Here is a 56,651-nt window from a genome sequence, read left to right as displayed (position 1 = left end):
GGGAACCAACGCACCTGGGGTGAATCCGCGCCAGCGGTAGGGGCCACTTCCGTCCCGAACCCGGCAGCTAACCCGGCCGGCGGTCGACGGAAGGGAACACTGTGACGGCACCCCTGCGCCGCTGCTTGACACCTGTGGTGGCCGTGCTTGCCGCGCTCGCCATCGTCGCCGGGCCGACCCCGGCCATGGCCGCGCCCACCAACCCCACCCCTTCTGGGCACGAGGAGGACGATGAGCCTCCGCTCATCACGGACGTCCTGGACGCCGCGAACCGCGGCTACCTCAAGGCCAAGGCGAAGCTGGCGAAGTCGAAGCGGCGCCAGCTCCAACTGGCCCTCGAGATAAACGCGGCACGGGCCGAGCTCGATGCGCTGCGCCCACAGGTCGGTCAAATCGCCGCGCAGTCGTACCGCACCGGCCGGGTCGGCGTGCTGGCCATGCTGCTGGAGAGCAACACGCCCGACACGTTCGTCCAGCGGGCCGCCGGCCTGGACGAGCTGAACCTGGTCAACGCGCAGAAGCTCGCGGCGGCCAACGCGGCGAAGACCCGGGCCGAGCAGGCCAAGCTCGCCCTCGACGCCGAGGTACGCGAGCAGCAGAAGCAGGCCAACGCGATGGCGCGCGAGAAGGCCGAGGCGGAGAAGGCGCTGAAGCTGGTCGGCGGACGCGGCTTCACCGGCGGCCTGGTCTCGGCCACCTCGCCGGTCGCCCGGATCGGGCCCGGTCGCACGGCCGACGGGGGCTGGACGGCCGAATCACGCACCGCGAAGGACCCGACCACCTCGGGCTACATCACCCCGCGCACCCTGCACGCCTACAAGGAGGTCCGGCGAGCCGGCTTCGACCGCTTCGCCGGCTGCTACCGCCCCGGCGGGCCGTGGGAGCACCCGAAGGGCCGGGCCTGCGACTGGTCGCTGCAGAAGAGCGGTTTCGCACCCTGGCACAACAACGACATGCGGATGTACGGCAACAACGTCGCCGCCTTCCTCATCCGCAACGCCGACCGGCTGGGCATCTACTACGTGATCTGGAACCGGCAGATCTGGTTCCCGGCAACAGGCTGGAGGTCATACAGCGGCCCCTCCAACCACACCGACCACGTCCACATGTCGATGCTCTAGGTCTAGGGCGTGCCGGCCGACACCTCGGCCACCGTCCGCACCTCGCCCGCGCTGAGCCGGTACGACATGCCGACCACCCCGCACCGGCCGGCGGACACCCGCTCGGCGAGTACGGCCGACCTGGCCAGCAGCGCCTCGACGGTCTGCGCGATGTGGATGTCGACGATGGCGTTCACGTCCTCGACGCCCTGTCGGGCCGCTTGGCGCAGGCTGGGCACGACGGCCTCCACCACCGCACCGAGGTGCCCGGCCGGAGAGGCGCCGGCGGCGACCGCCTCGCGCGCGGCCTGCACCGCCCCGCAGGAGTCGTGGCCGAGCACCACGACCAGCGGGGTGCCGAGCACGGTGACCGCATACTCGACGCTGCCGAGCACCTCGGGGCCGACGGTGTGGCCGGCGGTCCGCACCACGAAGAGGTCCCCGAGGCCGCGGTCGAAGATGATCTCGGCGGCGAGCCGGGAGTCGGAGCAGCCGACGATCACCGCGAACGGGTGCTGACCGTCGGCGACGGCGGCCCGGTGATCGGCGTCCTGGTTCGGGTGGCGGGGTACGCCGGTGACGAAGCGACGGTTGCCGGCGTACAGCTCGGCGAGCGCCTGCTCAGGAGTGGTCGGTATCACAGCAGTCACCTCGTCCTCGCACGAAACGACCTGGTCAGACCGGTCGGCGGCGGAGAGGGCCGCGCCAACCACGTTCACACCCAGGCCCAAGATACGTCAAGTTTTACGTGATACACATTTCATGTGTTGGCCGCCGCTTGACCACTCACGGGCACCCGATCTGGTGGGGCGGGGCCGCCGGCCGCCGGACTGGGGCAGGAGCGGGGAAGCCCGGGCCGGGGCCATACCATGGCCAGCATGGCGACGACAGCGGGCGAGAACGGGAGCGGTCGGAACTGGACCTTCCTCACCAACCACGGGCACGTTCTGCTGGCCATCGCGCGCAACCCGACCGCGCGGCTGCGTGACGTGGCCGACGAGGTGGGGGTGACCGAGCGGGCCGCCCAGGCGATCGTCGCCGACCTGGAAGCCGGTGGTTACCTGCGCCGCACCCGGGTGGGGCGGCGCAACGAGTACACGATCAACCCGAGTGGCCACTTCCGTCACCCGGCGGAGGCCGACCAGCAGGTCGGCGCCCTGCTCGCCCTCTTCACCGCCGAGCCGGCCACCGGCGCCGCCGCCGAAGCCTGACGCCTACACCCTGTCCACCATGATCCCGTCACCTGCGGCGGGCGCGGCGACGGTAATCTCAGCGCGTGCGTGACAGCTTGCGGCCGGACGGGACGTCGGTGAACGTTCGTACCGGGCACCGGATCCGATCCGTCCTCTGTGGAGCGGCGGTCGTGGCGCTGCTCGGCGGCGCCCTGGCCATGCCCGCACCAGCAGCGGCCGCACCGAAGTGCGGCCCGGCCGGCAACCCCGCGCCGACCGAGAGGCCATGGGCGTTGGACCGGCTCGACCCGTCCGCCGCCTGGCGGATCACCCGGGGTGCGGGGATCACCGTGGCGGTCATCGACTCCGGTGTCTCGCCCAGCCACCCGCTGCTACGCGGCCGGGTGCTCGACGGCGCGGACTTCAACGGCCTGGCGCAGTTCAAGGGACAGTGCGACATGGTCGGTCACGGCACCCTGGTGGCGGGCATCATCGCCGGCCGGGCGGACACGGACGCGCCGTACAGCGGGATCGCACCGGAGGCGAAGATCCTCCCCGTACGCGTGCTGGCTGACACCCAACGCACCTTCGACGAGTCGATCCCGGCCAAGATCGGCCAGGCCATCCGCTGGGCGGCCGACCAGGGGGCCGACGTGATCAACCTGTCCCTGGTCACGCTCGACGACCCCGAGCTGAAGAGGTGGGTCGACTATGCCCTCGACAAGGGGGTGATCGTGGTGGCCGCCGCCGGCAACCGACAGGAGAACCAGCAGGACCAGCCGGCGTACCCGGCCGCGTACCCGGGGGTCATCGCCGTTGCCGGGCTCGACGACAAGGGCGAACACGTCGGCAGTTCGGTCACCGGCGCCTACGTGGACCTCGCCGCGCCGGGGCTGAATATCGTCGGCCCGGCGCCGCAGGGCTCGGGATACCACTACGAGCCGGACGGCGGCACCAGCTTCGCCACGGCGTACGTCTCCGGGGTGGCCGCCCTGGTTCGCGCCGCCCACCCGGACATGACTCCGAAGGACCTCGCCTACCGGCTGACCCGGACCGCCGACAACCCGCCGGACGGGCACAACGCGGAGGTCGGCTACGGGATGGTCAACCCGTACCGGGCGGTGACCAGCCTGCTGAACAGGCGCAACAACCCGCCGCTCGGGGCGATGCCGAAGCCGGCTCCGCCGGCCGACCCGCTGGCCTGGCAGCGGGTCGTGGCGGTCTGGGTGGCCGTGGTCGGCGCGGCGGTGGCCGGCGTTCTGCTGACGCTCCGGCCGATCCTGATTCTCGGCCGGCGGCGCGGCTGGCGCCCCGGGCGGCGGCCGGCGCGGCTGGACGCCTGAAAGCAGGTCGGCCGACCCGACCGCCGGGCGCGGCCCTGGCGCCCGTCATCGGCGGCCGGCAGAGCACTGCACGGCGGCGGGCGGTCGGACGCGCATCGGCGGGCGGTGGGGGCGCGCATCGGGGGTCCGGAAAGCACTACGGCTCCGACCCGACGAAGCCGGGGCGGAGCCGTAGCAGGTCGTCAGGTTACTGCCAGACCTTCGAGTTGCTCATCTCGGTGGTCATGTAGTTCTCACGAGCAATGCCGACCGCCGTGCCGATGTCGTTCAGGACCCGGTTGATGTCCCGCACCGCGGCGTCCCACTGGGCCTGGTGCTGCTGGTACGCGACGCGGTCCTGGCCCTCCCACTCGAGCTTGGTCAGCATCGAGCGCAGCGTGTCCAGCTTCTCGTCGATGGTCCGCGAGATCGCCTGCATCTGCTGGTTGCTGCTCTCGAGGACCGCGTAGTCGACCTTGATGCTCATCAGTTCCTCCTCTGCCTGCTACGCGATCACGGGTTGAGAGCAGAGTGGAACTTGTCCAGCATCTGCTGCTGCTCTTCGTCGTTGACCTGGTGCGTCGTGCCCGACTTGTCAAGCAGGTCGGCGATGTTGTCCATCGCCGTCAGCAGCTTGACCGTGTCCTCGTTCCAGCGCGTCATCAGGTTCTGGAAACCCGAGGACGCCTGGCCCTTCCAGGCCATCGCGAGGTCGTCCACCACGTTCCACAGCTTCTTCAGCTCACCGTCTACATCGCTGCGCGTGGACCGCACGTCACTCGCGGCAGTGTGCAGAGTCGCTGCACTGACCTCGAACGCCATGCTTCACACCCTTCCGTCATTTCGTGGCGGCGGATCCGCCGCGCCCCTCCCCCGCGGCAAGGCATACGCACCCCACCGACGGCACTTCAACGGAACGGTAGCGGACGACATCCAACCCGCGCAGCCCTGGATCCGGTTCGTCGTCTCCCGCAGGCCAGGATCCACAACACGTCCCGGTGCCGACTGTACGACATGGACGGACGCCTCCCGGCCGCAGCCGGCCTCAGGACGGCTGGCGGTACGACTTGACGTGCATCACCACACCGAACACCAGCAGGGCCGCCAGCAGCACCGCCACGGGCCACAGCATCGGCCTCTCGAAGGCGCGCTGGAGCATCCCCGGAAGCAGCGCGGCGCCGCCGGTGAGCATCACCACCTCAGCGGCTCGCCGGGTCCCCGCCGAGCCCGTGAGCCGGGCCAACAGGGCGAGGCCGAGGAAGACCGGGATGGTCAGCAGGAAGTACATGAACAGCCAGAAAGGCAGCGTGACCACCCGGGCCCCTCTCGTCACTGGTAGAACTTGGCGTCCTTGACCCAGTCGATCTTGATGTCCTTGATGTCCGGGTCCGAGCCGGTGGGGGCCCAGCCGGGACGGGAATCCGACACGAACGAGAACCGGCCGCTGGTGTTGAAAGCAGCCGCCAAGGCGTGCAGGAGCGCGCCGATGTTCCCGAAGACCAGCACCAGGATGGCGGAGGCAGCCGTCAGGCCGGCGATGCCGATCGCCTGGGCCAGCGGAGTGGTGGCGGGGAAGAACTGGAACGCGATCGAGGCGACCACCGCGACCAGGATCGGCATGAGGGCCTGGGCCATCCCCGAGACCGCGTCGTTGTAGGCATCCCGGGCGGAGGTGAGGGTGTCCTTATTGGCGTTGAACGCCTCGGCCAACGAGTTGATCTCCGCCCCCAGCTTGCGCATGAAGAGGTCGAACGCGTCCCGGTCGTCGAAGTCCCACTCGTTGTCGGACGGCGGGACCGCCGCGATCGCCGCGCCGAACTGATCCGAGCCGAGCAGGCGCGCGGCGTCACCCCACTTCTTGATGGCCTGGTTGACCTCTTCGTTGTCGAACGTCTCCAGGTAGAGGATCGAGCCGATCAGGATCCCCGAGAAGACGATCCACATCCAGTTGCCCCGCGCGATGGCCGCCGCCGAACGCACCGGCGCCGTCGTCGCGGCAACCGTGTGCGTGCCGGTCACCGCACCGGAGGCGTTCGCGAGGAAGATTTCCGGTGGCATCAGTTGTTCTCCCCGTGGCCGGACTGGGTGGTCACCTGACCACCCAGGACTGATCCGATTTCTCCCAGTTCTTCGCGCTCTGCTCCAGTTGCTCGGCCGCCTTGTGCAGATGCTCGATACCGGTCTTGACGTTGTCGAGGTGCCCGTCGACCGAGGCGTTGTGCCGGGCCACCGTCGGATGGCCGAAGAGGCTCAGCGCGCCGCCCGGCAGCTTCACCCTCTCCAGCAACGTCTGCACGTTGCGCAGGTACTGAATCGGACCGTCCGGGGCGTCGAGCATCCTGCCCGCCTTGCGGATCGCGTCGACGTCGACCTTGTTGACCATCGCTCCTCCGCTCAGCTCAGCGGCGCAGGCCGCGGGTCGGGTCGGACAGGTCCACCCCGAACTGGCGGAACCAGTCCTCCGGGGTCAGCGTGCCCTCCTGCGCCCGCCGGACCAGCTCGGAGCCGCCGAGCATCTCGGTCAGCAACTCCTGCTGATGCTCGTTGAAGGCCTGGTACGCCGCATCGATCGCGGCCTGGAGCGACTCGGCGAGGGTGTGGCTGTCCAGCCGCATCGCCCTGGCGTTGAGTTCGATGTCGCCGACCTTCATCTCGCCGTCGACCGTCACCCGGACCAGGCCGTCCGGGCTCTCCCCGGTCACCCGCAGGTCGGCACGCCGCTGCTGGAACTCGGCAAGCCGGCGCTGCTGCTCCTGCGCCTGGCGCAACATATTCTCCACGGCGCCACCGGCGCCGCCGTAACCCCACGAGGTGCTCACCAGGGTCCCTCTCTGCCCGTGCGCCGGTCCGGCCGGCGCTGTCGAAACGTTGCCTGGCACCCGCCCCTAGGCCGGCTCCGTCCAGGCGGTCTGGATCAGTTGCTGGCCGTCCCGGCGGCGGACCAGGGTGCCCCGGCCCGCCGGCTGCGGGCTCGGCCGCAGGTTGCCGAAGACCGCGCCCTCCTCCCGGCTGCCGGACATCAGCAGGCCCGGCGAGTCCAGCTCGCGCAGGCGTTGCAGCACCGGCTCGTAGAGGGCGCGCGCCACGCCACCCACCCGCCGGGTGACGATCAGGTGCAGGCCGATGTCCCTGGCCTGCGGCAGCAGCTCGTGCAGCGCGCTGAGCGGGTTGTTGCCGCCCGAGGCGACCAGGTCGTAGTCGTCGACCAGGATGTAGAGGTCCGGGCCCTTCCACCAGCTCCGGTCGCGCAGCTGGGCGGTGGTCACGTCCGGGCCGGGCAGCCGGTTCTGCAGGGCGGCGCGGATCGAGCCCAGCCCCTGGCTGAACACCTGATTGGAGGGCGCGTAGTCGAGCAGATGGTCACCCTCCACGGCGCCCAGCAGGCCACGCCGGTAGTCGGCGATGACCAGCCGGGCCTGGGCCGGGGTGTACCGCTCGGCGACGCTCCGGGCGATCAGCCGCAGCAGGTTGGTCTTGCCGCACTCGGCGTCGCCGAACACGGTCAGGTGCGGCTCGCTCGCCAGGTCAAGGTAGACCGGGGCGAGCGCCGACTCGTTGACGCCGATCGGGATGCCCGGGACCGACCGGTCGATGACCTTCGCCAGCTCGGTGAGGGGCAGCTTGCGCGGCAGCAGCCGTACCTTGGGCGCCGGACGGCCCGGCCAGTTGGCCGCCACGTGCCCGGCCAGGGCGACCGACGCCTCGGCCAGATCCTCGATGTCGCGCTTGCCGTCGATCCGCGAGATCGCGGTGAGGAAGTGCAGCTTGTCGTGGGTCAGACCCCGGCCGGGCGTGCCCGCCGGCACGTTCTGCGCGGCCCGGCGGTCGATCTCCGACTCGGCCGGGTCGCCGAGCCGCAGCTCCAGCTTCGTGCCGAGCAGGTCCCGCATGTTGATCCGGATCTCCGCCCACCGCACGGCCGTGACGACCACGTGTACGCCGAAACCCAGGCCCCGGTTGGCCAGGTTGGTGATGGTCTGCTCCAGCTCCTCGTACTCCTGGCGCAGGGTGTTCCAGCCGTCGACCACGAGGAAGATGTCGCCGAACGGGTCGTCGGCGAACTCACCGGCCGCCCGGCGCCGGCGGTAGCTGGCCACCGAGTCGATGCCGTGCTGGGTGAACCGGAGCTCCCGATCGTCGATGATCGCGACCACCTCGGCGATGGTCCGCCGGACCGCCTCGGTGTCCCGTCGGCCGGCCACCCCGGACGTGTGCGGCAGCCCCTCCAGGCTGCGCAGCGCGCCACCGCCGAAGTCGAGGCAGAAGAACTGCACCTCGCGCGGGGTGTGGGTGAGCGCCAGCGAGGCGAGCATCGACCGCAGCATGGTGCTCTTGCCGCTCAACGACGCGCCGACGATCACCACGTTGCCGCCCGCGCCGGACAGATCCACCATCATCGGGTCACGGGTCTGCTCGTACGGGCGGTCGACGATGCCGACCGGCACGGTGAGCCGGCCGCGGCCCGGCCAGTCGGCGGTGCACAGGCCGAACATCGGGTGCACGCTCAGCGGCGGCAGCAGCTCGCCCAGACTCGGCGGCTCGGCCAGCGGCGGCAGCCAGACCTGGTGCGCCGGCCGCCCCCGCCCCTTGAGCCGGTCGATCAGCACGTCCAGCATGGCCACGGCCTTGCCGTCGGCCGCCTGCTCCGGCTCCGGCGTGGTCTCCACCGGGCTCGGCAGAGCCGGCACCGGCACGTAGTCGATGCTGTACGGGACGATCCGGCGCTGCACCTGCGCCCGGGTGGACCGCTGCACCTGCCCCGGCGCCCGGTACGGCCCGGAGACGTACGCGGCCCGGAACCGGAGCATGGTGCTGGTGTCGGTCTTGAGGTAACCGTGACCGGGCGCGCTCGGCAGTTCGTACGCGTCCGGCACGCCGAGCACGATCCGGCTCTCCACCGCCGAGAAGGTACGCAGACCGATCCGGTACGACAGGTGGGTATCGAGTCCCCGGAGTTTCCCCTCTTCCAACCGCTGGCTCGCCAGCAGGAGGTGCACGCCGAGCGACCGGCCGAGCCGGCCGATCATGACGAACAGGTCGATGAAGTCCGGCTTGGCGGCGAGCAACTCGCTGAACTCGTCGCAGATGATGAGCAGGCTGGGCATCGGCTCCAGCGGCTCGCCAGCCGCCCGGGCCTTCTCATAGTCGTAGCGGGAGACGTAGTTGCCGGCCGCCCGGAGCACCTCCTGGCGGCGGTTCATCTCGCCGGCCAGCGCGTCGCGCATGCGGTCGACCAGCGGCAGCTCGTCGGAGAGGTTGGTGATCACCGCGCTGGTGTGCGGCAACGCGTCCAGCGAGGCGAAAGTGGCACCACCCTTGAAGTCGACCAGGACGAAGTTGAGCTCCTCGGACGAGTGCGTCACGGCCAGCGCCCCGACGACCGTACGCAGCAGCTCGCTCTTGCCGGAGCCGGTCGCGCCGATGACCAGGCCGTGCGGACCCATGCCCTCGTGCGCCGACTCCTTGAAGTCCAGCTCGACCACGTTGCCGTCCGGCCCGACGCCGAGCGGGATGCGCAGCCGGTCCCGATGGCTGCGCGGCTGCCAGGTCTGCTGCACGTCCACCGCGGCCGCGTCGCCGACGCCGAGCAGGTCCGGCAGCTCCATGCTGCGGGCCAGCGGCTCCTCGGCGCTGGCGCCCTGCTGCTGGGAGAGCCGGTAGGGGGCGACCTGCCGAGCCAGGCCCTCGGCGGCCGCCATGCTGAGCCGGTCCGGCCGGCCGAGCCGGGATGTCGCGGTGCCTCGGACCAGTTCCAGCCCACTGCCGTCGCCGACGTCGAGGCAGAGCAGCCAGCGGCCCGCGTCCCGGGGCACCGTGCCGGAGAGGTCGATCACCGTGGCACCGAGCAGGCCGGGGCCCATCAGCGCGCAGGTCGCCGAGACCTCGCCGCCGTCGAGGACCACCACCAGGTGCGGGGCGGTGGTGAGCGGCTTCGCCTCCGGAGCGAACCGGGGGCGGCCGTTCAGCTCGTTGCCGAGCGCCGCCTCCGCCTCGGCGAGGCTGGCGAAGACCATCCGGCGCGCGCCCGCCGCGTCCGTACGCCCCGGGTGCTGGGCGTGCGGCAGCCACTTCACCCAGTCCCACACCGGCTGCCGGTCCGGCGCGGCCACCACCGCCACGATGAGGTCGTCCGGGGCGTGGAAGGTGACCAGCTGCCCCAGGGCGGCCCGGGTCAGGTCGAGCACCGGCTCCCGGTCGCCGCGCAGCGCGATCCGGCTGAACGCGCGCAGCGAGAGCGCGGTGGGCAGGTCCGGCACGCTGGAGTGGGCCCGGACGAACCGGCGCAGCGCGATCGCGCTCATCGGCTCCAGGTCCTCCACCGGCTTGGTCTCCGGCGGCACGATCTCCACCGCCAGCCGCTGCGGGCCGAGCGCGATCCGGGCCTCGCCGAAGTCGTCCTCGGTGATCCGACGCTCCCACAGACGGCGCGAGGAGGCGATCGACCAGAGCGCGTCCGGCTCCGGGTGCCGCCAGGTCATCGCGGCCCGCTGCTGCTCGGCGGCCCGGCGGGTGCGCTTGCGCATCTGGGCCAGGTAGCGCATGTAGTCGCGCCGCTGGCCATTCAGCTCGGCCTTGTCGTTGCCGCCGTTGCTCAAACTGCCGATAGCCATACCCAACATGGACACGCCGAAGAGACCACCGGCGACGTACGTCATCGTGCCGCCGCCGCGACCGGCGTAGAGGAAGGCCATCGCACCGACGCCCGCGAGCATCGGCAAAATCATCAGCACCTGGCCCATGCCCCGCGACTGCTGCTCGGGCAGCTCCGGCGGAGTCTCCAGCAGCACTTCGCCGCGCGGCAGCGCAGGCCCCGGTTGACGCGGAAGCCGGCGGAACACCACCGTGCTCACGGCATCTCCTCCCCAGAAGCGGCCCTGATCGTGGTCTGCCACTCACCCGAGACGTCGGGTGGGCAACCTGTGCGATGGCCATCGTAGGTAATCTCCCGGAGGCGTCGTGGACCCGTGTGGGGCTGACGCCGCCGGCCGAGTGGATCGTAGGCGAGTGCGAGGAGGCCACAGTGGCGACGAAGACCGCGACCGGCGGGCTGAGCCGGATCACCATCGTGGCACCGCGGACCAGAATGGACCTGGCACTGCCAGCGGACGTCCCGCTGGCCGACCTGCTACCCACGCTGCTGCGGTACGCCGGCGAGGACCTCGCCGACGAGGGCGTGCGGCACGGCGGGTGGGGCCTGTCCCGGCTCGGCGGGCAACCGCTGGACGGTGGCCGTACCGCGGCGCAGCTCGGCGTACGCGACGGCGAGGTGCTCTACTTCAACCCCCGGGCCGCCGCGGCCCCCGAGATCGTCTTCGACGACGTGGTGGACGCCGTCGCCACCGCCACCAACCAGCGCCCCGGCACCTGGCAGGTCGGCACCACCCGAGGCTTCGCGGTGCTCTTCGCCGGGGCTGCCCTGGCCGCCGGCGCGGTGGCGGCGCTCTTCGCCGGTCCGCCGCAGCTGCCCGGTGCGCTGGCCGCGCTCGTGGTCGCGGTCGCTCTGGTGGTGAGCGCCGCGGTGCTGTCCCGGGCGGTCGGCGACAGCCGGACCGGCGTCGTGCTGGCCATGGGCGGGCTCGGCTACGCGGCGATCGGCGGCCTGCTGGTCCTCGCCGGGGACCGGAAACTGTCCGAGCTGGCCAGCCCGCACGTGCTGCTGGCCGCGACCGCGGTGGTGCTCTTCGGCGCGGTGGCCGCGCTCGCCGTCGGTGACCGGCTGGCGCTGTTCCTCGGGGCCGTGGCCGTGGCCGCGGCGGTCGGCCTCGGCGCCGTGCTCTGCCTGGTCTTCGGCGTCAGCGCCACGGCCGCCGCGGCGGTGGTCGCCACGGTCGCGTTCGCCGCCCTGCCGGCGCTGCCGATGCTCGCCTACCGGCTCGCCCGGCTGCCGGTGCCGTCGATCCCGACCGGACCGGACGACCTGAAGTCCGACACGGAGTCGGTCGACGGCCCGCGGGTGCTGCGCAACAGCGAACGCGCCGACGCGTTCCTCACCGGCCTGCTGTGGACGGTGGCGGTGCTGGTGCTCGGCGGCCAGGTGATATTCGCCACAAACGGCCGGCTGCCGGCGGTGCTGCTCTGCCTGGTCCTGGCCCTGCTGTCGCTGCTGCGGGCCCGGCCGTTCATCGGCCGTGCCCAGCGCACCCCGGTGCTCCTCGCCGGCACCGTCGGTCTGGGGCTGGCCGGCGCCGCCACCTTCGGCGCCGGGGAGCTGCCGTTCCGCCTCGGGCTGGTCCTCGGCGGCCTGCTGCTGGCGGCGGTGATCAGCCTGATCTACGGCCTGACGGTGGCGGGCAAGCGGATCTCGCCGGTCTGGGGCCGTCTCCTCGACATCGTCGAGATCCTGCTGATCGTCGCCCTGGTGCCGCTGGCCGTCTGGGTATGCGGCCTCTACGGCTGGATCGTCAATCTTCGGCCGTGACCGTGCCCATCGCGGTGGCCACCGGCGCCGTGGCGTAGACGCCGGGCCCGTGCTGGCCATCCAGCGGGCGGGCCGGCACGCCGCAGCGCTTCGCCACGTCCCGGACCACCTTGACCAGCGCCTCGGCGTGACTGTCCATCGCCGCCACCCGCAGCAGCGGGGGCATCCGGCGCCCGCCGGCGAGCACCAGCGCCGCGACGGTGTGCGACGGCGCGGAGGTGGTCGTCACCGCGTCCACCAGGCCGCCCAGCGACCCCTTCGGGCGTACCCGCAACGCCAGGCAGCGCTGGGTCCAACCGCCGCCGCGCAGGCTCGTCCAGCTCTCCACCGGTGACTCGGGCGCCAGATCGAGCCCGGCCCCGGAGACCACCGCCGCGTGCAGCTCGTCGCGGCCCAGGACGCGGTGGCCGAGGCCGGCCGCGTTCAACGCCTTGCCGAGCCGGCCGATCCCGGCCGCGACGGTACGGTGCACCCCGCGCAGGCCGCCGCCCCGGCTCACCGTCTCGGCGCGGGCGTCGGAGACCGAGAGCCGCAGCGCCACCCAGACCGTACGGTGGGCGGCCGGCGCCGCGCCCGGCGCCGGGTACCAGACCAGGGTGTGCGAGACGACCTGGGTCTGGGTGACCGGCCCGGAGAAGTCGGCGAGCACCGCGAGGGCCCGGTCCACCATCGCCGCCTCGACGGATCCGGCGGGTGCGCCGGGCCGGCCGGTCAGCGCGACCGCGGCGAACCAGCCCCGGTCGTCCTGGCCGATGCCGAGCCGGGTGCCGCGTTCGGTCAGCTCGACGACCGTCAGGTCGGGGGCGAGCGCGGCCAGCCGCGGGTCGCCGGAGGGCACCGCGCCCCGAGCGCGATCCCGCCGCCGGCGAAGCCGACGGCGGAGCAGCCGGTCCTCGTACCACCAGCGGCCACCCCGGCGGGCGAAGGCGGCCACGACCGCCGCCACGGCCAGCGCGGCGACGCCGGCGAGCACCCAGGCCGGACCGGCGGTGGCGAACCAGACGGCCAGCGCGGCGCACTCCAGCACCACGAGCTGGCCGACGACGACCGGGCCGAGCCGACCGCGCCGGCGCCGGTCGGCCGGGGTGACCGTTCGGTCCTCCCCGACCGCGGAGGTGAGGGCCGTACGACCGGTTAGCGCCTGGACCTGGGTCATCGCTGAGCGTCCCTTCTGGACATCCTGGGCATCCGCCGGATCGGTTCGTCGCCGGAGGGCGGGCGGGGTCCCGATGAACCGTTGACGGCCCCTTATCGTAGGGAAGCCCGCGACGGAGTACCGGACCTGATCGTCGCGGACCCACCCCTGCCGGAGGTTTAGTCATGCGGACCCGCCGCGATCAGGTGCAGGCGTACCGCTTCGTCACCCGCCGCATCGTCTCCGGGTTGCTCTCCGGCGACCCGGAGACCAACGACCTGCCGATGCGGCGGCTCGGCATGGCCGTGTTCGGCAGCGTGATCGCCGCGGCTGTCGTGCTCGGCGGCGCCGGCGCGTACGGGCAGTTCGCCGGCAACTCCGCGCCGCTGGAGCCGAACACGTTGGTGATCGAGCGGGAGACCGGTGCCACGTACGTCTTCAGCGATGGGGTGCTGCACCCGACGCTCAACTACGCCTCGGCCCGGCTGATCCTCGACGAGGCCGACCCGACCGTCCGCACCGTGTCCCAGGCGTCCATCAAGGACCGACCGCGTGGCCGGGCGGTGGGCATCGTCGGCGCCCCGGACGACGTGCCGGCCCGCAAGTCGCTGGTCGGGCTGCCCTGGTCGGTCTGTGACGTGCCCGACCCGGCCGATCCGCGGCGTTCCACCACCCGCCTGGTGATCAACCGGTCGCTGCCGGGCGGCACCCCGCTCACCGACCAGGCGGTCCTGGTGCGAACGAACGACGCGCGGTACCTGCTCACGGGCGGCGCCCGGCTGCGGGTGGTCGGCGACGAGCAGGCGCTGGTGGCGTTGAAGATGGCTGGCGCGACCACCCTCACCGTGGGGGAGCAGCTGCTCAACGCGGTGCCGGTCGGACCGGCGCTGCGCAAGCCGACCATCGACGGCGACGGCAGCTCCATGGCGGTGGGCGACCGCCCCGCGAAGGTCGGCCAGGTCTACCGCGCCGCCGGCAACTACTACGTGCTGACCCGGCAGGGGCTGGTGCCGGTCAAGGAGATGACCGCGCTACTACTGCTCGGCGGCGGCGGCGAGGTGACCGACATCACGCCGGACCAGGCCGGCCGGCTCTACGTCGACCAGCGGCTGGATCCCGAGGGCCTGCCGGACAAGCTGCCCACCCTGCACGAGGTGCGGCCGGGCCAGACCGTGCTCTGCGCCACGTACCGGTCGGGCGAGCCGGGGCAGCCGCTGGTCACCACGCTGGAGGTCTTCGACCAGCCGCCGGCCGAGCTGACCGCGTCGGCCGGGGTGGCCGCCCGGCAGAGCCGTCGGGACGCCGTGCGTACCGCCGAGAGCGTGCTGCTGCCGGGCGGCAAGGGCGTGCTGGTGCAGGCGACGGCGGGTGAGAGCGGCAAGCCGGCGGCGGGCGCCACGGTCTACCTGATCACCGCCCAGGGGGTCCGCTACCCGCTCGGCACCGCCTCCGGGAACGCGCGGGCCGCGCTCGGGTACGGCGAAGTGCAGCCACTGGCGGTGCCCGCCTCGTTGCTGTCGCTGGTGCCGACCGGGCCGAAGCTGGAGCAGCGCGACGCGATGACCGAGTTCGATCCGGGTGCCGTGCCGTCCGGGTCGGCGGACAGGCCGGACGGCCCGGAGGCCGGGTCGAACCAGGGCGGTTGATCCGTCCGCGATCCGATGTGGAGGCTGCCCGGTGACGGGTCGCCCGGGCCGACGCTGGTCGACTAACCTGAGCGTGGCCAGTGGTTCTCGACAGTCAACTTCTCGGTCCTTCAGGGTGGTTGACCAGCCCCAGAAACCTCTGAAGGGAGGGATCTACGTTGTACACAGGTCAGAAGACCCACTCCGGGGTGCTTCCTCAGCCCCGGACCCTGGAATCCGCGTCAGCAGACACGGCCCCGAGATGCCACGAAACGGGACACGGACGCCGCAAGGCAGCCGGTGTGCGACATGGGCGAGGGGAGACCGGCGTGAGCCGGCGTCACCCGGAACCCGCCTCGGCGGGAACCGGAGCGGGCCGTGAGGCCCACACCCATCCGGTGGTGTTCGTTGTTGACCGGCACCACCGGCCGCTACAACCGTGCACCCCGGCCCGTGCCCGGAAGCTGCTCGCCTCCGGCCGTGCGGTGGTGCACCGGCACACCCCGTTCGTGATCCGACTCAAGGACCGTGAGGTCGCCGACTCGCAGGTGGACGGGGTTGAGCTCGGCATCGACCCGGGTTCGAAGTTCACCGGTATCGCCGTCTTCCGCGCCGACAACACGGTGCGGACCGGCCTGTTTGCGGTCGAGGTCCGCCATCGGGGCGGGCAGATCCGTGACAAGCTGACCGCCCGCGCCGTATTCCGGCGTGGCCGCCGGTCACGGAACCTGCGCTACCGGGCACCCCGCTTCCTGAACCGCCGCAAGCCGGACGGGTGGTTGGCGCCGTCGCTGCGGCACCGAGTCGACAACGTCATGTCCTGGGTCCAGCGGCTGTGTCGGTGGGCCCCCGTGACCGGCCTGCACGTGGAGCGGGTCGCGTTCGACACGCAACTGTTGCAGAACCCGGACATCGCCGGGGTCGAGTACCAGCACGGCACCCTGCACGGCTACGAGGTACGTGAGTATCTGCTGGCCAGGTGGGGACGCAAATGCGCCTACTGCGGCGCCACGGGGGTGCCGCTGAACATCGACCATATCGTGGCGCGCTCGCGGGGCGGCTCGGACCGGGTGTCGAACCTGACCCTGGCCTGCGTCCCGTGCAACTTGGCTAAGGGTGCCACCCCGGTCGATGTCTTCCTCGCGCACCGGCCCACTGTGTTGGCCCGGATCCGACGCCAAGCGAAACTGCCGCTGCGAGACGCCGCGGCCGTGTCGACAACCCGGCGGGCGCTGTGGCAAGCGCTGGCCGCCACCGGCCTGCCGGTTGAGGTCGGCACCGGCGGGCGCACCAGATGGAACCGGCACCAGACCAGCGCGCCGAAAACCCACACCCTCGACGCCCTACACGTCGGGATCCTCGCTGGCGTGCGGTCCTGCCCAGGGCAGGTGCTGGTCGCCGCCGCGACCGGACGCGGCTCGTACGCCCGCACCCGCTGCGACCGGCACGGATTCCCCAGGCTGCGGCTGCCAAGAAGCAAAACGGTACGCGCCTTCCAAACCGGCGACCTCGTGCGTGCTGTCGTGCCGGCCGGCAAGAACAAGGGCCGGCACGTTGGTCGGGTCGCTGTGCGAACCACCGGAAGCTTCAACATCCGCACCAGCCAGGCCCTTTTGCAGGGCATCCATCACCGGCACGTCCGGCTGCTGCAACGCGCTGACGGATGGGCCTACACGCGAGAGGAGGAGCGGCGTTTCCTCCCGGCCCTGAACGGCCGGGATTCCACGCCGCAACGCCGATGACCGGGCGCACGACGGTAGACGTACTGTCCTTGGAGGACTTCCACAAGCGGCTCGAGAGCCGGCTGAGCGAGGCCGAGTCGGTGTTGAAGAAGCTCAACACCGAGATGCAGTGCCGGCCGCCGGCGTTGGGCACCTTCACCGACGCGACCGACAACGCCCGTCGCTACTCCAAGACGTACACGAGCTACGTCGACCACGCCGAGCGGCTACGCCGAGCGATCGTGGCCGCCAAGGAGGCGACCCACAAGATCATGACCAACTACCGGACCGCCGAAGCGCGCAACGCGGCCGCCGCGGCCGACATCATCGCCGCGCTCTCCGGGCTGACCGAGGCGATGAAGCCGGCGAAGGGAGAGGATCCGCGTGTCTGAGTACACCCAGCGCTACGAGCACGTCAGCCACAAGGAGCTCTACCAGGGCGTCACCGCCGGCGACCCGAAGCAGGTCGACGGGCTCAGCGCGCAGTGGAGCTCGCTGAAGGACACCCTCGAGGGCCTCGGCCGGGACCTGAACGCCGATCTGGACGCGCTCGCCAAGACCTGGACGGGCGACGCCGCCCGGGAGTTCCACCAGCGGGTGGACCTGGTCGTGAAATACTCCGGCAACCTCGCCCACGGCATGACCGGGATCCGGCAGGCGCTCGACATGATGGCCACCGAACTGCGCACCGCCCAGACGAACGCGGAGAGCCCGGAGGAGACCGACGACAACGACAAGCTGCTCTCCGGCGCCGGCAAGGGCCTCCTGATGGGCGGGCTCCCGGGTGCGGTGATCGGCGGCATCGTCGGCCACCAGCAGGACAAGGCCGAGCAGGAGAAGGCGCACCAACGGATGGTGCAGGTCGTCGCCAACCTGGCCGAGGGATACGACTTCTCCGCCTACGGGCGAGTCGTCGCACCCGAACCGCCCGACCCCTGCCTGCCGGGCTACGGCGACCCGTCCAGCCCGACGCTGGGCAACGGCCCGTCGTCGGGTACGCCCTCGTCCGGGCCGACCTCCGGCACCTTCGCGCACACCCAGGGGCCCACCGCGACCACGTCCGGGGTCCAGCACACCGCTCCGAGCAGCGGCACGGTGGGCGGCGGCACGCCTGGGGGCCCGGGCACGGGCAACCCCGGCACCATCGGTTCCGTCGGCGTGGTCGACCCCGCGGGCACCTCGCTCGCCAGTGCCGGACCGCCGACGACCACCGGCCCGGCGCCCATCGGCATCGGCGGTGCCACCTCGACCGCGCCGCCCGGTGGTGGGGGCCTCTACGGGCCGGCGGCCGTGGTGGGCACCGGGTCGCTGGCCGGAGCGGGCACGCCGGCCTCCGGCCGGGCCGGCGGGATGATGGACAACCGTTCGGCGGCCGGCACCGGGCGGCTCGCCTCCGGCCGCGGCGTGGTGGAGTCGGAAAGCCGGTCCAACGGCGGTCGCGGCTCGAACGGGCGTTCCGCGATGGCGGGGCGCAACGGCGTGCTGGGCGGGCGCCGCCAGCCCGACGAGGACGAGTCGGATGAGCGGCTCACCTGGCTGACCGAGGACGAGATGGTCTGGGGCGACGGCCGGTCGGCGCCGCCGCCGGTGCTCGGCACCGACTGATCGCACGCTGACGGAGCGGCGCGGTGACCCTCACCGGAGGGCGTCGCGCCGTTCGCGTTCGCGTACCGGGGTATACCTAATGCGTATACCTACTGTGTATAGTCTCGCCTATGTCGATCGGGCACACCTTCCTCGGGCTGCTGGAATCCAGTCCCCGGCACGGATACGACCTCAAGCGGGCGTACGACGAACGCTTCGGGCACAGCCGGCCCCTGCATTTCGGCCAGGTCTACTCCACCCTGTCCCGGCTGCTCCGTAACGGCCTGGTCGAGGTGGACTCGGTCGAGCCCGGCGAGGGCCCCGAGCGCAAGCGGTACGCGATCACCGAGGCGGGGGTGACCGACGTCCAGCGCTGGCTGTCCCAGCCCGAGAAGCCCGAGCCCTATCTGCAGAGCATCCTCTACACCAAGGTAGTGCTCGCGCTGCTCACCGGCCGCCCCGCCGCCGACCTGCTGGACACCCAGCGGGCCGAGCACCTGCGGCTGATGCGCGACCTGACCCGGCGCAAGACCCGCGGCGACCTCGCCGACCAGCTCATCTGCGACCACGCCCTCTTCCACCTGGAGGCGGACCTGCGCTGGCTGGAGCTGACCGCGGCGCGCCTCGACGAGCTGGCGAAGGAGGTGCGCGGATGACCGGCGACGCCCTGCTGATCGGAGCGGACCTGCACAAGTCCTTCGGCCCGACCTCGGCGCTCGCCGGCGCCTCGGTGTCCGTACGCGCCGGCGAGGTGGTGGCGCTGATGGGCCCGTCCGGGTCGGGCAAGTCCACGTTGCTGCACTGTCTGGCCGGCATCCTGCGCCCGGACCAGGGCCGGGTGCACTACCGGGGCGTCGAGCTGACCGCGCTCTCCGATACGGCCCGCAGCGGGCTGCGCCGCCGGGAGTTCGGCTTCGTGTTCCAGTTCGGGCAGCTCGTACCCGAGCTGACCTGCCTGGAGAACGTCGCGCTGCCGCTGCGGCTGGAGCGCGTCCCGCGCCGGGAGGCGGAACGGCGGGCCACCGAGTGGCTGGACCGACTGGAGGTGACCGACGTCGCCGGCAAGCGCCCGGGGGAGATCTCCGGCGGTCAGGGCCAACGGGTCGCGGTGTCCCGCGCGCTGGTCACCGGCCCGAAGGTGGTGTTCGCCGACGAGCCCACCGGCGCCCTGGACTCGCTCAACGGCGAGCGGGTGATGCGCCTGCTCGCCGAGTCGGCCCGGGAGGCCGGGGCGGCCGTCCTGCTGGTGACCCACGAGCCGCGGGTGGCGGCGTACTCCGATCGGGAGGTGGTGGTCCGCGACGGCCGGGCCCGGAGCGTGGAGCAGGTGGCGTGACCATCGTGGAGATCCGACGGCCCGGCGGCCGGCTGCGGGCCGGGCTGGGCGACCTGGTGATGGGCGCACGGATGGCCTTCACCGGCGGGCGCGAGGGCTGGACGCGGACCCTGCTGACCGCCCTCGGCGTGGGCGTCGGCGTCGCGATGCTGATACTCGCGGCGGCGGTGCCCGGCGCCATCGACGCCCGCCACGACCGGACCGCGGCCCGGTTCGACAACGGCGGTGACGGGCCGCCGTTGTCGGCGGCGGCGAACACCCTGCAGCTCGTCCAGGTCGACACCGTCTTCCGGGGGCGCTTCGTGCGGGGGCGGATCGTCCACCCGGAGGGCCCGGACGCACCGGTGCCACCCGGACTGGCCGCCTTCCCCGGCGACGGCGAGGCGGCGGTCTCACCGGCGCTGCGCGCGCTGCTCGACTCGCCGGACGGACCGCTGCTCGAACCCCGCCTGGGCGGGGCCCGGGTCACCGGCACGATCAGTCCCGAAGGCCTGTCCGGCCCCCACGAGCTGGCCTTCTACGTCGGCCGCGACGCCATGCCGCCCCACGGTGTATTCCGTTTGGACCGCTTCGGCGAGGGCGGCGTGGGCGAAGAGTTCAACGCCGTGCTGTGGCTGCTCGTCGTGGTGGTCTTCGTGGTGCTGCTGCTGCCGGTCATGGTGTTCCTCGGGGCGGCCGTCCGCTTCGGCGGTGAGCAGCGAGACCGTCGACTCGCCGCGCTCCGGTTGCTCGGGGCCGACGCCGGCATGGTCCACCGGATCGCCGCCGGCGAGGCGGGCACCGGTGCCCTGCTCGGGCTCGCCGTCGGTGGGATGCTCTTCTTCGCCGGTCGCCAACTGGCGCCGCTGGTCTCGATGTATGACGTCAGCGTGTTTCCGGGCGACCTGCGCCCGGTGCCGTGGCTGGTGGCGCTGGTGGCGCTGGCCGTGCCGCTGCTCGCCGCCGGGGTGGCGCTGCTGGCCCTGCGCCGGGTGCTCGTCACGCCGCTGGGCGTCAGCCGACGGGCCAGCCCGGTCCGGCGCCGGCTCTGGTGGCGGTTGCTGCTGCCCCTCGCCGGGCTCGCCCTGCTCCAGCCGCTCACCGACGTCCGGACCGCCCGCTCCAACCTCACCCAGGCCCAGGTCGCGGCCGGCGCGGTGCTGCTGCTCGTCGGCGCGGTCACCCTGCTGCCCTGGCTGGTCGACGTGCTGGTAAGCCGGTTGCGCGGCGGCCCGCCGCCCTGGCAGCTCGCGGTACGGCGGCTCCAGCTGGACAGCGCCGCGTCGGCCCGGCTGGTCAGCGGGGTGGCGGTCGCCGTGGCCGGCACCATCGGGCTGCAGATGCTGGTGGCCGGCGTGCAGGACGAGTTCCGGCGGGCCACCGGCCAGGACCCGACCCGGGCCCAGGTTGCCGTCTGGCTGAACAACTTGCCGGAGCCCGGGAATGCCCTGGCGCAGGTCGCGGCCATCCCCGGCGTGACGCGCAGTATCGGCACCCTGTACCTGACGGCGACTCCCCTCACCAACCCCGCCACCGCCGGCGAGGACGGGTCGGAGGCCCCCGTGGCTCAGGTACTGGTCGGTGACTGCGCGGCGCTGGCCGAGCACGCCGATCTCGGTTCCTGCACCGATGGGGAGGTTTTCCTGACCTGGCGGGACGGTCCCCTCTCCGGTATCGGTCCCGGTGCGCCGCTGAGCCTCGGCGACGGATCCGTGACCTGGCGGGTGCCCACGAACACCCGGACCGTGCCGGTACGCAACAGCCCGATGGGAGGACAGCACGACGGGCTGTTGATTACCCCCGGGGCGATGCCGTCACTGCCCCGGTCCCAGGTCTCGGCCAACGCGTTGCTCAGCCTGGATCCCCAGGACCCGGATGCGCTGGAACGGGTCCGCGCCGAGGTCGCCCGGCTGGACCTGTTCGCCCCGGTGAACGCGCTGACTGGGGTGCGCGAGAGCTCGCAGTTCGCCAACGTCCGGCGCGGGTTGCTCGCCGGCGCGGTGGTCACCCTGGTGCTGATCGGGGTGAGCATGCTGGTCGGCATCCTGGAACAGCTCCGGGAGCGCCGCCGGCTGCTCGCGGCGCTGGTCGCCGTCGGGACGCCTCGGAGCACACTCGGTTGGTCGGTGCTCGGGCAGACCGGGGTGCCGGTGCTGGCCGGGCTGGTGCTCGCCGCCGGCATCGGGGTGGCGATGGGCGCGGCCCTGCTCGGGATGGTGGGCGCACCGGTGGTGGTGAGCTGGCCGGTGGTCGGCCTCGGCGTCGGGCTCGGCGCCGCGGTGGTGCTACTGGTGACCGTGGCAAGCCTGCCGGTGCTCTGGCGGCTGACCCGTCCGGACGGATTGCGGTTCGAATGACCCCCGGCGGCCCACCCGGTGGCTCGGGGCACCGGGTGGGCCGTCGATTCCTCGTCGGACTGACGGTCTGTCCACAGCACAGCGTGGGGCGGCTCACGTCTTCCGACACGCCCGTCGAGCTGCGGAAGGCGGATCTGCCGGATAGGTTGAATTGGTGCTTCCCGTAGCGTTCGCCCCGCCCCTTTGGGCGGCGACGCTGCGCACCCTTCGGGAGCGGGCCCGGGTGGCGGTGACCGCCCTGGTGCTCGTCGCGGGGCTCAACGGGCTGGCCGCCGCGCCCGCCACCGCCGATCTCGACACCGGGACGACCGTCCTCAGTGTCAGCGCGGCGGCCGCCGAGGTCACGCTGGCCGCGTCGGATGCGGAGACCACCGCTGGGCCGGTGCGCCCGGCACTCACCTCGCCGGCTCCCGGCGTACCGCCGCGCCAGGTCGACCACGACGTCGCGCCACCGCCCGCGGTCGCCGTCGTGCTTCCTGCCGCCGATCCCGGCCGGGAGCCGATCGCCCGTCGCGGCCCACCGCGCAGCTGAGCACGCCGGCCGCAGACGCGGCCTCCGGTGCATCCCTCGCCGACCCCATCGGGGTACGGCTCCGCGACGCCGTCGCGCCCCCCGTCGCGCTCACGGCGATCCGCCACCCGCCCAAGCGGGCCCAGATCTTAGTTCCGACCGTTCCACCACGAGGTGCTGGTGATGCTGACCGTCTTCTCCATCGTCCTGCCCGACGTTCCCCAGGCCGCCGGGATCTGGCTGGCCCTACTCACCGTGGCGGTGATCGTCGTCGCCGCCCTGATCGTCCGACCGGACCGGTTCCGGTCGGTGGTTAGCGACCGGATCAGCGAGGCAGCCATGCCGAGCAGCCTGGAGCTGGCCGAGGAGGCCCGCGAGGTGGCCCGCGAGCGGGCCCGGTACGCGCAGGAGGTCGAGGTGGCGGCAACCCGCGCGGCAGCCACCGCGGAGCGGCGGCGGGCCGAGTGGCTGGCCGCCCAGGAGGAGGTCGAGGAGGTGTGGCGGGCGTACGAGGCGGCCGAGGAGGACGTCCGCCGGCTGGCCGCCGCCGCCACGCTGCCCCTGCCGCGTACGGCCCGGACGCCCGCCGAGTACGCGGACCGCGAGCGCTGGCTGCACCGGGCCGCGCTGGACGCGCAGTGGCGCAAGGAGATCACGGTGGAGCAGCTCAGCGACATCCTCGGGCACCTGGGCTGGGACCCGCGCCGGCACCCGGTGGAGCAGGAACTGCTGCTTCGTCGGCTGATCCGGGACAACCTGCGCGCCCGGCAGCGCGCCGCCCGGGAGCGGGAGCAGGCCGCCTGGCAGGCCGCCGAGCTGGCCGCCGCCGCCGCACGGAGCCTGCGCGACGAGGCGTACGTGGCGACCTGCCCGGCACCCGAGCCGCAGTCGCCGTTGTCCATCGTGGACTTCGCTGCGGCGGAGGCCACAGGGGACCTGTCGGCCACCGGCCGGCACGCCGAGATCCCGTCGGTCGCCCGGGGCCGGGCGGCGGTCCCGGCGTACTGACGCCCGGCGGAGCCCGGTATTGGGCCGCCGGGGCGGTTTTCCCTGCGCCGTGCGAGTCGAGCGGCATGTCCGGTTCGACGGTGAGCAGGACCACCCGGACGGAATCGGGGCCCAGCACCGCTGGTTGCACTTCCGGTACGACCCGAGCGCCACTCCCGGTGCTGTGTCTCCCCGGAGGCGTCAACCCCCGAATGGAGCTTCGAGATGAACCAGATCTTCCGTAGGAGCATGCTCTCCGTCGCCGGTCTCGTCATGTCCGGTGGCGTCATCGCCGGCCCCGCCGTGGCCGCGCACGCCGCCCCGGCGGACGCCCAGCCGGCCACCTCGGCGCCCGGCGACAGCAGCGACCACCGCGCCAGCTACGAGTACCAGGCCCAGCCGAACTACTTCTACTGCGGCCCGGCCTCGACCCGGATCGCGCTGTCGGCCGGGGGCAAGCAGGTCAGCCAGGACGAGCTGGCCGGCAAGCTGGGCACCACGGTGAACGGCACCGACTCCGCCATCGACATCACCCGGGTGCTCAACGATTACACCGGTGGCAGGTACAAGACCACCGAGATCCGGGACAACGCGGCCAACCAGGGCCAGATCGAGCAGCTGCGGACCGACGTCAAGGCCGCGGTCGACCAGGGCCGGCCGGTCGTCGCCAACATCCGGGGCACCGCGCTGGACGTCGACGGCGTCGCGCACAGCTACTCGGGTCACTACCTGACAGTGGTGGAGTACAAGGACGACGGCAACACCGTACTGATCGCCGACCCGGCCAGCCCGGGCGCGCCGACGTACTGGATGAACGTGACCGCCCTGGCCAACTGGATCGCCAGCCGCGGTTACAGCTCCTGATCGAGCGACAACGAGGGCCGGTCTCCCCGAGCGGGGAGGCCGGCTCTTTCGCCGTACCGGCAGGCCGCGACTTGCCCGGCCGCCGGCGATAGCATGTGGGCCGTGCCGCGACCGGTGATCTTCGACCTCTTCCACACCCTCGTCGACGGGGCGAACTCCGAACGGGACCGGGTGGTCGGCGAGATGGCCATCATGGTGGGGGTGGTGCCGGAGGCGCTGGTCGCCGCGTACCACGCCACCTGGCGGGACCGGATGACCGAATGGGACGTCGCGGACACGGTCCGGATCCTGGCCGGGCGGCTCGGCGGGGCGCCGACCGAGGAGCAGGTGGCCCGGGCGGCCGCCCACCGCCGCGAGCTGGCCGCCCGGCTGCTGGACAGCGTCGCGCCGGAGACCCTCGCCGTGCTGGACGCGCTGCGCGCCGACGGCCACCCGCTCGGCCTGATCAGCAACGCCACCGCCGAGACCGCTGAGGCGTGGCCATCCAGCGGGCTGGCCCGTCGTTTCGACGTCGCGGTGTTCTCGTGCGAGGTCGGCCTGGCCAAGCCCGACCCGGCGATCTACCGGGCGGCAGCCGAGCGACTGGGGGTTGCTCCGAGCGACTGCGTCTTCGTCGGCGACGGCGCGGACGGCGAGCTGGCCGGTGCGGCGACGGTCGGCATGGCGGTGGTACGGACCATCGAGCACAACGACAGCGATCCCGCCTGGGACGGGCGGGCGCTCGCCACCCTCGGCGAGCTTCCTGCCCTGTTGCATCGGATCTGACCGGGCCGGGTCGGTCGACGCGGCGCGGTCAGCGGTTGCGGTTGCCCTGGTCGATCCGCTGCTGCGCCTCCTGCTCGCCCTTCTGGACCTCCTTGTCGTAACGGTCGCCGGTGCGCTGGTCGACCTCCTGGCCGGCCTTCTGGACACCCTGGTCGGCCTGCTGCGGATGCTGTTCGGCGAACTGCTCAGCCTTCTTCATGAAGTCGCTCATGCCGGATCTCCCTTCCTCACGCCTCCGCCTTCCCGGGCGCGGCGAGCACAAACGGCTCCATGATCGACGCGAGGATCAGGCCGGGTGGGGGGTGCGTAGGCGGGTGGTGAACCAGGTGCCGGCCTGGTCGGCCACCTGTTCGAGCGTGCCGGGCTCCTCGAAGAGGTGCGTGGCGCCGGGGACGATCCGCAGCTCGGCCACCTCGCCCAGCTCGGCCCGCGCCTGCTCGTTGAGCACGATCACTTCCTCGTCGAGGCCGCCGACCAGCAGCAGCGTCGGGGCGCGCACCTTCGACAGGGCGTTGCCGGCCAGGTCCGGTCGACCGCCCCGGGATACCACCGCGGCCACCCGGTCCGGTCTGGTGGCCGCCGCCACCAGGGCCGCCGCCGCACCGGTGCTGGCCCCGAAGAGACCGACCGGCAGCCGGCCCAGCGTCGGCTCCTCGCCCATCCAGTCGACGATGGCGGCCAGCCGCTCGGCGAGCATCCCGATGTCGAAGCGCAGTTCGGCGGTCCGGGCGTCCAGCACGTCCTCGTCGAGGGTGAGCAGGTCGACCAGCACGGTCGCCAGCGACCGTGCGTTGAGCTGGTGCGCGACGGCCACGTTGCGTGGGCTGTGCCGCGAGCTGCCGCTGCCGTGCGCGAAGAGGACCACGCCGGTCGCATCGGACGGCATGATCACGTCGGCGGTCAGCCCGCCCTCGACCACGGGAATTGTCACCTCACGCGTCTCCATGCCCCCGCATACCCCCACCCACCCTCACCTCACCTCCCCCAGCCCCGCCCGCGGGCTTGGGCGGCTGATCAACTCCGTGTGCGCGACGTTGTGGTATCCCGGGCCCTCGAACACCGCGATGTGCCGTACACGAAGTTGACCAACCCAAGCGGGGGCGGGTTGAGCCGCCGTTTGCCGTCGAGTCGATCGGGAAGGCGCGGGGTGACCCACGGACCGGCGCAGCCGCGCCCCGACGGATCGCGAGGATCGTCATGGCCCAGCAGCAGAACAGGTCCCGCAAGGAGAACGCCCAGCGGGAACGCCGCGAACAGGAGGCCGAGCGCTCCCGGGACTGGGCCGACGAAGCGGCGCAGGCACGGACCGCCGACGATCCGCGGGCGATGGCGCCCCGGGACGCCGAGGGCCGTCCGTCCAACGGCCGCCAGTTCTGACGTACGCACCTGACGGCCCGGCCCTGGAATCAGGACCGGGCCGGCTCGGCCGGTCGGCGTGCGGGGCGGTCGGCGTGCGGGGCCGGTCGGCGTGCGGCCGGCTCAGCCGGCGTTGTCCGGCAGGTGCATGAGGGGTGCCCGGCCCGGCGGCTGCTCCGGCTGCGGCCCGGACGGATCGGCCGGCGGCACCGGCACGGTGACCGGCTGGTCGCAGGTGATCCGGATCGGCTCGCCGTGGTGGCGCAGCTCCAGCACGGTGTCCGGCCCGCCGTGCCGCAACGAGTACGTCGTCTCGTGCGGCCGGACGTCGACCCGCAGGTGGATGGAACGCCACTGGAGTGAGAACTCCAGGCGGCTCAGCCGGCTGGACAGCCGTGGCGAGAAGGAGAGTATGCCCTCGTGGTCGCGCAGGCCGCCGAAGCCGGCGACCAGGGCGATCCAGGCGCCCGCCAGCGACGCCATGTGCACGCCGTCGCGGGTGTTGTCGTTCAGGTCGTGCAGGTCCATCAGCGCGGCCTCGCGCAGATAGCGGTGAGCCAGCTCGGGATGACCCACTTCGGCCGCCATCACCGCCTGGGTGCAGGCGGAGAGGGACGAGTCCCGGACGGTCCGCCGCTCGTAGTAGAGGAAGTTGCGCATCTTCTGCGGGCCGGTGAACGCGTCGCCCCGCCAGTGCATCGCCAGCACCAGGTCGGCCTGCTTGACGACCTGCTTGCGATAGAGGTCGAAGTACGGGTAGTGCAGCAACAGCGGGTACTTCTCCGGCGGGGTGCGCTCGAAGTCCCACTCCTGCAACCGGGTGAACCCGTCCACCTGCTGGTGCACCCCGAGGTCCTCGTCGTACGGGATGTGCATGGCGCGTGCGGCGTCCCGCCAGCCGGCCGCCTCCTCCTCGGTCACCCCGAGGTCGAGCGCCTGGTCCCGGAGGCGCATCGCGCACTCGGCGGCGGTCAGCAGGTTCCGCTGCGCCATCAGGTTGGTGTAGATGTTGTCGTTCTTGACCGCGGTGTACTCGTCCGGGCCGGTCACCCCGTCGATGTGGAACTGCCCGTCACGGTCGTGGTGGCCCAGTGACCGCCAGAGCCGGGCGGTCTCCACCAGCAGCTCCAGGCCGATCTCCCGCTCCAGCGTCTCGTCCTCGGTGGCGAGCAGATATCGCCGCAGCGCGTCGGCGATGTCGGCGGCGATGTGGAACGCGGCGGTGCCCGCCGGCCAGTACGCCGAGGACTCCGGGCCTTCGATGGTCCGCCACGGGAAGGAGGCGCCCCGGAGATTCAGGGTTTGGGCCCGGTCGTGCGCCTGCGGCAAGGTCGAGTGGCGCCAGTACAGGGCGTCCCGTACCGCGCTTGGCTGGGTGTAGGTGAGCACGGGCAGCACGAACATCTCGGTGTCCCAGAACGCGTGCCCGTCGTACCCCGGGCCGGTGAGCCCCTTGGCGGGGATCGGCCGGCGTTCGGCCCGGGCACCGGCCTGGAGCACGTGGAACAGCCCGAAGCGGACGGCCTGCTGCACCTCCGGGTCGCCCTCCACCCGGACGTCGGAGGCGTCCCAGAACTCGTCCAGGTACTCCCGCTGCGCCCGGCGCAGGCCCTCCCAGCCGTCGAGCCGGGCGGCGGCGAGGGCCGCGCCGACCTGGTCGCGCAGCGCCGGCAACGACCGCCGGCTGGACCAGCCGTACGCCAGGTACTTGACCACCCGCAGCGTCTGGCCCGGCTTGAGCACGCCGCCGATCGTGGTGCGGACCCAGTCCTCGTACCCCTCGGAGGAGATCGTGGTGCGCTCGGGGCCGTGCACCTCGTGCGCCATCGCGGCGGCGACCCGCAGACCGCTCACCTTGGTCCGGTGGATCAGCAGGCCGCCGTCGGCGGTGGTCAGCTCCTCCTCGGCCTGCAACGGCGACTCGAGCACGGCGGCGACCCGTGGGTCGCGGCTCTGCGGCGGCAGAGTCTCGTTGGCGACCAGCTCGGACTGGACGATCAGCCGCAGCGGCCCGTCGACCGGCTCGACCTCGTAGTTGATCACGGCGACCGGGCGCTGGGTGAACGACACCAGCCGGGTGCTGCGGACCTTCACCTCCCGGCCGGCCGGCGAGCGCCAGTGCAGCTCCCGATGCAGGGTGCCGGCCCGCAGGTCGAGGATCCGCTCGTGGGAGAGGATTTCGCCGTACCGGACGTCGAGCGGTTCGTCGTCGACGAGCAGCCGGATCAGCTTGCCGTTGGTGACGTTGACGATGGTCTGGCCGGACTCGGGAAAGCCGAAGCCGGCCTCCGCGTACGGCAGGGGCCGCAGCTCGTAGAAGGAGTTGAGGTAGGTGCCGGGCAGGCCGTACGGCTCGCCCTCGTCCAGGTTGCCGCGCAGCCCGACGTGCCCGTTGGACAGGGCGAAGACCGATTCGGACTGAGCCAGCACGTCCATGTCGAGCCGCGTCTCGCGGACATGCCAGGGCTCGACCGGATACGCCCGTTCCCGGATCATCGGGCCGGCTCCGTCATCAGTTCGGCCAGGTCGGTCACCACCACGTCGGCGCCGTGCGCGCGCAGGTCGTCGGCCTGGCCGACGCGGTCGACGCCCACCACATACCCGAAGCCGCCGGCCCGGCCCGCGTCCACCCCGGCGAGGGCGTCCTCGAAGACGGCGGCCTGCTCCGGCGCCACCCCGAGCAGCCGCGCGCCGGCGAGGAAGCCGTCCGGGTACGGTTTGCCGCGCAGCCCGCGCTCGTGGGCGAACACCCCGTCCACCCGGGCCTCCAGCAGCCGGTCCAGCCCGGCCGCCTCGATCACCGCCTTGGCGTTCGCGCTGGCCGAGACGACCGCCCGGCGGAGCCCGGCGCGGGCCACCGCCTCCAGGTAGTGCACCGAGCCCTCGTAGACCTCGACCCCGTCGGTGCGGAGCCGCCTGAGCAGGAACACGTTCTTGCGGTTGCCCACCCCGTTGATCGTGTCCGCCTCCGGCGGGTCGTCCGGCGCGCCTTCGGGAAGGCTGATCCCGCGGGAGGCCAGGAAGGAGCGCACCCCGTCGGCGCGCGGTTTTCCGTCCACGTACCGGTTGTAGTCCGGGCCGGGGTCGAACGGGCGGAACGACTCCCCGGTGGCCGCCGCGCGGCCGGCGAGGAACGCGTTGAAGGTCTCGGTCCAGGCGGCGTTGTGCACCTTGGCGGTCTGCGTCAGCACACCGTCCAGATCGAAGAGACAGGCAGTCACGTGAGCGGGTAGACCGAGCACGTTAAGACCCTATCCAGCGGATCGGCCGGGTAAACCCCGTTCGGGCATCAATGGTTCGGGCGGAGCGTCCAGGTCACCGTCATCACGGAGGTGGTGGTGCCGTCCTCGGTGCCGATTTCCACCTCGACCGGAAACTCCGGGCGCTGCCCGGCGTCCAGCTCGGCGACCACCTCGGTCGGGGTGCACCCCAGCCGAGCGGTGGCCAGCACCGGGCCGAGGGCGATCTTCTGGTACGCGATGGTCGCGGTCACGGCCAGCGGCACCGCCCGGTCGAGCACCTGCCCGAACGCGGCGAGCACCGCCGCTCCGGAGGCGGTCTCCCCGAGGGTGAACATGGCTCCGGCGTGCGGGCCGCCGACGTGGTTGCGATGCTCCGGGTTGTCGGGGAGCCGGACGACCGCCCGCACCCCGCCCTCGGCCTCCGGCGCGACCTCGACGAATTCGATATCGAGCGCACGGGCGAACGGCACGGCCGCCAGCAGACCGGCCGCCACCTGACGAGAGTCGATGGACATGTCGGAACGCTACTCCGCAGTAACTTCCCTCGGCAAGCCGCCCCGCTCAGCGCCAGCCGACGTCGATGCGGCCGCCGCGCTCGTCGAAGAAGTGCAGGGCATCCATGCGTACCTGGACGACCAGCGGCTGCCCCGCCGAGACCGCCGGGTACGGGGCCAGCCGGACTGCCAGCTCCGCCGGGCGGCGGTGGTGCCGGCCGGGGTCGGAAAGCACACTGGTCCGGCTCCCGCCGCCGGCCGGCGCGGGGATCGGAGACTCCACCGCCCGGCCGGCGAACCGCTGCACGACCTGGCCGAAGCGGCGCAGACCCCGCTGGCCGGGCACGACGTTCTCCACCGGGGTGCCCATCTCGTCCACCACGATCGCGGTGGCGCCGATGTCGAGGAAGGCCAGCGACTCGTGGCCGTGATGCTCCAGGTAGCGGATCCGTCCCTGGAGCAGGTGACCAGGAGCGTCCGGGGCGACGGGAGTGAGCGCCTCGGCCCGCATCCCGACCACGATCCGTTCGCCGTGGTAGTGCGCCACGGCGCGGCTGCGGATGTCGTCCCAGGGCAGGTAGAGCGTCTGTTCCCCGAGGTTGAGCGCCACATACCGGTCGAGGTGGACGTAGACCGACGCCTCCAGCAGGTTCATCCGGGGGCTGCCCAGGAACGCGGCGACGTAGAGGGTGGCCGGCCGGCCGTACACCTGGGTGGGGGTGCCGACATCCTGCAGCACGCCCTTGCGCATGATGGCAACCCGGTCGGCCATGGTCAGCGCCTCGGCCTGGTCGTGCGTGACGTAGATGGTGGTGACGCCCAGCTCGCGGGTCAGCCCGGAGATCTCGGCGCGCAGCTCCGCGCGGAGGCCGCTGTCCAGGTTGGAGAGGGGCTCGTCCATCAGGAACAGCCCGGGTCGGCGCACGATCGCCCGGCCCATCGCCACCCGCTGCCGCTGGCCGCCGGAAAGCTGGCTGGGCTTGCGGCCGAGCACGTCACCGATGCCGAGGGCGCCGGCCACACCCTGGATCCGCTCCCCGCGCGGGCCGGGCTCGATCCCGGCCAGCCGCAGCGGGAAGCCGATGTTGTCGCCGACGGTCATGTGCGGGTAGAGGGCGAAGTCCTGGAAGACCATGGCGATCCGCCGGTCCCGCGGAGGCAGGTCGTTGGCGACCTCGCCGTCGAGCATGACCGCGCCCGTGCTCGGGTCCTCCAGGCCGGCGACCATGCGCAGCACCGTCGACTTGCCGCAGCCGGAGGGGCCGAGCAGCACCATGAACTCGCCGTCGTCAACGTCCAGATTGATGGTGTCGACCGCGACTGTCCCGTCCGGGAACACCTTGGTGACATCCTTGAGCGCGACGGTGGTCACCGCCACCTCCTCAGCTCCTCGCTGAAACCCGGAGATGACTGTGACCAAAATCATCGAATGAGCACATCGGGTAAACGTGCCATGTTCGGCTCGTGACAGGCCTATTAAGCGGCACCGATCTTCAGGCCGACCCGTCGAGGAAGACCCGGCGGACCACCCGCTCGGCGGCATGGCCGTCGTCGAACGCGCAGAACCGGGCGCGGAACCGCTGCCGCGCCTGCTCGGCCCGCTCGGACCGGAGCGCGCCCGAACGGAACACGTCGAGCAGGGCAGGGAAGTCGAGGGCGAGCGCGCCCGGCGGCTCCGAGACCAGGTCGAAGTAGACGCCCCGGGTTACCCGGTACGCGTCCCAGTCCGGGGCGTAGACGACGATCGGCCGGTCCAGGACGGCGTAGTCGAACATGGCCGACGAGTAGTCGGTGACCAGCACGTCCGCGGCCAGGTACAGGTCCTCCACCGGCTCGTGGTCACTCACGTCCAGCACGCCGCCGGTGGCCGGGCCACGGGGACGGCGGTCCCGGTCGTGGAAGTAGTGGCTGCGTACCAGCACCCGGCCGGACGGGCCGAGCACCTCGCGCATCCGGTCCGGGTCGAACGGCGGCCGCCAGGCGGGCAGGTGCTCCCGGTGGGTGGGCGCGTACAGCACCACCGTCTCGTCGGGGCCGATGCCCAACTCCGCCCGGGCCTGGCGGCACTCATCCCGCGTGGCCAGCGCCAGCCGGTCGTTGCGCGGATAGCCGACTTCGAGCGTGGTGAACCTGGCCGGGTACGCCCGCTCCCACATCTGCGTCGAGAAGCTGTTCGAGGTGACGCTGTAGTCCCACCGGTCCACCCGGCGCAGCAGCCGGGCGAAGTCCATCCCGACCGCGCCCAGCGGATACCGCTGCTGGTCCAAGCCCATCACCTTGACCGGTGTGCCGTGGTGGGTCTGCAGGTGCACCGAGCCCGCCCGCTTGCGGACGTGGTCCGGAAAGTTGACGTTGTTGATTAGCCAGCGGGCCCGGGCCAACACCCGGTAGTAGTCCCGGGTGCCGGCGACCACGTACTCGACGCCGGGCGGGAGGCTGGCGACCCGGTCCGGCCGGACGATCCACACCCCGCGTACATGGGGCGCCAGCCGGCGGGCGGCGGCGTAGATCGCGGCCGGGTTGCAGGCGTACCCCCGGTACCAGTACGCGGCGTAGACGGCGAGGCTCGGGTCGATGGGCCGGCGCAGCTCGGCCCGGTAGTACTCGCCCAGCAGGCCGTCCCGCGCCCCCTGGGCGGCCCGCCGGACCACCGGCAACACCCGACGCCGGACCCGGCGGACCGAGCGTCGGGCGTGCGCCTCGGCCTGATGGGCCGCCCGGAGGGCGCTGAACGTCCGCCACGACCCGGCCGCCACCAGCTGGTGCTTCACCCCGTGCAGCCCGGGTGGCACCGGGTAGCCCTCCGGCGGCAGGAAGCGGACGTAGTCGTCGTGCATCTGGGCGAAGAACGCCGGACGCAGCTCGGGGGCGATCCGCTCGCCGTTGCCGAGCACGGTCAGGTAGTGCCAGATCATCCGCTCGAAGATCCCGGGGCGGAGCGCGGTCACCTCCGGCCCCCACCGGTCCATCAGCCGGAACACCCGGTGCCACTGGGCGAACACCTCGAAGTGCCGGTCCCCCCGGGTACGGGTGATCGCCCCGTTCCGGCGTTGCCGGTAGTTCAGGCAGATCCGGTCCAGCACGCCGATCCGCTCGGCGGCCATCAGCACGGGGTAGCTGAACGAGACGTCCTCGTACCAGCCCGGCTCGAAGCGCAGCCCCCGCTCGATCAGGAACTCCCGCCGGACCACCCGGTTCCAGGCGGTGTGCAGCAGCCGCATGGCCTCCGGCCGGTCCCGCAGCCGGAACGTCTCCTCGCCGGGCGACTCCGGGAACACCTCGGGCATGGCGCTGCGGGTGCCCACGTTGTTCCAGTACGCCCGGACGTGGTCGACAATCAGCACGTCCGGCCGGGTGGCCATGAGCCGGTTCGCCACGTGCGGCAGGCAGCCGGGGACCAGCCAGTCGTCGCCGTCAACGAACCAGACCCACTCGCCGGCGGCCCGGTCCAGCCCGATGTTGCGGGCCGGACCGAGCCCAACGTTCTCGGCCGGCCGGACCGGGCGGACCCGGGGATCACGGTCCGCGTACTCGGCCAGGATCTCGCCGCTGCCGTCCGGGGAGGCGTCGTCGATCCCGATGACCTCCAGGTCGCCGTACGGCTGGATGAGGATCGAGTCGAGACACTCCCGCAGGTACCCCTGCACCTGAAAGGCCGGTACGACGAAGCTGATCAGGGTCATCCCGGCCGGCCCTCCGTCAGCCCGGCGAGCCGTCACCCCCACCCACCGGGATCGGCGTCCGTCCGGCGCGGGCCGGCAGGACCACCCAGGCGAGGACCACGCTCGCGACGAAAACCACGAGAAGGTACGCACCGAGTGTAACTAGACCGATACTCGCGATTCCGGCAATTGCGGCGAGCGCGAGGAGCGCCGACCGCCCGTCCCAGCCCAGCGTCCACGGGTGCAGCGGTGGGGCCGGCTGCCGCTTCTCCAGCCGGGCGGTCAGGTCGTAGTGGTGCAGGGTGAGCACGAAGACGTACCCGAAGATCAGCCAGGCCGGCACCCGGCCGGCCACCCCGACGGCGATGGCGAAAAGGTACTCGCCGGCCCGCAGCGCGGCCGGCACCAGCCAGTCCAGCGGCCCGGTGTGCGGTGCCCGCGCGCCGAGCCAGCCGACCAGCAGCACCAGCAGCGCCACCGGCACCGCCCAGCCGGGCAGCCGGTCGCCGGCGTGCACCGTGCCCAGCGCCCAGATCAGCAGGGCCGCCGCGCTGAGTGCGCCGAGCACCGCGAGCGCCAGCGGGCCGGGCCGGCGGACAGGCGGCACCCCCCGCGCCAGCGGCCCGTCGTCGAGGTGCAGCGCGGCATCGACGCTGGCCATCACCGGCACCCGCATCCAGCGCGCCCGCAGAGCCCGCAGCGCCCCGGTGTACGCAAAGGCCAGCGCCCCCCAGGCCAGCACCGCGCCGAGCGCGACCAACGGACCGAAGAGCGCGGCGGTAATCGCCATCAACGCCCACCGCTCGCCGATCGGGAAGACCACCGTCCGCTTCAGCCAGTACGACACCGAGCCGGTGTCCGCCTGCACCTTGGTCGAGGCGGCGTTCAGTTTCCCGCCGATGCCGCCGGCCGCCCCGGTCACCGGGCGGGGCCGGCGGGCCGCCTCGTCGTGCAGGACGCCGTACCAGGTGTCGGTCATGTGCCGCACGGTCTGCAACGTCATCGCGGCGATCGCGAGGGCCCAGCCGTAGCGGAAGCCGGCGTGCGCGCCGTAGCCGAGGCCGGCGTAGACCAGGTATTCCTTGGCCCGGTCGGCCATGGTGTCCAGCCAGCCGCCCCAGGCGCTGAACTGCCGGGTGTAGCGGGCCAACTGCCCGTCCACGCAGTCGAGCACGAAGCCCAGGTAGAGCAGGACCGCCCCGGCGACCAGCGCGGGCCGCTCGCCGACCCCGAACAGCACCGCGGCGGCCACCGCGAAGGCGACCGACAGCATCGTCACCGCCGTCGGGCTGAGCCGGAGGCGAGCCGTGATCTTCGTCACGTACGGGGACCAGGTGCTGACGAAGAACGTGGTGAAGAAGTCGTCCCGCTCCTTCACCGAGAGTCGCAGCTCGGCCTTGTCCTCGTTGACGGCGGCCACCGCCGCCTCCGCCGCGCCCGCCTCGGCCGGAGTGCCGACCCGGTGCGCCACGAGCAGGCGTACCCGCTGGGCGAAGGCCAGCGTGCCGCGCGCCGCGAGTGCGGCGAAGAGCCGGTCCACCGCGCACGCCGGACCCGCCCCCAACACCTGCCCGGCCACCGCTGGCTCGCCCGGCGCGGCGCCGGCCGCCGCCTCGGCCGCGGCGACGAGGGCCGGCAGGTCGGCCGCGCCGACCCGCAGCGCGCCGCCGAACACCCCGGTCGCGCCCGCCGGGTCGCCGACCGCCACCACCTGGCCGCGCTCCTCCCGGACCGGCACCTGGCCGGGCGCCGGCGGGTCGGTGAGCACCAGGGCCACCGTCGGCCCCACCGGGCTGGTCGCCAGATTCCGGAGTACCGCGGTGTGCGCCACCAGATCGACCCCGCTGACCAGCGCCGGGCCGGTGGCGCCGGCCACCAGGGCGGCCAGCTCGGTCAGGTCGGCGGCCACCCGCACGTCGCTCGCCCCGGCCCGCCGCCACTGCCCGACGAGCCGGTCGACCAGGCGCTCCCCGGCGCCGGTGGTCAGGCTCGCGGCCGCGTCGGCGGCGAGCACGATCGCGAGCGTCACCGCGGCGCGTCGCTGGCGTAGGCGTGCAGCGCCTCGTCGATCGTCCCGTCGACGGTCAGCCGCCCGGCATCGAGGTAGAGCCCCCGACGACAGAACCGGGTGAGATCCTTTTCGTTGTGTGACACCAGCACCAGCGTGCGCCCTTCCGCGAGAAGTCGCTCGATGGTCGCATAGCACTTCGCGCGGAACTCCGCGTCCCCGACCGCGGTCACCTCGTCCACCAAGAGGATGGGGTGCGGCAGGTGGGCGATGACCGCGAAGCCGAGCCGCACCTTCATCCCGGAGGAGTAGTGCCGGACCGAGGTGTCGATGGAGCGTTCGACCTGCTCGCCGGCGAAGGAGACGATCTCGTCGAAGTGCCGCCGCAGGTACGCCGTCGACAGCCCGTGCAGCCCGCCCACCAGGTAGAGGTTCTCCCGGCCGGTCAGGCCGTTGGAGAAGCCGGCGGACAGTTCCAGCAGCGGAGCCACCGCCCCGCGTACCCGGATCCGGCCCTCGTCGGGGATCAGCACCCCGGCGATCAGCCGCAGCAGGGTGCTCTTGCCGGTGCCGTTACGCCCGATCACCCCGACCGTCTCGCCCGGCTCGATCCGGAAGGACACGTCCCGCAGCGGCCAGAACTGCCCGGCGGTGTTGTCCCGCCCGCCCCGGTGGATCAGCAGCTCCCGCAGCCGCAGCTGGCGGCGCCGGTTGCGGACGAACCGGATGCCGAGCCGCTCCGCCTCGACGATCGCCATTCACAGTTCCTTGAGCACGGCCGGTTCGAGGCGGCGGAACGACCACCAACCGGTCGCCAGCACCAGCAGGGTGCCCAGCATGGTGATGGTGAGCAGCCGGGCGTCGGGGAACTCGTCCGGATACCAGATCGAATGTTGCAGCTGGAAGATGCCGACCAGGGGATTCAGCTCGTAGCCGAACTTGGCCCAGGCCGGCATGCCGGAGTCCCGCACCAGACTGAGCGGATAGATGATCGGCGTGGCGTAGAACAGCACCCGGATGATCAGCCGCATGAAGCGCTCGATGTCCCGCATCAGCGCGTTTAACGCCGACAGCAGCAGCGCGACCCCGACCAGCAGGACGAACTGCACCGCCAGGGCCAGCGGCAGGGCGAGCATCGTCCAGCCGAGGTGGATCTTCCCGTGGGCCGCGTAGATCGCCGCGATGCCGGCCAGGATGGGTAGGCCGGCGGCGTATTCGGCAAACCGGCCGGTGACCCGGCCGATCGGGAAGACCTGCCGGGGCACGTTCATCGTGGTGATCAGCCGGGCCTGCCCGGTCAGCGCGTTCGTCGCCTCGCTGATCGCGGAGCTGGCCCACATCCAGGCGAAGATTCCGGTGATCAGGAACAGCGGGTACGACCCGGCCGCCTCGCCCAGGTGCCGGCGGGTGGCCCCGGAATAGAGCACCCCGAAGACGAACCAGTAGATCAGGCCCATGCCGAGCGGCTCGATGAGCGACCAGAGGTACCCCAGCACCGACTGCTGGTATTTCACCGCGAGGTCCCGCTTGACCAGGATGCGCAGCGAGTTACGGGCCGACCAGAGCGCGGCGACGCCTGTCGTCACCGTCCCATCCTCGCCCGCGCCACCCGACTTCGACCCCGGTACGGCTCCGGTCACCCCATCGGGGTTCAGCACTCGATCACGTTCACCGCGAGGCCGCCCCGCGCCGTCTCCTTGTACTTGACCTTCATGTCGGCGCCGGTCTCCCGCATCGTCTTGATGACCTTGTCCAGCGACACGGCGTGCACCCCGTCGCCGCGCAGGGCCAGCCGGGCGGCGGTGATCGCCTTGATGCTGGCCACCGCGTTCCGCTCGATGCAGGGGATCTGCACCAGGCCGCCGACCGGGTCGCAGGTGAGGCCGAGATTGTGCTCCATGCCGATCTCGGCGGCGTTCTCCACCTGTGCGGGGGTGCCGCCGAGCGCCTCGGCGAGCCCCGCGGCGGCCATCGAGCAGGCCGAACCGACCTCGCCCTGGCAGCCGACCTCCGCCCCGGAGATCGAGGCGTTCTCCTTGAACAGCACCCCGATCGCGCCGGCCGCGAGCAGGAAGCGGACCACGCCCTCGTCCGAGGCTCCGGGCACGAACCGGGTGTAGTAGTGCAGCACGGCCGGGATGATGCCGGCGGCGCCGTTGGTCGGGGCGGTGACCACCCGGCCGCCGGCCGCGTTCTCCTCGTTGACCGCGAGCGCGAACAGCGTGACCCAGTCCATCGCGCGCAGCGGGTCGCTGGCGTCGGCCTCCGCCTCGAGGCTGCGGCGCAGTTCGGCCGCCCGGCGGCGGACCTTCAGCCCGCCCGGCAGGACGCCGTCCCGCTCGCAGCCGCGTTCGACGCACTCCCGCATCACTCGCCAGATCTCCAGCAGCCCGGCCCGGACGTCCGCCTCGCTGCGCCAGGACAGCTCGTTGGCGAGCATCACCTCGCTGATCGACAGGCCGTTGCCGGTGGTGACCGCCAGCAGCTCCGCGCCGGTCAGGAACGGATACCGAACGCGGGTGCTGTCCGGCTTGATCCGGTCCGCCCCGGCCGCCGCCTCGTCCACCACGAACCCACCACCCACGGAGTAGTAGGTACGGGCCCGGACCAGCGCCCCGGCGGCGTCGTACGCCGCGAAGGTCATGCCGTTCGGGTGGTACGGCAGCGAGCGGCGCCGGTGCAGCACCAGGGCCTGGTCCGGGTCGAAGTCGATCTCCTGGGTGCCGAGCAGGCTGAGCCGCCGCTCGGCCCGGATCCGCTCCACCCGCGGCCCGACCGAGTCCGTGTCGACCGTCTCCGGTGCCTCGCCTTCCAGCCCGAGCAGCACCGCGCGGTCGCTGCCGTGGCCGTGGCCGGTCGCGCCGAGCGAGCCGAACAGCTCGGCCTGCACCCGGGCGGTGTCGGCGAGCAGCCCGTCCGCCTTCAGCCCGGCCACGAAGGTGCGGGCGGCCCGCATCGGCCCCACCGTGTGCGAGCTGGACGGCCCGATGCCGACGCTGAAGAGGTCGAAAACACTGATCATGGCTGCACTTTCCTCGCCGTCGGTCCCGTCGTGCGGGTTCGGCCGGGACGTGCCGCTCCCGGTCCGGGGCGGCGGGCGGCACCCGGGGTGTGGGCGCCCGACCGGCGAGCCTACCCGCCCAGGTCAGCCCCCTCCCGCACACCACCCACCCGCCACCCTCCACCCTCCGCCGGCGAGCGCGCAGGCTCACGGCAAGAGTGGCCATTACGCGTCGGATGACCACTCTTCACGTGAATGAGGGCGTTGCTGATCGGGTGGGTGGTGACGGGTCGGCGCGGACCCGGCAGGGTAAGCACCTACGGGTGCCCGGGGTGCCTTTCCTCCTCGGGGGCGAGGGTGGGGCCCGCTCCTGTTTCTAGCGTGGAATCAGCGCGGCGAGTCGCCGCAGAGTGGGAGTACGACGATGAGTCGCAAACTGGTCCGGCCCCGCGAGGGGCGCATGCTCGCCGGTGTGTGCGCCGGCCTGGCCCAGCGGTTCGGGCTGTCGGTCGGCCTGGTCCGGCTGCTGTTCCTGCTGTCCCTGCTGCTGCCCGGCTCCCAGGTGATCATCTACGTGATCCTCTGGATCCTGATGCCCAACGAGTACTGACCCCACCCGCCCGCACGCCGGAGCGCCCGCCCCGGCGGTTCGGGGCGGGCGCCGGCGGTGTCAGGGCGCCGTGTAGGTGACGGTCACCTTCTCGTAGCCGAGGGAGCGGAGCAGGCCCTCCAGCATCTTGCGGGTGTTCTGCTCGGCCCGGGCGGTGAGGCCGCTGTCCCGGGCCGCGGCGGTGATCCGGTCCTCGGCCAGCTTGTAGACCTGCTGCTGTCGGTTGGGATCGCCGGCCACCAGGTCGTTGAGCCGGTTGAGCAGGCCGCGCTGCTGGGCGAAGACGTAGCTCTTGTCCAGGTCAAGGTTGGTTTCGCCGAGCTGCGGGGCGGGCAGCTTGATCTCCACCGACTTCTTGTCGGCCGACTCCACGATCGCGCCGTCGGCGATCTTCGAGAAGTCGACGTACGCCTCGATCCGGCCGGCACCGACGAAGAGCGTCCGCTCGTTGAGCAGGAAGTCGGGCACGTTCCGCCGGTCGTTCTGCAGGTCGACGACCACCTGGAAGTCGCCCTCGGCCGCGACGTACCGGCTGAGGTCGCGGATCGACTTGAGCAGCGTGGGCTGGCTGCGGTCGGTCTGCTCATTGGCGAACGGGTTGCGGAAGTCCGGCAGGATCCCGCTCGCCTGCACGCCGAGCAGCACCACCACGACCAGCGCGGCCGCGCCGAGCACCCAGAGCAGGCCGCGGACCGGGCCGTTCGTCGACGCCGGGGCACCCGTCGCGGGGTCGGGTGTGAGGCTCGACCGAGCGTGGAGGTCGTCGCCGGTCGGGTAGCCGGGAAACTCGCGGGTGGGCTCGTTGATGTCGCCGTCGCGGGCCATCGCCCTCACCGTCCTTGTCAGACACGTGCGCCTGAAGATGACGGTAAGACCCCGGTACGACACCCGCTCGGCGAGCGGTGACGGGTGGCGAAACCGCAGGTCAGGCGAAGGCCGAGAGCCCGGTCAGGCGCTGCCCGATGACCAGCTGGTGAATCTCCGAGGTGCCCTCGTAGGTCAGCACGCTCTCCAGGTTGTTGGCGTGCCGCATCACCGGATACTCGCCGGAGACGCCGTTGGCGCCGAGGATGGTGCGGCACTGCCGGGCGATCGCGAGGGCCTCCCGGACGTTGTTCAGCTTGCCCACGCTGACCTGCTCGGGCCGCAGTTTCCCGGCGTCGGCGAGCCGGCCCAGGTGCAGCGCCAGCAGCAGCCCCTTGTTCCACTCGACGGCCATGTCGGCGAGCTTGGCCTGGGTGAGCTGGAAGCCGGCCAGCGGCTTGCCGAACTGGGTCCGGCTGGTCGCGTACGACAGGGCGGTCTCCAGGCAGTCGCGGGCCGCGCCGAGCGCCCCCCAGACGATGCCGTAGCGGGCCTCGGTGAGGCAGCTCAGCGGCGCCTTCAGCCCGATCGCCTCGGGCAGCCGGGCGTCCGCCGGCAGCCGGACACCGTCGAGGACGATCTCCCCGGTCAGCGACGCGCGCAGCGACATCTTGTGCCGGATCTCGCGCGCGGTCACCCCGGGCGTGTCCATGGGTACGGCGAAACCGCGTACCCCCTCGTCGGTACGCGCCCAGATCACCGCCACGTCCGCGACCGGCGCGTTGGTGATCCACATCTTGGTGCCGTCGAGGATCCAGCCGTCCCCGTCACGGCGGGCCCGGGTGGCCATCGACGCCGGGTCGGAGCCGTGGTCCGGCTCGGTCAGCCCGAAGCAGCCGATCGCCTCGCCGGCGGCCATGGCGGGCAGCCAGCGCTGCTTCTGCTCCTCGCTGCCATAGCGCCAGATGGCGAACATGGCCAGCGAACCCTGCACCGACACCAGCGAGCGGACACCGGAGTCGCCGGCCTCCAGCTCCAGGCAGGCCAGCCCGTACGCGACGGCCGACGCGCCGGCGCAGCCGTACCCGGTCAGGTGCATGCCGAGCAGGCCGAGCTTGCCGAACTCGCGGGCCAGCTCGCGGGCCGGCACCTGGCCGTCCTCGTACCAGCCGGCGACGTGCGGGCGTACCCGGTCGTCGACGAGCCGGCGCACGACGGCGCGGATCTGTCGCTCCTCCTCGCCGAGCAACGCGTCGATGTCCAGCAGGTCGAGCGGGGTCATGCCGTCACTCGGCCTGGTCACCGAGCACCAGCACCCGGGCGTGGATCTGGTTGCGCTGCTGCAGCGCCGCGCGCAGCGCCCGGTGCAGGCCGTCCTCCAGGTAGAGGCCGCCGCTCCACTGCACCACGTGCGGGAAGAGGTCGCCGTAGAAGGTCGAGTCCTCGGCGAGGAGCCTGTCCAGCGCCAGCTCCCGCTTGGTGGTGATGAGCTGGTCCAGCCGAAGCGGGCGCGGTGGGATCTCGGCCCACTGCTTGAGCGTGAGGTTGTGCTCCGGGTAGGGACGCCCGTCCCGGACCGCTCTGAAGATCACGGCGCGCTCCCCTCGCCCAGGCCCGGCCCACCCCGGCACCCGGCCAGGTCACGGCGCGGAGCCACGCGGAACGGCTGATGATGTCCGTGCCAGCCTAGCCGCACCCGCCACACTGCCTTTTTCTCCCTCATGTCGCTTTCGTCACCGCCGATACCGGGGCCGGCCCGGGCAAACCCGCCCTCAACTCCACCTGCCCCGCCGGACCACCTCGTCGATCGGCCGCCGGCCGCGACGCAGCGACGGTGACCGGTGGTCGGGCACCCGGTAGCCGACGGTAACCGCCCCGATCGGGTGGTACTCCTCCGGTACGCCGAACGCCTCCCGGTACGCCCCGATCCGCTGCGGCGGGATGCCGAAGAAGCACGCACCCAGCCCCTCGTCCACGGCGGTGAGCAGCATCAGCAGCGCGGCGAAGCCGGTGTCCACGTACCAGTAGGGCACCGGCCAGCGGTCCTCGGACCGGTCCGCCCAGCCCTTGTCCGGCTCGGCGTACCGGTCGAGGTAGGCGGAGCGATTGGCGTGCGGCACGACGATCAGCGGGGCGCGACGCATCCCGGCCAGCCAGCGGTCCCGGCCGCCCCCGCCCGGGGTGGCCGCCGCCCAGAACCGCTCCCGGTCCGCCGGCTCCTCCAGCGACAGGAAGCCCCAACCCTGGGCGAAGCCCGCCGAGGGCGCCCGGATCGCGTGCTCCAGCAGCCGGTCCACCACCTCGGGCGGGACCGGCCGGTCGGGGTCGTAGTTGCGTACCATCCGGCGGCGCCGGACAACCTCGGCGAACTCCATGCTCAGGCTCCCGAGGTCAGCCGGCCACGGCGGCGACCGGCTCGGGCCGGATGCCCCAGGCCCCCCGCCAGGTCTCGCCGGGGTCCAGGACGATCAGGTCCCTGCCGGAGCGGAACGCGTCCGCCGGGCAGGTCATCGGCTCGACCGCGACCGAGCGGCGATGGCGCTCCCCGGTGAGGGTGTCCCCGGTGAAGATCTGCCACCAGCCGAACTCGCGGTCCGCCCAGACGTGCACCGCGACGGCTTCAGGTCGCGGTGCGGCGTCAGACGCGCCGAGCTGAAGTCGTCGGAGCGAACCCTCCGGCGCGGAGAGGGTCACCGCCGAGCCACCGTCGGCGTCCCGGACGACGTCGCCGAAGGCCAGGTCGAGCACCGCGTCGCCGATCGGGCGGGGCTTGGTGAAGTCGTACTCGGTGCCGGTCACCTCGGCTACGCCGATCGGGAGCAGCCGGCCGTCCAGCAGCATCCGGCTCCGCCCCGGCACCCGCAGCGACAGCTCGTCCACGCTCACCTTCGGCAGCCGAAGGTAGGGGTGCACCGAGAAGCCGAACGGCACCGCCTCGCCGGCCAGGTTCGTCACCTCGTGCTCGGCGCGCAGCCCGTCCGCCCCGACGCTCCAGCGGGTACGCAGCCGCAGCGCCCACGGGTAGCCCGGGCTCGGCGGCAGGTTGTACCCGACCGTGACGCTCTCCGCAGACCGCTCGACCAGGTGCCAGGGCACCCAGTTGACCAGGCCGTGGATGGCGTTGTGCCGGGCCGGCTCGGTCAGGTTGAGCTGCAACGACCGGTCGCCGACGGTGTACGCGCCGTCCCGGATCCGGTTCGGCCACGGGGCCAGCACCTGCCCGGCCGAGCCGGGGCAGAGCTCGTCCGCCTCGTACCCGTCGAGGTAGTCCACCTCGTCGTGCCGATACGCCCGCAGCCCGCCACCCACCTCGACGACGACCGCCTCGTGGCCGTCGGCGGCGATGGTCCACTGTGCCCCTGAAGCCGCCCGGTTCCCGACATTCCCCATGCCCACGACCCTAGTCGACGCAAGGAAGGGCCCCCTGTTAACGCCTGCGGCGGAGGACGGGCCCCCTGTTAACCGTCGGAGTCGGCGGGCGGCGTGGCGGCGCGGTAGCGCAGCAGCGCCGGGAAGGCCACCACCAGCAGCACGGCGAGGACGGCCGAGACGAGGCCACCACCCACCCAGGCGACGCCGGCGCCGAAGCCGGCGGCCATCGTGCCGGCCCGCAGGTCGCCCAGGCGCGGGCCACCGGCGACCACCACGGTGTTCACGCCCTGGAGCCGGCCACGCATCCGGTCCGGCGCGTAGACCAGCAGCATCGACTGGCGCAGCACCGAGCTGACCAGGTCGGCCGCGCCGGCCAGGCCGAGCAGCACCACCACCAGCCAGAGCTGGCGGGCCAACCCGGCCAGGGCGATCGCGACACCCCAGCCCAGCACGGCCACAACCAGCGCCAGCCCCTGCCGCCGCAGACGACCGATCCAGCCGGAGGTCAGGCCACCCACCATCGCGCCGATGGCGATGGCGCTGTAGAGCCAGCCGACCGCGCCGCCACCACCGAGCCGCTCCTGCGCCACCTCGGGGAAGAGCGCCCGGGGCATGGCCAGGACCATCGCGATCAGGTCGATGGCGAACGACAGCAGCAGCACCGGCGTGGTGGCCAGGTAGCGGAAGCCGTCCACGATGCTGGCCAGCCCCGCCCTGCGCGGGGTGCCGTCGCCTTCCGGGTCCAGCTCGGGCGGCATCGCCGGCAGACGCAGGGTGGCCCAGAGCGAGACGGTGAACAGCAGCGCGTCCACCGCGTACGCGATCGGCAGCCCCACCTCGGTCCGCCAGGTGGCGAAGATCAGACCGGCCGTGAGGGGCCCGAAGACCGCGGTCGCGGTGAACGTCGTGAAGTTCAGCGTGCTGGCCGCCGGGACCAGTTCCTCCGGCACCAGCCGCGGCAGGATCGCGCTGCGGGCCGGCGAGGTGATCGCGAACGCGGTCGACTGCACCGCCACCAGGGCGAGCAGCAGCACCGGGCTGCCCACCTTCAGCAACGCCTGGACCAGCAGCGCCAGGGTCGACGCCCAGAGCAGGCCGCCTCCGGCGAGCAGCACCAGGCGACGGTCCCGGGCGTCGGCGACCGCCCCGCCCCAGAGCCCGAACAGCAGCAGCGGCAGGAATCCGGCGACCCCGAGCAGCCCGACCCAGAACGAGCCGCCGGTCAGGGCGAACATCTCCACCGGTACGGCGACCGCGGTGAACTGGAAGCCGAACATCGCCACGCCGTTGCCGAGCCACACCCGCCGGTACGCGGGCACGGCCAGCGGACGCAGGTCGATCGCCCAGCGGCGCGGTCCGCGCGGCCGGGCCTCCTTCAGCCCGGTCACGGCGCCAGCCGCTCGGTGACCCAGGTGTCGCCGTCGGTGCGCCGGAACCGCAGCCGGTCGTGCAGCCGGCTGGCCCGGCCCTGCCAGAACTCCACCGTGTCGGGGAGCACCCGGAACCCGCCCCAGTGCGGCGGCGCGGGGATCGGCTCGACGGCGACGAAGCGCTCGGCCGCCGCCCGGTACGCCGCGTCCAGCGCGGCCCGGCCCGGGACGATCCGGGACTGGGTGCTGGCCCAGGCGCCGAGCTGGGAGCCGCGCGGCCGGCTGGCGAAGTACGCCTCGGTCTCGGCCCGGCCGACCTTCGTCACCCGGCCGGTGACCACCACCTGGCGCTGCATCGGGAACCAGGGGAAGACCAGGCTGGCCCACGGGTTGGCGGTCAGCTCGACGCCCTTGCGCGAGTCGTGGTTGGTGTAGAAGACGAAGCCGTCCGGGTCGTACGCCTTCAGCAGCACGGTCCGGCCGCTCGGGCGGCCCTCGGCGTCGGCCGTGCCCACCACCATCGCGTTCGGTTCGGGGAGCGGGTACGCCACCGCGTCGGCGAACCAGCGGGCGAACTGGGTGTGCCAGTCCGGCGCGAGATCCGATTCGGAAAGGCCCAGGTCGGCCGCATACTCGTTACGCATGGCCGCCGGAGCTGGTGTGTCGCCCGTCACTCTCCACGTCCCTCTCGTCGAGGCGGCCGCATCCCTCGACGCTGGCCAGGCCCCACAGCCCAGTCTGGCCGAGGCCGTGATCCTGTCCACCCGTGGGGATGTCGCGTGCAGCACAGTCGCAGTGGGTCGCGCACTCAGTTACCAGCAGGCAAGATGGCACGAACACATCCCTGAAGGTCGCCATGGAGCGGGGCCGGCTGAGCCGCGTGGGGCGCACCGAGCCGGAAGCCAGGAGACGACATGTCCGACTTCAAACCGGGCCTGGAGGGCGTCGTAGCCTTCGAGACCGAGATCGCCGAACCGGATCGTGAGGGTGGCTCGCTGCGCTATCGCGGCGTGGACATCGAGGATCTGATCGGCCAGGTCTCCTTCGGCAACGTCTGGGCGCTGCTGGTCGACGGGCGCTTCGGCCCGGGCCTGCCGCCGGCCGAGCCGTTCCCGGTGCCGGTGCACTCCGGCGACATCCGCGTCGACGTGCAGTCCGCCGTCGCCATGCTCGCCCCGTACTGGGGTCTCAGCCAGCTCCTCGACATCACCGACGGGCAGGCCCGCGAGGACCTCGCCCGGGTGTCGGTCACCGCGCTCTCCTTCGTCGCCCAGTCCGCCCGCGGCCTGGGCCTGCCGGCCGTACCGCAGAAGGAGATCGACAAGGCGGAGACGATCGTCGAGCGGTTCATGAAGCGCTGGCGCGGCGAGCCCGACCCGCGGCACGTCAAGGCCGTCGACGCCTACTTCATCTCGGCCGCCGAGCACGGCCTGAACGCCTCCACCTTCACCGCCCGGATCGTCGCCTCCACGGGCGCCGACGCCGCCGCCTGCATCTCCTCCGGCATTGGCGCGCTCTCCGGCCCGCTGCACGGCGGCGCGCCGTCGCGGGTGCTCAGCATGCTCGAGGCCGTCGAGCGCAGCGGCGACGCCGAGGGGTACGTCAAGGGCGTGCTCGACCGGGGCGAGCGGCTGATGGGCTTCGGCCACCGGGTCTACCGGGCCGAGGACCCGCGCGCCCGGGTGCTCCGGCGCACCGCCAAGGAGCTGGGCGCGCCGCGCTTCGAGGTCGCCGAGGCGCTGGAGAAGGCCGCCCTGGCCGAGCTGCAGGCCCGGCGCCCGGATCGGGTGCTCGCCACCAACGTCGAGTTCTGGTCGGCCGTCGTGCTGGACTTCGCCGAGGTGCCGGCGCACATGTTCACCTCGATGTTCACCTGTGCCCGGATGGGCGGTTGGTCCGCGCACATCCTGGAGCAGAAGAAGCTGAACCGGCTGGTCCGCCCGTCGGCCCGGTACGTCGGCCACGGCCCGCGCAAGCCGCAGGAGGTCGAGGGCTGGGACGCCATCCCGCACGGCGTCTGAGGTGCAAGGAAGGGCCCCTTCTCAACGCCTCGGGCACAGGAAGGGTCCCTACCAACCGCCGCGAAGGCCCCGACCGTCGGTCGGGGCCTTCCGTGTGTGGCGCACGCCTCAGCGGCGGGTGTGGGACGAGCCGACGGGCCGGCCGGTCCGGGTGCGAGGATGGAGGCCGGCAGTGCCGCCGGACCGGGCTCGGATCCCGGCCTTCCGCGCCCGTGCGCGGCTGCCGTCGGTCCGCGCCCGCTGTAGGGCCCGTCCTCGCCCACGCGGAAGGATCGAGACAACCGTGGCTGACGCACCGACCATCCGGATTCCCGACGACATCAAGCCCGCCGACGGGCGCTTCGGCTGCGGGCCGTCCAAGGTCCGTCCGGCGGCGGTCTCCGCCCTCGCCGATGTCGCCACCAGCTACCTGGGCACCTCGCATCGGCAGAAGGCCGTCCGCGACCAGGTGGCCCGGCTGCGCCAGGGCATCGCCGAGTTCTTCTCCCTCCCCGAGGGCTACGAGGTGATCCTCGGCAACGGCGGCACCACCGCCTTCTGGGAGGTCGCCGCCTTCGGCCTGATCCGCGACCGGGCCCAGTTCGCCAGCTTCGGCGAGTTCGGCGCGAAGTTCGCCAAGTCGGTCAAGGACGCCCCGTTCCTCGGCGAACCGACGATCCGCAAGTCCGAGCCGGGCAGCGCGCCGGCCCTGGTCGCCGAGGCGGGCGTGGACGTCTACGCCACCCCGCACAACGAGACGTCCACCGGCGTGGCCGTGCCGATCAGCCGGGTGGCGGGCGCCGACGAGGGCTCGTTGCTGCTGGTCGACGCCACCTCGGGGGCCGGTGGCCTGGAGGTCAACGTCGGCGAGACGGATGTCTACTACTTCGCCCCGCAGAAGTGCTTCGGCTCCGACGGTGGGCTCTGGCTGGCCCTGATGTCGCCGGCAGCGCTCGCCAGGGCCACCGAGATCAAGGAGTCCGGCCGCTACGTCCCGGCCTTCCTCGACCTGGTCACCGCGATCGACAACTCGCGGCTGGAGCAGACGTACAACACCCCGGCGCTGGCCACCATCTTCCTGGCCGCGGAGCAGACCGACTGGATGAACGCCCAGGGCGGCCTGACCTGGGCGGCCAAGCGCACCGCCGAGAGCGCCGGCATCGTGTACGGCTGGGCCGAGCGGGCCGGGTTCGCCACCCCGTTCGTGACCGACCCGGCGCTGCGCTCCAACGTGGTCGCCACGATCGACTTCGCCGACGGGGTGGACGCCTCGGCGATCGCCAAGGCGCTGCGCGCCAACGGCATCGTGGACACCGAGCCCTACCGGAAGCTGGGCCGCAACCAGCTGCGCATCGCGCTGTTCCCGGCGGTCGAGCCGGCCGACGTCGAGGCGCTCACCGCGTCCATCGACTACGTGGTCGAGCGACTTTGATCATCCGGTGACGGTGGGTGGTCGTCGGGGCTCCCGCGACCACCCACCGTGATCATCCTCGCAGCTCAGTCGCAACATGCCGGGTGTCGCATCCCCCACCTCCGGGTAGATGAGCGTACGGTGGTGCGAGGACGCCCGGGTGGCCGGCTCGTGGCGTGACGGCCAGCGAAGCGGGACGGAGGCAAGCCCATGCGCCCAGTACGCTTCGTCGCCCTCTCCGAGGACGGCCAGGCTCTGGTGCTCACCGACGAGGTCGGGCGCCTGCTCGCGCTACCCATCGACGAACGCGTCGCCACGGCGCTGCACGCCGAGCCCGGCGCGGCTCCCCTCGCGGTGGTGCCGGCCGCCACCGGCCCGGCGCCAGTTCTCTCCCCCCGGGACATCCAGGCCCGGATCCGCGCCGGTGAGTCCGCTGAGGACGTCGCCCGGATCGCCGGCGTGCCGGTCGACCGCGTCCTGCGGTACGCGGGCCCGGTGCTCCAGGAGCGGGCCATGCTCGCCCAGCACGCCCGGCGGACCCGACTCAAGGGCGCGGAGAAGCCGACCCCGCTGGCCGAGGTGGTCAACGGCCGGCTGGCCCAGCACGGGATCGACACCGAGAAGATCTCCTGGGACGCCTACCGGCGGGACGACGGCACCTGGCGGATCATCGCCACCTGGCCGTCGGGCAAGGCCACCGCGCAGGCGGTCTGGGACCTCGACAAGACCCGGCAGCACGTCGCCCCGCATGACGACATGGCGCAATACCTCTGCGCGGAGCGGCCCACCCCGATCCTCGGCCAGGAGCCGGCGCCGGAGCGGGGCGGCCACGCGCTGCCCGGCCCGTCGCGCGGCGAGCCGATCCGGGGCGGGCACGGCCTGCCGGCGCCGGCCGAACACGCCCGCCCGGGGCGGGACCCGATCCGCGCCGGCCGGGATGCCCTGCTCGCCTCGCTTGACCGGCCGCTCGGCGGCGCGTCCGGGCGCGGTCTCGACACTCGGTCCCCGGCCGCCCTGGCCGGGCCGGAGACGCCCCGCCAGCGGCCGGTCTCCGGCGGCGCGGCGGCACTGCTCGGCGGCGGCCCAGGGTCGGCGTTCGACGACGACTCGGATGCGCCGAAGGAGGTCCCGGCCGTACCGTCGCTGGCCGTGCTCCGGCCGCGCCGCACCGGCGCAGCGGCGGCCGCGGGTGGCAACGAGTCCACGGAGGCCGGCGGCAAGCCGCGCAAGCGGCTGCCGAGCTGGGACGATGTCCTCTTCGGCAGCGCCCCGGCGGCGCGCGAGTCGTCCTGATCACCACGGGCACCCGGGCATGCGCGACGGCTCCAGGTCGCGGCGCACTGGAGTTGTCGTAAGGCACTCCGAGTCCGCGCGTGCCAGGGTGGACCCATGGAGTACACGAATCTTGGCCGCACCGGCCTCTCGGTGAGCCGGCTCTGCCTCGGCACCATGAACTTCGGCCCGCAGACCGACGAGCCGGACAGCTTCGCCATCATGGACCGGGCGCTGGAGCACGGCATCAACTTCTTCGACACCGCGAACGTCTACGGCTGGAAGCTGGGCGAGGGCGTCACCGAGCAGATCATCGGTCGCTGGCTCGCCCAGGGCGGCGGGCGCCGTGACCAGGTCGTCCTGGCCACCAAGGTATACGGCCGGATGGGCGAGTGGCCCAACGAGCAGGGCCTGAGCGCTCGGCACATCATCCGGGCCTGCGAGGACTCGCTGCGCCGGCTCCAGACCGACACCATCGACCTGTACCAGATGCACCACATCTCGCGTACCACGCCGTGGGAGGAGATCTGGCAGGCCATGGAGACGCTGGTCGCCCAGGGCAAGGTGATCTACGTCGGATCGTCCAACTTCGCCGGTTGGCACATCGCGCAGGCGCAGGCCGCGGCCGGCCGACGCAATTTCCTCGGCCTCGTCTCCGAGCAGTGCATCTACAACCTGCTCACCCGCTTTGTCGAGCTGGAGGTGATCCCGGCCGCGCAGCACTACGGGCTGGGCATCATCCCCTGGTCGCCGTTGCACGGCGGGGTGCTGCGCAAGATGGCCGAGGGTGGTGCCGCGCGCGGCACCGCCGGCCGATCGGCTGAGGCGCTCGCCACGCACCGGCCCACCGTCGAAGCGTACGAGAAGCTCTGTGCCGACCTCGGCCACGACCCGGCCGACGTGGCGCTGGCCTGGTTGCTCTCCCGGCCGGGCGTGACCGCCCCGATCGTCGGCCCACGCACCGTCGACCAGCTCGACCGGAGCCTGGGCGCGCTGGAGGTGGACCTCGACGAGCCGGCCCTCACTCGCCTCGACGCCCTCTTCCCACCCGTCGCCAGCGGCGGCCCCGCCCCGGAAGCCTGGGCCTGGTGACCCCTCGGGCTTATCCACCCCGGTTTGCGGCAGTCGCGGCGTCCGATGCTCGGGATGACGCGACATGCCGCAACCCGTCACCGGGTCAGATCGACCAGGCGGCTAGGCGGTCGTAGGTGGGGCGGGGGCCCTGGTGGCTGCGGACCAGGACCAGTTCCTCCGCCGCCCATTCCGGGCCGACGTAGGCGTGCAGGGTCTCCCGATCGGCCAGCACGTCGGCGCGGTCGATCCGATCGCCGGGGCGAGCGATGGTCAGGTGGGCCCGGAACGGTTTCTCGTCGTGCGGCAGTTTGGACCGGCGCAGCCCGAACCGGATCAGCCGGGCCAGCACAGCCAGCCCCTCGACGTCACCCTGCAGGTCCACCCAGAGCACGGTGAACCGGCCGCGCCCGAAGCTGCCCCCGCCGCCGAGCCGGAGCCGGGGCGAGCTGTCCCGGCCGGTTCGGAACGTCTCGGCGGCCAGGCCGAGCGCGCTCTCCACGTCGACCAGCCGGTCGTCCGCCACGTCGCCGAGGAAGGCGAGGGTGAGATGGGCGTTGGCCGGGTCGGCGAGCCGTACGTTGATGCCGGCGGCGAAGGCGGTGCCGACCCGTAGCCGGGCCACCTGGACGGTGAGGTCGTCCACCGCCGGCCGGGGTGGGTAGACCGCGACGAAGAGTCGCACGGTGCCGCCCGGTCAGCGGTGCCGTTGGTGGTGACCGGGGCGGGCCGCGGGCAGGGGGAGGCCGGCGGCGTGCACCAGCCCCTCCACCCGTACCCGCTCGATCTCGCGGTCCACGCCGTCGAGCTCGGCCAGATGCTCGGTGATCCCCAACGCTCGGCAGGCGGCGCGCAGCCGCTCGTCGTACGCGTCGATGACGGCACCGTGCCACACCACCGAGCGGTCGACGGCGGCGAGCCGGTGGCCGCCGAGCCGGCGCAGATCGGTGGCGAGCTGCTCGAGGGGGCGCCGGTCGGCCCGATCGAGCTCGGTGAGGTCGATGTTGCGGGTGAGCGCGTCGGCCTCGACGGCCCGGTCCAGCCGGGCGATGGCCCGCCGTTCCCGGCGCTGCTCGCGCCACTCAGCCCACCCGCAGACCACCCGGTCGAGGATCTCGTCGGCGCAGAAGATCAGCGCGAAGAGGGCAGGCAGGCTGCAGACGGCGAGGATCGCCAGCACCAAGAGTAGTCCCCGCCCCACCTCCACGTAACGACGCTAAGCCCCACCGTCACGGCTCGCCACCCGTTTGCCGATATCCGGCCTTCCTCGCACCTCACTCCGCGCGGGGCGACACCACGTAGAAGCGGGGCATGGGCAGCATCCGCAGCCGCAGCCGGGCACCCGAGCGGCGCAGCTGCCAGGTGAGCGCGAGGAGTGCGGCGGCCAGCGAGATCAGCCCGCCGATCCAGATGCTCGCCCCGGCGCCGAAGGTCTCGGCCACCCAGCCGATGACCGGCGCGCCGACCGGGTTGGTGCCGAGAAAGACCAGCACCCACAGCGCCATCACCCGGCCCCGGAAGGCGGCGTCGACGCCGAGCTGGACCCGCTGGTTGGCGGCCTGGGCGAAGAAGACCATGAAGAACCCGGCCGGCAGCAGCAGCGCCACCACCAGCCAGTACGCCGGGGCGAGCCCGACCAGCGTGCCGAAGGTGGCGCTGCCGATCGCCGCGCCGAGCACCAACCAGACCGAGGGGCGGCTGCGCCGCCCGGTGCCGGCCAGGGCACCGATCAGCGCGCCGACCGCGAGGGCGGTGCTGAACAGGCCGAACGAGGCGGCGCCGGTGTTGAACACGGTCTTGGCCAGCGCGGCGAGGGTGAGCTGGAAGTTGAACAGGCTCATCCCGGTCACCGACATCAGCGCCATCAGCAGCAGGATGTCGGGTCGGCGCCAGACGTACCGCAGGCCGTCCACCACCCGGGCCTGGTCGCGCTCGCCGGCCGGCGGCAGATCCTTGCGGTACAGCTCCGCGGTACGCATCCGGACCACGTTGACCAGCGGGGCGATCGAGCTGAGCGCGCTGAAGAGGAAGACCGGCCCGACGTCGAAGGCGGCGATGGCCAGGCCGGCGACAGCCGGGCCGATGATCCGGGCCGAGTTGAAGGTGGCCGAGTTGAGCGAGAGCGCGTTCGGCAGCAGCGGCACGCCGACCAGCTCGGAGACGAACGCCTGCCGGACCGGAGTCTCCACCGCGTTGGCGACGCCGAGCAGGGCGGCGAACGCGAAGACGTGCCAGAGCTGCACCAGCCCGGTGATCACCAGCACGCTCATCATCAGCGCCAGCACGGTCCAGAACGCGTTGGCGATGAAGAGCAGCAGCCGCTTGTCGTACCGGTCGGCGAGGCGGCCGGAGAGCAGGGTCAGCAGCAGGACGGGGGTGAACTGCAACGCGGTGACCACGCCGAGCGCGGTGGCGGAGTTGCCGCTGAGATCGAGGACGAGCCAGTCCTGGGCGATGAACATCATCCAGACGCCGATCAACTTGATCAGCTGTCCGGTGGCGAAGAGTCGGTAGTTGCGGACTCGTAGGGACTGGAACATCGTGCTCAACTTCGCCTGCACTCTTTATGCGCCTCCTCGCGCCGCGTACGCCTCATCCACAGCGGACGAAGCGGACCGCACGAGGCGATCGCGGCTCAGGCGCGAGCGATCCCCTGGAGGATGTCCGCGGCCCGCCGCAGCGTGTCGCGTTCCTCCTCGCTGAGCGCGGCCAGTCGACTGGCCAGCCACTCGTTGCGGGCCCGCTCGAACTGCTCGAGCACGGCCCGTCCGCCCTCGGTCGCCGCCAGGATGACCTGCCGGCCGTCGGTCGGATGGGGGGTCCGCTGCACGAGGCCGCGCTCCTCCAGCTTCGCGACGATCCCGGTCATCGTCGGCGGCTGCACCCGCTCGATGTCGGCCAGCTCCCGGGGCGTCAGCGCGCCCGCCATCCGGAGGCTGGTCAGCGCCGAGAGCTGGGTGACCGTCAGGTCGCCGACTGGGCGGGCCTGCCGGACCCGCCGGTTGAGCCGGGTGATCGCATCACGCAGCTGAGGGGCCAGCTGCGCCGGTGGCACGCGTTTCGCCGTCACCGTCCGCTCCGTCACACTCGTTAGCCTAACTAATAAGCCTGGCTAACGACGTGCGATATGACCAGGCTCACCAGAAGATCGTCTTTTCCCGCGTCGGAACGCCACCAACTCGATCGGCCCACGCAGGAAGTACAGGATGAACAACAACACCGCGGCGTACAACCCGGGGTGGAGCTCCCGGGTCGGGCACAAGCGGTCGCGTACGCTGTGCCCCGTGCCTCAGGAGCAACCGCCGCGGCCCGAGCCGCTCGACCCGCCGATGGTGCCGTTCGCCGTCGCCGGGCTGATCGTCTGGGCGGCGGTCGGGCTGGTGCTGCTGGTCTTCTTCCGTGGTTGGCTCACCGAACACGGGCACCAGAACTGGCTCTGGACCTGCCTGGCCGGTTTCCTGTGGGGCTTTCCCGGTCTCGCGGTGATGATGCGACACGACGCCAACCGGCGCCGTCGCCGAGAGGCCGCCGCCCACCGGGGCTGACCGTCAGGAGTGGCCGTACGGCTCCGCCGGCTCGGCCGCCTCCACCGAACCCGGGGCCCGGCTGACGGACACCGACTCGACCGCGCTGTCGTCGTACACCGTGGGCAGCTCGTCGACCGGGGTCTCGGCCGTCTCGGCGAGGGTCTCCGAGTGCGCGCCGCAGCCGTGGTCGGCACTCACCACCCGGCCGTCGTCGGGCGCGTAGAAGTTGCCGCAGGCGCCGAAGGCCTGCCGCAGCGCCCCGGCGAAGGGCAGGTAGAAGCCGCAGGTGCCGCAGCGGGCGGCGGCCGGCGCGGCCACCGAGATCGGGGCGTTCGGGCCGTGGTCGCCGTCGTACCAGCGCTGCGCGGCCTCCGAGCGGCCCTCTCGGGACAGCACCCGGGGCCGGCCCAGGCCCAGCTCCCACGCGGTCTCCTCGACCGCCGGGTCGTCGGAGAGCAGGTAGCCCGGGGCGAGCCGCTCGTCGTCCGGCGGGGTGGGCAGCAGGTCACCCGGGCCCAGGTCGCCCGGCTTGAGCCGCTCCTGCCAGGGCACCCAGCCGGGGGCCAGCAGCGCGTCGGCGCCGGGCAGCAGGACCGTCTCGCAGATCGTGACGTTCCGGCTGCGCGGCACCCGGGTCACCGTGACGGCCCAGCGCCAGCCGCGGTAGCCGGCCAGCCGGCACTCGAAGTAGTGGGTGACGAGGCGGTCGCCCTCGGCGACGGCCTGGAGGTGTTCGCCGACGTCGGCGGGGTCCACCTCGGTGATGGCGGCGCGCGCCACCTCGACGGCGGCGGCGCACACCTGGTCGAGCCTTGGAGCGCGGGCGGAGGCGGGCCTGGTCACCTACCCATTGTTCCCCATGCCCATGGTCGGTTGTCAGGCACTCCCCGGAGTCGTTCTCCGCAGGTGGCCCGGCGCGGTTGGATCAGATGGGCAAGGATGTACGACATGCCGCTGTCCTCCCGCTCCGGCCGGTCCGCCCTCGGGCGGATCGTCGGCACGGGCATCCGCGCCACCCGCCTGCTGCTCCGCGGCTCGCTGCGGGGCAGTCGGTGGATGACGCGACGGGCCGGGTCGGCCCGGGCCCGCAGCGCCGGCAACGAGGTGGGCATGGTCCGCCTCTTCGACCTGCACGCCCTCTCCTGCGCCGGGGACACCCTGATCGCCATCGGCCTGGCCGGGACGATCTTCTTCGACGTGCCGCTGGGCGAGGCCCGGAACCAGGTCGCGCTCTACCTGCTGGTGACCATGGTGCCGTTCGCCATGCTCGCCCCGGTGGTCGGACCGCTGCTGGACCACTTCCGGCACGGCCGCCGGTACGCGCTGGCGGCCACCATGCTCGGCCGGGCCTTCCTCGCCTGGCTGATCTCCGACTACATCGGCAGCTTCGGGCTCTATCCGGCGGCGTTCGGCGTGCTCGCCCTCTCCCGGGCCTACGGGGTGGCCCGCTCGGCGGCGGTGCCGAGGCTGCTGCCGGAGGGCCTGGGGCTGTCCCAGGTGGGGGCCAGGGCGAGCGTCTACGGCACGGTGGCCGGTGGACTGGTCGCCCCGCTCGGGCTGGCCGCGTTCTGGTTCGGGCCGCAGTGGCCGCTCCGGGTGGCCTCCCTGATCTTCCTGACCGGCATGGTGATCTCGCTCCGCCTGCCGCCGAAGGCGGATTCCGAGCCGCCGGAGCGGGTACCGCGCCCGCTGCAGGCGCTGCGCCGCCGGGGAGGGGAACGACCGCTGGGCCGGGGCCGCCCCGCCGGCCGCCTGGTGATCGCCACCCTGATCGGCGCGGCGGCGCTGCGCGGGGTGTACGGCTTCCTGCTGCTCTTCCTCGCCTTCGCGATCAAGGCCGGCAGCCTGACCACCGACTTCTTCGGCCGAGACCTGGGCGCCCAGGCCGCGCTGGGCCTGATCGGCGGCGCGCTGGCGGTGGGCGGCTTCCTGGCCACCGCGGCCGGCACCCGGCTGCGTATCCACCGGCCGGCCGCGATCCAGTCCAGCGGCATGATCATCGTGGCCGGGGTGGCGGTGCTGGCCGCGCTGAGGTTCTCGCTGCCCATGGTGGCGCTGCTCTGCGTGGTCGCGTCCCTGTTCAGCGGGATCGCCAAGCTCGCGGTCGACGCGTCGATCCAGGAGCGGATCCCGGAACGGCTGCGGGCCAGCTCCTTCGCCCACTCCGAGACCGCGCTCATGCTCGCCTTCGTGGCCGGCGGCGCGCTCGGGCTCGTCCCGTTCACCGGCCGGATCGGGGTCACGGTCGCCGCCGGCGTCGCGGCGCTGGTGGCCGTACGCGGGGCGCTGGTGGCCGGCCGGCTGCGCAGCGAGCGCCTGATCGGCCGGCCGCTCGGCGACGACGAGCTGGCCGACGAGGAGCCGGAGGCACCGGCCGACCCGACCCCCACCTCGCCGGCCCCGTCGTCGAGCGGCACGCCCACCGCCGTACCCGACGACGGGTTCGCGCCGCCGGGCTTCCACATCTACCGCCCCTCATCCTCACCGGTCGGCGGGCCGGGCGGGGCGGGCGAGGAGAACCGGCGAGGGCCGGTCACGTGAGCGAGCGGAGCGAGCGAACCATCAGGCTCAGCA

55 protein-coding genes and 1 riboswitch (1 of these 56 running past the window's edge) are annotated in these 56,651 nt (G+C 72.6%); of the genes, 23 read left to right on the top strand and 32 right to left on the bottom strand.

Annotated elements, in window-relative coordinates:
• Positions 1-97: riboswitch (cyclic di-AMP (ydaO/yuaA leader) on the top strand (it extends 35 nt beyond the left edge of the window).
• Between the two features lie 4 nt (positions 98-101).
• Entirely contained in the window at positions 102-1,121 is a 1,020-nt protein-coding gene (locus tag ACNAW0_RS14975) for a coiled-coil domain-containing protein (RefSeq protein ID WP_416288454.1), read from the top strand.
• Positions 1,122-1,123: 2 nt separating this feature from the next.
• Here the strand turns inward: ACNAW0_RS14975 and ACNAW0_RS14970 are convergent, their stop codons facing one another.
• Entirely contained in the window at positions 1,124-1,741 is a 618-nt protein-coding gene (locus ACNAW0_RS14970; RefSeq protein WP_416288478.1) for a carbonic anhydrase, read from the bottom strand.
• Between the two features lie 228 nt (positions 1,742-1,969).
• Between ACNAW0_RS14970 and ACNAW0_RS14965 the strand changes: the two genes are divergently transcribed.
• Entirely contained in the window at positions 1,970-2,311 is a 342-nt protein-coding gene (locus ACNAW0_RS14965; protein WP_416288453.1) for a helix-turn-helix transcriptional regulator, read from the top strand.
• 65 nt (positions 2,312-2,376) lie between these two features.
• Positions 2,377-3,615, top strand: coding sequence for a type VII secretion-associated serine protease mycosin (gene mycP / locus ACNAW0_RS14960; RefSeq protein ID WP_416288452.1), 1,239 nt, complete (start codon positions 2,377-2,379; stop codon positions 3,613-3,615).
• A 187-nt stretch (positions 3,616-3,802) separates the two neighbouring features.
• Here mycP and ACNAW0_RS14955 read toward each other — a convergent pair whose 3' ends face one another.
• From ACNAW0_RS14955 to eccCa, 7 genes are all read right to left on the bottom strand, one after another.
• Entirely contained in the window at positions 3,803-4,081 is a 279-nt protein-coding gene (locus ACNAW0_RS14955) for a WXG100 family type VII secretion target (protein ID WP_416288451.1), read from the bottom strand.
• A gap of 26 nt (positions 4,082-4,107) precedes the next feature.
• Complete coding sequence (locus ACNAW0_RS14950) at positions 4,108-4,416, bottom strand: WXG100 family type VII secretion target (protein ID WP_416288450.1); 309 nt, start codon at positions 4,414-4,416, stop codon at positions 4,108-4,110.
• A 223-nt stretch (positions 4,417-4,639) separates the two neighbouring features.
• Entirely contained in the window at positions 4,640-4,909 is a 270-nt protein-coding gene (locus tag ACNAW0_RS14945) for a hypothetical protein (RefSeq protein ID WP_416288449.1), read from the bottom strand.
• 14 nt (positions 4,910-4,923) lie between these two features.
• Complete coding sequence (locus ACNAW0_RS14940) at positions 4,924-5,652, bottom strand: hypothetical protein (RefSeq protein ID WP_416288448.1); 729 nt, start codon at positions 5,650-5,652, stop codon at positions 4,924-4,926.
• Positions 5,653-5,683: 31 nt separating this feature from the next.
• Positions 5,684-5,977 (bottom strand): hypothetical protein, encoded by a 294-nt coding sequence (locus ACNAW0_RS14935; protein ID WP_416288447.1) that lies wholly within the window; start codon positions 5,975-5,977, stop codon positions 5,684-5,686.
• 16 nt (positions 5,978-5,993) lie between these two features.
• Positions 5,994-6,413, bottom strand: a complete 420-nt coding sequence (locus ACNAW0_RS14930; protein WP_416288446.1) for a YbaB/EbfC family nucleoid-associated protein — start codon at positions 6,411-6,413, stop codon at positions 5,994-5,996.
• Positions 6,414-6,479: 66 nt separating this feature from the next.
• On the bottom strand, positions 6,480-10,445 hold the full coding sequence (gene eccCa, locus ACNAW0_RS14925) for a type VII secretion protein EccCa (RefSeq protein WP_416288445.1): 3,966 nt from the start codon (positions 10,443-10,445) through the stop codon (positions 6,480-6,482).
• A 170-nt stretch (positions 10,446-10,615) separates the two neighbouring features.
• On the opposite strand from eccCa, the gene eccD reads away from it, so the two are divergent.
• Positions 10,616-12,013 (top strand): type VII secretion integral membrane protein EccD, encoded by a 1,398-nt coding sequence (eccD, locus tag ACNAW0_RS14920; RefSeq protein WP_416288444.1) that lies wholly within the window; start codon positions 10,616-10,618, stop codon positions 12,011-12,013.
• On the opposite strand, the gene ACNAW0_RS14915 is transcribed toward eccD, so the two are convergent.
• Positions 11,997-13,169 carry a type VII secretion protein EccE gene (locus ACNAW0_RS14915; RefSeq protein WP_416288443.1) on the bottom strand — a complete coding sequence of 391 codons (1,173 nt, stop codon included), beginning with the start codon at positions 13,167-13,169 and terminating at the stop codon, positions 11,997-11,999. The two genes, eccD and ACNAW0_RS14915, sit on opposite strands and share 17 nt — an antisense overlap.
• A 164-nt stretch (positions 13,170-13,333) precedes the next feature.
• Here ACNAW0_RS14915 and eccB point away from each other — a divergent pair, with 164 nt between their 5' ends.
• From eccB to ACNAW0_RS14860, 11 genes are all read left to right on the top strand, one after another.
• Positions 13,334-14,794: a type VII secretion protein EccB gene (gene eccB / locus ACNAW0_RS14910; RefSeq protein WP_416288442.1), complete on the top strand. Its 1,461-nt coding sequence runs from the start codon at positions 13,334-13,336 to the stop codon at positions 14,792-14,794.
• Positions 14,795-15,102: 308 nt separating this feature from the next.
• On the top strand, positions 15,103-16,515 hold the full coding sequence (gene iscB / locus ACNAW0_RS14905) for an RNA-guided endonuclease IscB (RefSeq protein WP_416288441.1): 1,413 nt from the start codon (positions 15,103-15,105) through the stop codon (positions 16,513-16,515).
• A complete protein-coding gene (locus tag ACNAW0_RS14900; protein WP_416288440.1) occupies positions 16,512-16,886 on the top strand; it encodes a hypothetical protein in 375 nt (124 codons plus the stop codon). The genes iscB and ACNAW0_RS14900 overlap by 4 nt, the downstream gene beginning before the upstream one ends.
• Positions 16,879-18,099 carry a WXG100 family type VII secretion target gene (locus tag ACNAW0_RS14895; protein ID WP_416288439.1) on the top strand — a complete coding sequence of 407 codons (1,221 nt, stop codon included), beginning with the start codon at positions 16,879-16,881 and terminating at the stop codon, positions 18,097-18,099. Before ACNAW0_RS14900 ends, ACNAW0_RS14895 begins: the two co-directional genes overlap by 8 nt.
• Positions 18,100-18,209: 110 nt before the next feature.
• Positions 18,210-18,734 carry a PadR family transcriptional regulator gene (locus tag ACNAW0_RS14890; protein ID WP_416288438.1) on the top strand — a complete coding sequence of 175 codons (525 nt, stop codon included), beginning with the start codon at positions 18,210-18,212 and terminating at the stop codon, positions 18,732-18,734.
• Positions 18,731-19,414, top strand: coding sequence for an ABC transporter ATP-binding protein (locus ACNAW0_RS14885; RefSeq protein WP_416288437.1), 684 nt, complete (start codon positions 18,731-18,733; stop codon positions 19,412-19,414). The genes ACNAW0_RS14890 and ACNAW0_RS14885 overlap by 4 nt, the downstream gene beginning before the upstream one ends.
• Positions 19,411-21,750, top strand: a complete 2,340-nt coding sequence (locus ACNAW0_RS14880) for an FtsX-like permease family protein (RefSeq protein ID WP_416288436.1) — start codon at positions 19,411-19,413, stop codon at positions 21,748-21,750. The genes ACNAW0_RS14885 and ACNAW0_RS14880 overlap by 4 nt, the downstream gene beginning before the upstream one ends.
• A gap of 154 nt (positions 21,751-21,904) precedes the next feature.
• Positions 21,905-22,282 (top strand): hypothetical protein, encoded by a 378-nt coding sequence (locus ACNAW0_RS14875; protein WP_416288435.1) that lies wholly within the window; start codon positions 21,905-21,907, stop codon positions 22,280-22,282.
• A 162-nt stretch (positions 22,283-22,444) separates the two neighbouring features.
• Entirely contained in the window at positions 22,445-23,269 is an 825-nt protein-coding gene (locus ACNAW0_RS14870) for a hypothetical protein (protein WP_416288434.1), read from the top strand.
• A 204-nt stretch (positions 23,270-23,473) separates the two neighbouring features.
• Positions 23,474-24,112: a C39 family peptidase gene (locus ACNAW0_RS14865; protein ID WP_416288433.1), complete on the top strand. Its 639-nt coding sequence runs from the start codon at positions 23,474-23,476 to the stop codon at positions 24,110-24,112.
• Positions 24,113-24,214: 102 nt separating this feature from the next.
• Positions 24,215-24,877: an HAD family hydrolase gene (locus tag ACNAW0_RS14860; protein ID WP_416288432.1), complete on the top strand. Its 663-nt coding sequence runs from the start codon at positions 24,215-24,217 to the stop codon at positions 24,875-24,877.
• 28 nt (positions 24,878-24,905) lie between these two features.
• Here ACNAW0_RS14860 and ACNAW0_RS14855 read toward each other — a convergent pair whose 3' ends face one another.
• Together ACNAW0_RS14855 and ACNAW0_RS14850 are read right to left on the bottom strand one after the other, a co-directional pair.
• Positions 24,906-25,088, bottom strand: a complete 183-nt coding sequence (locus ACNAW0_RS14855; RefSeq protein WP_416288431.1) for an antitoxin — start codon at positions 25,086-25,088, stop codon at positions 24,906-24,908.
• A 75-nt stretch (positions 25,089-25,163) separates the two neighbouring features.
• Positions 25,164-25,823, bottom strand: coding sequence for a dienelactone hydrolase family protein (locus ACNAW0_RS14850; RefSeq protein WP_416288430.1), 660 nt, complete (start codon positions 25,821-25,823; stop codon positions 25,164-25,166).
• 251 nt (positions 25,824-26,074) lie between these two features.
• On the opposite strand from ACNAW0_RS14850, the gene ACNAW0_RS14845 reads away from it, so the two are divergent.
• Entirely contained in the window at positions 26,075-26,254 is a 180-nt protein-coding gene (locus ACNAW0_RS14845; RefSeq protein ID WP_416288429.1) for a hypothetical protein, read from the top strand.
• A 102-nt stretch (positions 26,255-26,356) separates the two neighbouring features.
• Here the strand turns inward: ACNAW0_RS14845 and ACNAW0_RS14840 are convergent, their stop codons facing one another.
• From ACNAW0_RS14840 to ACNAW0_RS14800, 9 genes are all read right to left on the bottom strand, one after another.
• Positions 26,357-28,729, bottom strand: a complete 2,373-nt coding sequence (locus tag ACNAW0_RS14840) for a glycoside hydrolase family 65 protein (RefSeq protein WP_416288428.1) — start codon at positions 28,727-28,729, stop codon at positions 26,357-26,359.
• Positions 28,726-29,475: an HAD family hydrolase gene (locus ACNAW0_RS14835; RefSeq protein WP_416288427.1), complete on the bottom strand. Its 750-nt coding sequence runs from the start codon at positions 29,473-29,475 to the stop codon at positions 28,726-28,728. The genes ACNAW0_RS14840 and ACNAW0_RS14835 overlap by 4 nt, the downstream gene beginning before the upstream one ends.
• A gap of 47 nt (positions 29,476-29,522) precedes the next feature.
• Positions 29,523-29,990 carry a DUF4442 domain-containing protein gene (locus tag ACNAW0_RS14830; RefSeq protein WP_416288426.1) on the bottom strand — a complete coding sequence of 156 codons (468 nt, stop codon included), beginning with the start codon at positions 29,988-29,990 and terminating at the stop codon, positions 29,523-29,525.
• Positions 29,991-30,036: 46 nt separating this feature from the next.
• Positions 30,037-31,341, bottom strand: a complete 1,305-nt coding sequence (locus ACNAW0_RS14825) for an ABC transporter ATP-binding protein (RefSeq protein WP_416288425.1) — start codon at positions 31,339-31,341, stop codon at positions 30,037-30,039.
• Positions 31,342-31,462: 121 nt separating this feature from the next.
• Positions 31,463-33,652 (bottom strand): bifunctional glycosyltransferase/CDP-glycerol:glycerophosphate glycerophosphotransferase, encoded by a 2,190-nt coding sequence (locus ACNAW0_RS14820; protein WP_416288424.1) that lies wholly within the window; start codon positions 33,650-33,652, stop codon positions 31,463-31,465.
• 16 nt (positions 33,653-33,668) lie between these two features.
• Positions 33,669-35,660: a DUF5941 domain-containing protein gene (locus ACNAW0_RS14815; RefSeq protein ID WP_416288423.1), complete on the bottom strand. Its 1,992-nt coding sequence runs from the start codon at positions 35,658-35,660 to the stop codon at positions 33,669-33,671.
• Positions 35,657-36,397 (bottom strand): ABC transporter ATP-binding protein, encoded by a 741-nt coding sequence (locus ACNAW0_RS14810; protein WP_416288422.1) that lies wholly within the window; start codon positions 36,395-36,397, stop codon positions 35,657-35,659. The genes ACNAW0_RS14815 and ACNAW0_RS14810 overlap by 4 nt, the downstream gene beginning before the upstream one ends.
• Entirely contained in the window at positions 36,398-37,225 is an 828-nt protein-coding gene (locus ACNAW0_RS14805) for an ABC transporter permease (protein ID WP_416288421.1), read from the bottom strand.
• 65 nt (positions 37,226-37,290) lie between these two features.
• Positions 37,291-38,661, bottom strand: coding sequence for an L-serine ammonia-lyase (locus tag ACNAW0_RS14800; protein WP_416288420.1), 1,371 nt, complete (start codon positions 38,659-38,661; stop codon positions 37,291-37,293).
• 403 nt (positions 38,662-39,064) lie between these two features.
• On the opposite strand from ACNAW0_RS14800, the gene ACNAW0_RS14795 reads away from it, so the two are divergent.
• Entirely contained in the window at positions 39,065-39,250 is a 186-nt protein-coding gene (locus ACNAW0_RS14795; RefSeq protein ID WP_416288419.1) for a PspC domain-containing protein, read from the top strand.
• A gap of 60 nt (positions 39,251-39,310) precedes the next feature.
• Here the strand turns inward: ACNAW0_RS14795 and ACNAW0_RS14790 are convergent, their stop codons facing one another.
• The 7 genes from ACNAW0_RS14790 to pdxH all read right to left on the bottom strand — a co-directional run bounded on the left by ACNAW0_RS14790 (position 39,311) and on the right by pdxH (position 45,440).
• The gene (locus tag ACNAW0_RS14790) at positions 39,311-40,075 is read right to left on the bottom strand and encodes a DUF4230 domain-containing protein (RefSeq protein ID WP_416288418.1); all 765 of its coding nucleotides are present in this window, start codon (positions 40,073-40,075) and stop codon (positions 39,311-39,313) included.
• 100 nt (positions 40,076-40,175) lie between these two features.
• On the bottom strand, positions 40,176-41,336 hold the full coding sequence (locus tag ACNAW0_RS14785) for an acyl-CoA dehydrogenase family protein (RefSeq protein ID WP_416288477.1): 1,161 nt from the start codon (positions 41,334-41,336) through the stop codon (positions 40,176-40,178).
• Positions 41,337-41,340: 4 nt separating this feature from the next.
• Positions 41,341-41,646, bottom strand: coding sequence for a type II toxin-antitoxin system VapB family antitoxin (locus tag ACNAW0_RS14780; RefSeq protein WP_416288417.1), 306 nt, complete (start codon positions 41,644-41,646; stop codon positions 41,341-41,343).
• 180 nt (positions 41,647-41,826) lie between these two features.
• On the bottom strand, positions 41,827-42,429 hold the full coding sequence (locus tag ACNAW0_RS14775; protein WP_416288416.1) for a nitroreductase family protein: 603 nt from the start codon (positions 42,427-42,429) through the stop codon (positions 41,827-41,829).
• Between the two features lie 16 nt (positions 42,430-42,445).
• The gene (locus ACNAW0_RS14770) at positions 42,446-43,444 is read right to left on the bottom strand and encodes an aldose 1-epimerase family protein (RefSeq protein WP_416288415.1); all 999 of its coding nucleotides are present in this window, start codon (positions 43,442-43,444) and stop codon (positions 42,446-42,448) included.
• Between the two features lie 68 nt (positions 43,445-43,512).
• Positions 43,513-44,814: an MFS transporter gene (locus ACNAW0_RS14765; RefSeq protein ID WP_416288414.1), complete on the bottom strand. Its 1,302-nt coding sequence runs from the start codon at positions 44,812-44,814 to the stop codon at positions 43,513-43,515.
• Positions 44,811-45,440: a pyridoxamine 5'-phosphate oxidase gene (gene pdxH, locus ACNAW0_RS14760; RefSeq protein WP_416288413.1), complete on the bottom strand. Its 630-nt coding sequence runs from the start codon at positions 45,438-45,440 to the stop codon at positions 44,811-44,813. The genes ACNAW0_RS14765 and pdxH overlap by 4 nt, the downstream gene beginning before the upstream one ends.
• A 270-nt stretch (positions 45,441-45,710) precedes the next feature.
• On the opposite strand from pdxH, the gene ACNAW0_RS14755 reads away from it, so the two are divergent.
• From ACNAW0_RS14755 to ACNAW0_RS14740, 4 genes are all read left to right on the top strand, one after another.
• Positions 45,711-46,817 (top strand): citrate synthase 2, encoded by a 1,107-nt coding sequence (locus tag ACNAW0_RS14755; RefSeq protein ID WP_416288412.1) that lies wholly within the window; start codon positions 45,711-45,713, stop codon positions 46,815-46,817.
• Between the two features lie 283 nt (positions 46,818-47,100).
• Positions 47,101-48,228, top strand: coding sequence for a phosphoserine transaminase (gene serC, locus ACNAW0_RS14750; protein ID WP_416288411.1), 1,128 nt, complete (start codon positions 47,101-47,103; stop codon positions 48,226-48,228).
• 189 nt (positions 48,229-48,417) lie between these two features.
• A complete protein-coding gene (sepH, locus tag ACNAW0_RS14745; RefSeq protein ID WP_416288410.1) occupies positions 48,418-49,500 on the top strand; it encodes a septation protein SepH in 1,083 nt (360 codons plus the stop codon).
• 96 nt (positions 49,501-49,596) lie between these two features.
• Entirely contained in the window at positions 49,597-50,571 is a 975-nt protein-coding gene (locus tag ACNAW0_RS14740) for an aldo/keto reductase (RefSeq protein WP_416288409.1), read from the top strand.
• Positions 50,572-50,656: 85 nt separating this feature from the next.
• Here ACNAW0_RS14740 and thpR read toward each other — a convergent pair whose 3' ends face one another.
• The 4 genes from thpR to ACNAW0_RS14720 all read right to left on the bottom strand — a co-directional run bounded on the left by thpR (position 50,657) and on the right by ACNAW0_RS14720 (position 53,635).
• Positions 50,657-51,235, bottom strand: a complete 579-nt coding sequence (gene thpR / locus ACNAW0_RS14735; RefSeq protein ID WP_416288408.1) for an RNA 2',3'-cyclic phosphodiesterase — start codon at positions 51,233-51,235, stop codon at positions 50,657-50,659.
• Positions 51,236-51,247: 12 nt separating this feature from the next.
• Positions 51,248-51,757, bottom strand: coding sequence for a hypothetical protein (locus ACNAW0_RS14730; RefSeq protein ID WP_416288407.1), 510 nt, complete (start codon positions 51,755-51,757; stop codon positions 51,248-51,250).
• 67 nt (positions 51,758-51,824) lie between these two features.
• Complete coding sequence (locus tag ACNAW0_RS14725; RefSeq protein ID WP_416288406.1) at positions 51,825-53,111, bottom strand: MFS transporter; 1,287 nt, start codon at positions 53,109-53,111, stop codon at positions 51,825-51,827.
• A gap of 74 nt (positions 53,112-53,185) precedes the next feature.
• Positions 53,186-53,635 (bottom strand): MarR family winged helix-turn-helix transcriptional regulator, encoded by a 450-nt coding sequence (locus tag ACNAW0_RS14720; RefSeq protein WP_416288405.1) that lies wholly within the window; start codon positions 53,633-53,635, stop codon positions 53,186-53,188.
• 199 nt (positions 53,636-53,834) lie between these two features.
• On the opposite strand from ACNAW0_RS14720, the gene ACNAW0_RS14715 reads away from it, so the two are divergent.
• On the top strand, positions 53,835-54,095 hold the full coding sequence (locus ACNAW0_RS14715) for a DUF2530 domain-containing protein (protein ID WP_416288476.1): 261 nt from the start codon (positions 53,835-53,837) through the stop codon (positions 54,093-54,095).
• Between the two features lie 3 nt (positions 54,096-54,098).
• Here the strand turns inward: ACNAW0_RS14715 and ACNAW0_RS14710 are convergent, their stop codons facing one another.
• Entirely contained in the window at positions 54,099-54,920 is an 822-nt protein-coding gene (locus ACNAW0_RS14710; protein ID WP_416288404.1) for a DUF3027 domain-containing protein, read from the bottom strand.
• A 105-nt stretch (positions 54,921-55,025) separates the two neighbouring features.
• Here ACNAW0_RS14710 and ACNAW0_RS14705 point away from each other — a divergent pair, with 105 nt between their 5' ends.
• On the top strand, positions 55,026-56,618 hold the full coding sequence (locus tag ACNAW0_RS14705; RefSeq protein ID WP_416288403.1) for an MFS transporter: 1,593 nt from the start codon (positions 55,026-55,028) through the stop codon (positions 56,616-56,618).
• Positions 56,619-56,651: the final 33 nt, after the last annotated feature.

Source organism: Micromonospora sp. SL1-18, from assembly GCF_047921505.1.
In the GTDB taxonomy this organism is placed as follows: domain Bacteria; phylum Actinomycetota; class Actinomycetes; order Mycobacteriales; family Micromonosporaceae; genus Micromonospora.
The sequence above is the reverse complement of the archived record's forward strand: the minus strand, read 5'-3'. Positions and strand labels throughout refer to the sequence as shown.

Bases quoted from the DNA above. Each gene is read 5' to 3' on its own strand.
- ACNAW0_RS14940 (WP_416288448.1), bottom strand. From the start codon at position 5,652: ATGCCACCGGAAATCTTCCTCGCGAACGCCTCCGGTGCGGTGACCGGC.
- ACNAW0_RS14705 (WP_416288403.1), top strand. From the start codon at position 55,026: ATGCCGCTGTCCTCCCGCTCCGGCCGGTCCGCCCTCGGGCGGATCGTC.
- ACNAW0_RS14820 (WP_416288424.1), bottom strand. From the start codon at position 33,652: ATGACCCTGATCAGCTTCGTCGTACCGGCCTTTCAGGTGCAGGGGTAC.
- ACNAW0_RS14885 (WP_416288437.1), top strand. From the start codon at position 18,731: ATGACCGGCGACGCCCTGCTGATCGGAGCGGACCTGCACAAGTCCTTC.
- ACNAW0_RS14775 (WP_416288416.1), bottom strand. From the start codon at position 42,429: ATGGAGTTCGCCGAGGTTGTCCGGCGCCGCCGGATGGTACGCAACTAC.
- ACNAW0_RS14900 (WP_416288440.1), top strand. From the start codon at position 16,512: ATGACCGGGCGCACGACGGTAGACGTACTGTCCTTGGAGGACTTCCAC.
- ACNAW0_RS14830 (WP_416288426.1), bottom strand. From the start codon at position 29,990: ATGTCCATCGACTCTCGTCAGGTGGCGGCCGGTCTGCTGGCGGCCGTG.
- ACNAW0_RS14840 (WP_416288428.1), bottom strand. From the start codon at position 28,729: ATGATCCGGGAACGGGCGTATCCGGTCGAGCCCTGGCATGTCCGCGAG.
- ACNAW0_RS14800 (WP_416288420.1), bottom strand. From the start codon at position 38,661: ATGATCAGTGTTTTCGACCTCTTCAGCGTCGGCATCGGGCCGTCCAGC.
- ACNAW0_RS14870 (WP_416288434.1), top strand. From the start codon at position 22,445: ATGCTGACCGTCTTCTCCATCGTCCTGCCCGACGTTCCCCAGGCCGCC.
- ACNAW0_RS14770 (WP_416288415.1), bottom strand. From the start codon at position 43,444: ATGGGGAATGTCGGGAACCGGGCGGCTTCAGGGGCACAGTGGACCATC.
- ACNAW0_RS14785 (WP_416288477.1), bottom strand. From the start codon at position 41,336: ATGACCCCGCTCGACCTGCTGGACATCGACGCGTTGCTCGGCGAGGAG.
- eccB (WP_416288442.1), top strand. From the start codon at position 13,334: ATGCGGACCCGCCGCGATCAGGTGCAGGCGTACCGCTTCGTCACCCGC.
- ACNAW0_RS14810 (WP_416288422.1), bottom strand. From the start codon at position 36,397: ATGGCGATCGTCGAGGCGGAGCGGCTCGGCATCCGGTTCGTCCGCAAC.
- ACNAW0_RS14965 (WP_416288453.1), top strand. From the start codon at position 1,970: ATGGCCAGCATGGCGACGACAGCGGGCGAGAACGGGAGCGGTCGGAAC.
- ACNAW0_RS14795 (WP_416288419.1), top strand. From the start codon at position 39,065: ATGAGTCGCAAACTGGTCCGGCCCCGCGAGGGGCGCATGCTCGCCGGT.
- ACNAW0_RS14855 (WP_416288431.1), bottom strand. From the start codon at position 25,088: ATGAGCGACTTCATGAAGAAGGCTGAGCAGTTCGCCGAACAGCATCCG.
- ACNAW0_RS14845 (WP_416288429.1), top strand. From the start codon at position 26,075: ATGGCCCAGCAGCAGAACAGGTCCCGCAAGGAGAACGCCCAGCGGGAA.
- ACNAW0_RS14955 (WP_416288451.1), bottom strand. From the start codon at position 4,081: ATGAGCATCAAGGTCGACTACGCGGTCCTCGAGAGCAGCAACCAGCAG.
- ACNAW0_RS14755 (WP_416288412.1), top strand. From the start codon at position 45,711: ATGTCCGACTTCAAACCGGGCCTGGAGGGCGTCGTAGCCTTCGAGACC.
- ACNAW0_RS14915 (WP_416288443.1), bottom strand. From the start codon at position 13,169: ATGACCCAGGTCCAGGCGCTAACCGGTCGTACGGCCCTCACCTCCGCG.
- ACNAW0_RS14950 (WP_416288450.1), bottom strand. From the start codon at position 4,416: ATGGCGTTCGAGGTCAGTGCAGCGACTCTGCACACTGCCGCGAGTGAC.
- sepH (WP_416288410.1), top strand. From the start codon at position 48,418: ATGCGCCCAGTACGCTTCGTCGCCCTCTCCGAGGACGGCCAGGCTCTG.
- ACNAW0_RS14935 (WP_416288447.1), bottom strand. From the start codon at position 5,977: ATGGTCAACAAGGTCGACGTCGACGCGATCCGCAAGGCGGGCAGGATG.
- ACNAW0_RS14865 (WP_416288433.1), top strand. From the start codon at position 23,474: ATGAACCAGATCTTCCGTAGGAGCATGCTCTCCGTCGCCGGTCTCGTC.
- ACNAW0_RS14850 (WP_416288430.1), bottom strand. From the start codon at position 25,823: ATGGAGACGCGTGAGGTGACAATTCCCGTGGTCGAGGGCGGGCTGACC.
- ACNAW0_RS14740 (WP_416288409.1), top strand. From the start codon at position 49,597: ATGGAGTACACGAATCTTGGCCGCACCGGCCTCTCGGTGAGCCGGCTC.
- ACNAW0_RS14890 (WP_416288438.1), top strand. From the start codon at position 18,210: ATGTCGATCGGGCACACCTTCCTCGGGCTGCTGGAATCCAGTCCCCGG.
- pdxH (WP_416288413.1), bottom strand. From the start codon at position 45,440: ATGCGTAACGAGTATGCGGCCGACCTGGGCCTTTCCGAATCGGATCTC.
- ACNAW0_RS14790 (WP_416288418.1), bottom strand. From the start codon at position 40,075: ATGGCCCGCGACGGCGACATCAACGAGCCCACCCGCGAGTTTCCCGGC.